This window comes from Epibacterium sp. ABZ3_068 (assembly GCF_056159265.1).
Window position 1 is genome coordinate 1 of record NZ_JBSWUV010000004.1, and the last position, 57,336, is coordinate 57,336.

A 57,336-nucleotide genomic window follows, 5' to 3' on the forward strand; every position below is an offset into this window, starting at 1 on the left:
GGCTCATTCCTGACTTTTGCCACCTCTTTGGCAAACCGATTTGATCCTGCTGCGCCTCATAGAAAAAGCGGACCCAGATTGGGGTCCGCTTTCGTATATCGACCAGATCTCCCGCGTCCGGGAGACCCAACCTTAGTTGGTGGTGGAGGTGGTGGTGCTGGTTTCGTCGTCGTCGGAAACCACAACACCGATCACAACGGCTGCGGCCAGTGCGCCCGCTGCAATGGTGCCTGCGGCCAGGCCGGTGCCTGCAAAGCCGCCGCCAACACCTGCGCCTGCACCAGCACCTGCGCCACCTGCGCCGCCACCTGCGCCTGCGCCAGTTTCAACGGTTTGTGCGGATGCGGAACCTGCGGCCAGAACGGCAACAAAAGCTGCTGCAAAAATCTGTTTCATAGTCAAAAACTCCATGGAGTGAGGTGAGGATATCCTGCCCAGACCCTAGGCAAGATCGTGTACCATTTCAACGCAGCATATGGGCGCAAAACTTTTAAAAATCAGTTTGCCCCCTCATCCAGTGCACAGATGCAACGCATCTGCGGCAAAAAACAGCTCAGACGCAGCTCAAAGCGTCAGCTGACGGATGCGGATATACCCATTCAAAGGGCCGGCCCATTGCCGGGATTGCCAGACGCGGCCTGTACGGGAATCAACCCAGAAGTCACTGACGATCCGCCCGCTCTCACTTTCGCAGGTCTCTTGCAGATGGCGGGTGGCATAGACCACCTCGACAATCTCCAGAGGGACGGCCCCCAGATCCCGCACCACACAGGCCAGCTCCAGGGTTTTGGATTCATGGTCGCCGGTGCGCAGATCAAACCGGCGCGCGCCCTGTCCTTCGGGGCCCTGCAACCCGCCGGGATGCGCCAGGGTCGAAGCGGACAGAAGATCTCCGCGCAGCCCCCGTGTCGCCACCAGGATTCCGTCACGCAGGCTCACCGTCACCTGATCTTCGGTCACCCAGGTGACCACTTCGCCGGGGCTGTCATCGTGGCGTACCAGCTGCGGCTGCAAATAGGCAAAGACGCCATTGGCCTCCAGCGTCACCTCGATATAGGGGCTGTCCACCGTGTCCAGAAACGCCCGTGTCAGCGGGGGGCGGTCCACTTTGGGGGCGCGGCGCAGGGCGATCTGCTCGCGGATGGTCGAGAAAATCTCAACCTCCAACGGTGTCTTCTCCGGCCCTTTGGCACAGGCCCCGAGCAGGGCCAGCGCTGCCAAAGCCCCCAAAACAGGTTTCATCGCGATCATTCCCAGATCCTCGCCTTCTGATCCACCAGGCTCTTGCGGTGGCCTTCGCGGATCTGCCCATAAAGCCGTCCGGGCACCGACAGGCGCGCGCCGCCATCGCGTTGGGTCGGACGGATGGTCAGGCCAAAGGCGTTGCGCGAAGGTTTGCCCCAAAGCCAGTCCAAAGGAATGCGGAAGCGGATCCCCTTGTCAAAGGAGCCTTCGCCAAAATCCTCGGCCGAGACATCCGTCAGGGTAAAGAAGCCGCCCACAGACCAGCCGTTGTTAAAGGTCTTGTCGACGCTGAAGGTCGCGCCCACATCGCCTGCCAGATAGCGCCCCACATCCACCTGGGCCAGGAAGCCGCGGCCCGCCTCGTAATAGGCTGAGGCATGACCGGTGAAGACGCTGTAATCCTGGAAGGAGAAGCGCTGATCAAAATCGCGCTGTTTCACATAGTTGCCTTCAACCCCCAGCGCGAGGCGGGAGTTCACCGGTTTCCATAAGACCTCACCCGAGATGCCGCCAAAGTTGCTCTCCAAAAGGCCAAAGGTGGCGCGGGCATAAAGATCTGCACCCGGCTTCCAGTTGCGCGCCACATAGAGGTTCTCCAGCGTGGTATCGAACTGGGCATATTCCACCTGATTGGTGCGCACCCGCGGCAGAACCGAGTTTGAGGCGCGCCCGTCTTCCACATTGCCCCAGAGCCTCTGGCGAATGGTGCCCGAAACAATCCACCCCGGTGCCGGTGCATAAGAGGCCGAGAAATCAAGGCCAAGGTCCAGACGGAAGGGCTGGTCCGGGTCAAAATAGGCCGGCGCCGCATAGGGGGAGACTGACGTGGCAAAAGCCGGATAGAGCTCATTGGAGAAATCCGCCCCCTCCGGCAGCGGGCCTGCGTTCTGAAAACCTGTCACGGCAATCAGCGCATCTGAGGCATCAGGTGCATATTCCAGCGCTTCCAGATCGCTGCGCCGGATCACCGTGGTCGACAGCGCCAACCCGCGGCGCACCGGCACGATGCGGAAGGTCTCGACCGAGGGCGGCAGGGTGCGGGCCATAGCGCGCGCCACCCGGCCAATGGTCAGCGTATAAGAGCGATACCGGTTGTTGCGATAGCGCACCTCGGCCTGATTACCCTCCAGGATCACCGCTTCCAGCACCAGACCATCGGCCTTGAGCGCTTCGGCCACCAGATCGCGGATCTGGCCGCGTTTGTTTTCGCTGGCGGCCCAGTCGGGGCTCCAATGGGCCTCTTCGGTGGCCCATTGGCTGCGCGGCACCACCGGGATGGGGGAGGGAATGCGAATGGGCTGGGTCGGATGGCGCGGGTTCAGCTGGATCTGCGCATTGACGCCGATCTCGGATCCATAAAGGTAATAGGCCCCCAGCCGCAGACCCGGGCTTTTTTGATATTCCACCCCAAAGTTCAGCGAGGATTTACGCTCAAAGACATTGGATTGCTCTGTTTCCAGCTCATAGGCGTCGCTAGAATATTCCGCCTTGATCCCCCAGCGGTCATCCAGCTCCCATTCAAAGCCAAGAAACGGGGCCACATCGCCGCGGAACCATTGATCCACCGACAATTCACCGCCGGTGTCGCCGCCATTAAAGGCGCCGCGGGTGCCGATGGTGCCAATCGCCCCGTTGGATCCCAGTCGCCCCCAGCCCAGACCCGCGGTGACTTTCAGCTGCCCGTCACCGCCGCCCAGTCCCGGCGTGTCAAAGGTCTTGGTGGCGGCGATATATTCGCTGGCATAGATCCCGGTGCCTGCAAAATCCTGCAAACCCAGGGTCAGCGCGGGCAGGTATTTGCGTTCACGCAACAGCCGGAAGCGCACATCAAAGCCACGGTCATAATAGGTGTTGAACCCAAACAGGTTCAGGTTCTGGATGCCGTTATAGCGAAAGGAGGCCGACAGCCACGGCAGCGCCTGAAAGGTCAGATTATACCGGCTGGTGCCGCCAAACCAGGAATAGGTGGTGGTGAACTGACCTTCGGGAAGATGCTCTGCCGAGGGCAGGTCGATGATCCCGGGGGAGCCATAAAAGTTCAGACTGGGCTGGGCCGGGCGGTCAAATTTGGGTGCGTCCTCAACGGTCTGCGCCTGAACCACTGTCCCAGCCAAAGCGCCAGACAGAACACTGGATAGAACACTGGGCAAGCTCGGCAATAACGCCAGAAGCAAAGCCCCTGCCCCAAATGCGGACCCGCGGGTCCGTCCTGCGGTTTTTGTGGAACCGGTCACTTTCTGCCCCGCCTCTGTCGCCCCTCGACCGGACTCTTTTGTCCGCGCCGCTTTTTCTGCCTTAGACCACGAAAGACAGCCCCCGATCAACTGCGCTGATCGCCAAGGCCAAAGAACCGGGTCAGGATGTGGCGCGGCTGCTTTGCGTTTCGATCCCGTCCCCTTCGACCCAGCGGGCAATCAACACACGCGCGGCGTCCGCATCATTGGCAGCCACCACCTGGCGCAGGGCGCGCATAAAGGACGCCACTTCAATTTCCGAAATCACCCCTTCATGGGCGCAGAAGATCTTGGGGTGTTTGGTCAGCATCAGCTCATCGGTGATGGTCAGCTCTTCTTCCATCTTCTCCCCGGGTCTGAGGCCGATGATCTCAATCCCGATATCCCCCTCCGGGTGGGCATCGTCGCGCACCGTATAACCGGCGCTTTCGATGACCTGACGCGCCAGCTGGATGATCGGCACCGGTTTGCCCATATCCAGCACAAAGACCTCTCCGCCCTTGGCATCGGCACCGGCGGTCAGCACCAGCTGCACCGCCTCCTGGATGGTCATGAAGAACCGGCGCACCTCCGGATCGGTGACAGTCACCGGCCCGCCACGCGCCACCTGTTCCTGAAACAGCGGAATGACAGAGCCCGAAGAGCCCAGAACATTGCCAAAGCGCACCATGGTAAAGACCGTATGGGTGCTGCGGCTGGCGAGATCCTGAACCACCAGCTCGGCCATCCGTTTGGAAGCCCCCATCACATTGGTCGGCCGCACCGCCTTGTCCGAGGAGATCAGGATAAAGCGGTCCACCCCGAAATCGCCGGCCGCGCGCGCCAGCGTCCGGGTGCCAAAGACATTATTGGCCAGCCCCGCCAAAGGGTTGGCTTCGACCAGCGGCACATGTTTATAGGCTGCCGCATGCAAGACCACCTGAACCTGATGGCGGCTCAGCACTTCGCGCACCTGGCGCGGATCGGTGACCGAGCCCAGCACCGGCACCAATTCGATCCCCTGCGCCTGGGCCTGGGCACAGAGCTCCTGATGAATGGTATAAAGCGCCAGTTCCGACAGCTCATAAAGCACCAGTTTATCCGGGCGGCAGGCCATCACCTGGCGGCACAGCTCAGATCCGATGGAGCCGCCCGCGCCGGAGACCAGAACAACCTTACCGCGATAAGCCCCGGCCGCTTCGGCCAGCGGCACATCATGGGCGCGCCGTCCCAGGAATGTCTTGGGCGCCACGGGGGTGAGTTTTTCCACCAGCGCTTCGGTGCCCACCAGCTGTGCAAAAGACGGCAGCGCCTGCACATCCAGTTTCAGAGCCTGCAGCCGCTGAATGATTTGAGCCTGTTTGGGCTGGCTCTGTGAGGGCATCGCCAGCAGGACCCGGGCAATCTGGCGGGTTTTGACCAGCTCTTCGATGCGCGCGGGCGCATGAACCGGCAACCCCACCAGGGTCACGCCCTGCAGGGATTTATTGTCATCCACAAAGGCGATGGGATCAATCCAGTCATGGCTGCGCAGGGCCTGGGCCAGCTGCGTTCCGGTAGCGCCTGCGCCATAGATCAGCACCCGGCAGCGCGGCTGCGCGCGACGATAGATGGCCGTGACCACCTGAAACAAGATCGCCCGCACCGCCACCAGGGTGATAAAATAGACCAGCGCAAAAACCACATAGGTGCCCAAAGGCAGAGTGGGCCCAAACATCACCATCGCCAGCGCCATGGCGCTGCCCGCAAGCACCGCCACCAGCGCTGTCAGCCCCACCGCATGGCGTTCATAGGCGTTAAGCTGCACATAAGGCAGGCCCAGCCAGAGCGAGGTCAGCGCCGAAAACGCCATCACATAGGGCAGCACCGGCAGGCTCTCGGAAAATAATGTGCCCGCAGGTAATGACAGGCTTTGAACGGCAAAGGTAAAGAAAAGCGCCAGGGGCAGGAGACAGAGGTCGATGCCCAGGAAGACATAAGATTTTTGCGCCCGCGTCAGCGAGCTCAGTAGTCGAAACATTTGCGTCCCACCCGCCCAGAACCAGACGGTCTTTAAGTCACTCGCCTCAGGTCATAGACCTCAAAACGTCATTTTTATTCAACATCTGCCAGTGCCAGAGGCGCCATATAAACTTATATGCCCCCGCCTGTTGTCCGCTTCAGCCCGGCAAAGCTGCTGAGACAGGCGCACAACGGCTATGGCCCTGCCTTCCAGACAAATCACACTCTGGTGCTCATACGATAGGCTTTATTTGCAATGCAGCATAAAAAATCACGGTTTAGGCAAAATTGCGCTAATGGATCTGGATCAGCCGCGTCCCCGGGGGCGCTATGCAACCCTTGGCTGTGGATCAGTTTTTCCTGCCCGCAGGCCATATTGCCCCGCCCGCAGGCCTGTCGCGCAAAGCAGTGCCCAAAAAACAGGCAAAGACATCTCATCCCCGCCGCAACAGGTTGCCGATGGTCTGAAACACCAGGTCGAAATCATACCACATGCTTTGATGGCGCTGGTAAATCAGGTCCAGCCGCGCCTTCATTGGCACGCAGGAGCGGGAATAGACCGCATCGGTTTCCTCACGGCTGCCACAGCGCTCCAGCAGTTTGGTCTCATGCTTGTGATAGACAATCGAGGCCAGACCGGTGACGCCGGGGCGCGATTTCAGCACCTCATTGTAGATCTCGGGGTAGGCTTCCACATATTGGCGCAACGGCGGGCGTGGCCCCACAAAGGACAGATCCCCACGCAGGATGTTCCACAGCTGGGGAAATTCATCCAGCCGCTTGGAGCGCAGCCAGGCACCGGTTTTGGTGATGCGGGCCGATTTGTCACCGCCAGATACCCCGCTGTCCTCATCGACCACCGTCATGGTTCTGAGCTTCCACAGGTTAAACGGCTCGGTCGGGGTTTTCATCCGCTCGGCCACGTAAAACAGCGGGCGGCCTTCCTTGACCAGAAGCCACAGCAGCAGCGCCAACAGCACTGGCCCCAGGATCACGATCAGCAGCGTGACAAAAAACAGATCAAACAGCCGCTTGCTCCAGGTCATGTCCATCCCTCGTTGTTGTGTTGACGCCTTATTGGCAGAAGCCCAGCCATTGCGCCACCAGGCTGTTGCCACAGGCGGGGGCCAGCGGGCGGGGCAAGCAGGACTGCAACAGGGTGAGATCAAACGCGACCTCGGCAATCGCCGTCTCGGGGGCGGGGCGGGTGGCAAACGCCAGTTCGGCCGCCGTCAGCAGGTCTCCCATGGCCACCGGGTTCGGCTGGGCCAGGTTCAATGCCGGGGGCAGACCAGATATCGCAAGCAGATCACACAGGGCATGTGCCAGGGTCTGCACCCCGATATAGCTGCGTCGGGGCGTGGAGCCATCGGGGAATTGATCCAGGGTAAACCCGGGCTTCCAGCCGCCCAAAGCCGCATCAAACCCCGCCACATTGCCAATCCTGAGAGCGGTCACCGCGACCCCCAGATCCGCCCCGCGCGCCTGCGCCAGCTCTTCCATCCGGGCCTTGGCCACCCCATAGGGATTGGCCGGGGTCAGCGCCTGATCTTCGCGCAACAGCCCGGAGGCCATACCGTAAACGGCGGCGGATGACGCCAGAAGCACCCGCGCCACCCCCGCCTCTGCGGCCATGTCCACGGCGGCCAGAGCCAGACGAAGATTATCCTCCAGATCGCCACGTCCCGGAACACCCCCTGCCAGACAGAGGATCTGATCACAGCCCCGCGCCGCAGCGCGGAACGCATGTATATCCTCCAAAGGGGCAAAGACATGCCAATCGGCCCAATCGGCCCAATCGGCGCGTGCCGCCCTGGTCAGATCAACTGGGGGCTTTACAGCCGGGTTCACAGGGTGACGGCGTTGCAGGCGCAGATCCGCCAGACACTCAGCAGGCGCAAAGCGGTACAGCGCCTGCCCGATCCGCCCGGTTGCGCCCAAAATGAGACTTTTGGTGTGTCTCAGCTGCGTGGCCATTGTGCTGTGTCTCTCTTTGTGATCCAGGGTATGTTGACGCATGTGCCACGCTAGGTATCTTGCGACCACCTGAATTTAAGATTGCTTCGACTGGATTCTCAATGTTCCGCATCCTGTCTGCTCCCCTGGTCTCTGTGATGATCTCGGGTCTGATCCTTGTTCCTGCCGCCTGCAGCCGACTTCCCGGTGGAGCCCCTGCCAGCCGGGAGATCCTGCGCGAAGCTCAGGATGTGGATGCGACCTTTGCCCTGTATCCGGTCACCCGCGCCTTTCTGCCCAGTGTGGCCCAGTGGCCCTCTACCGGTCGCCAGGAGCGCCTCAGCTGGATTGGGCGCACCCAGGGGGCCCAGACCCAGTTCATCCAGCCCGGCGATCTGTTGACCATGCAGGTCTGGGACAGTGGCGAAAATTCACTGCTGACCGCGCCGTTACAAAAAGTGGCGCAGCTGCAGGATATGAAGGTTGCCGGCGATGGTACGGTGTTTATGCCCTATGTCGGCAAGGTTTCGGTGCGCGGCCTCACCCCGGAGCTGGCCCGCGAAAAGCTGCAGGAGGCGCTGGAAGAGATTGTACCCAATGCGCAACTCCAGCTGAGCCTGTTGGAAGGGCGCAACAATTCTGTGGATCTGGTTTCAGGCGTGGCCAATCCCGGCACCTATCCGATGCCCGACCGCAACTACACGGTTCTGGGGCTGATTTCGGCAGGCGGCGGCATCGGGCTCAACCTCAATAATCCGCAGATCCGTCTGGTGCGTGGCAGCCAGATCTATGGCACATCCGTGGAAAACCTGCTGAACAACCCGCAGCTGGACACGCTGTTGCGCGGCGGTGACCGGGTTTTTGTCGAAGAAGACGAACGCTATTTCCTCTCCTTTGGCGCCACCGGCACCGAGGCGCAGCATATCTTCAATCAGGACAACATGTCGGCGATGGATGCGATCTCGGTGGCAGGCGGTCTGTCGGACCGCAATGCCGATCCCAAGGGCATCCTGATCCTGCGCGAATATCCCAATTCCGCCATTGCCCCGGGCCAGCGCGGCCCACGCAAGAACCGGGTGGTGTTCTCATTGGATCTGACCACCGCAGACGGTCTGTTCTCCGCGCGTCAGTTCGAAATCCAGCCCCAGGATCTGGTGATCGCCACCGAAGCTCCGGTGACGGATGTTCTGACCGTGGCCTCGATCTTTGGCAATTTTGTCGGCGTCTTTAATACCGCAAACAACATATAATTCACGTTAATAAGAAAAATGTATCAGACTAAAAATCTTTGCGTTCACCAAAGATGTAACTACGAAGGCGCGAACAAAAGTCTGGTGCGATAGCGTGAGTGCTTGAAAAATCATTTACGCACAAAAAAAGTGGGTTTTCGGCTTCTATGATACGCTCGACTTCTGCAATTTCTATTTGTGTTTCGTTGCCACCTAAGAAGACGCCAGGGCGGTCAAACGAAACGTTCGCCAAGCCCGAAGCCCGAAGCACGTTATGGTGAACCATATTTGGGGGAAATCCAAAAGCACCTTGGCCACGAATGCGGCACAAAATATTTTTTAAAACATATTCTTTTTCAGATTTAAATATTTTTTCAAAAGCTGAACGGGAAAAAACAGATGGGAAATGAGCAGGTAGGAACGCGGGCTCACCAGGAAACATACGGTTTATCATTTCCTGCGCGACCATAGTATCCGCGCGCCTTGGAAAGTCCTCAATTTTTCTTTTGTGAGGGCGTCGCCGCGAATGAAAATAAATCCGCGGGAGATCATTGCAAAAGAAATCATTGTAACTAACGTCACGCAACAACATCATGTCATCGTCGAAATGGATAAAAAACTCCGAAAGGCCTGGAATTCTCCACAATAGGCTGCAAATCGCGTTTGAGTTGAAAGATGGCAGCCCGTCTTCATAGCTTTCGAAAATTACCTTGTGATCCACAATCTGAATTTTGCTCTCATATTTCCTTAATTCTGGAAGTTTCAAAAAAGGGTTTTGGTCATCAGTGACAATAAACACCCTCTCAATAAATTTCGCAAATCTAAAAATACTAGCAACGCAAAAGCATATTTCATCTGACGCCATATAGCGTTCATTGAATTCAGGGGAATTCACATGCGGCATTCGATACCCGAGCACCTCAGACATTTTCTTTTGATGCTTGGGGTCTAATCCGTCGACGTATGTTATTACAGCGTCCATTTGAAATTGTCCCCTCGAACTATTTGACCTGCGCCCCAGATGACACCAGACCGTTCATCCGGCTCAGATGCTCCGGCAGGCAGCGAGTCAGGAAGTCATAGTGCTCCACCACATGAGCCCGCGCATTGGGGCCAAGATGGGCGTAATCTGCGGGGTGGGCCAGAACCTCCACCACCTGTTTGGCCAGGGCTGCGGGATCAAAGAAATCCACCAGGAGACCGGTTTCCCCATGGGTGATCGCCTCGCGCACCGGTGCCACATCGGTCGCCACCATCGTGGCCCCCATCGCCATCGCCTCAAGGCAGGACCAGCTGAGCACAAAGGGCATGGTCAGATAGAGGTGGCAACGGCTGATCTGGATCACCTGCTGATAGGCATCATAAGGCACCTGGCCGAGGAAATGCACCCGGCTCCAGTCCACCCGGTGGCCGAGTTCAGCTTCCATTTCTCCGCGCAAGCCACCCGCATGGCTGCTGGCCTTGCCATAAGAGGTGCCATTGCCGCCAATCACCAGAACCCGCGCATCGGGGCGCGCGTCCAGGATCTCGGGCAGCGCACGCATAAAGACATGAAAACCGCGCGTGCGTTCCAGATTGCGCGCCATAAAGGTCAAAACCTCATCATCGCGGGTAATCGGACGGTCCAGCCGCCCCAGTGACAGGCTGACATCGGGGTTGGGCTTCAGCAGATCGGTGCGAATGCCATCATGGCAGGTGTAAAAGTGCTCGTGGAAGCGTTTTGGGAAGCTGTCACGCTGCCAATGCGTCGGCACCGTGCCCAGATCCACCGCATCCAGATTGGCATTGGGCACCGCATTGCGGGCACGCAAAAGAAACGGGCTGTGTTCGCTGGGCGGGTCTTCGGGGTCAAACCCCACCGGGCCGCCTTCGTTCAGATAATAATATTCAAAGAAGCCCAGGACCGGCACATCCGGCAGGACATCCTTCATGAACAGCAATTCACCCCAGCCGGTATGGCCGAGGATAATGTCGGGTTTAAACCCTTCCTCACGCAACAGCTTCTGCGCCGCCATTGCCGCGCCAAAACCGGCCCCCGCGGCCTCCTCCCAGACCTTGGACAGCCCATAGGCATCTTCCGCCGGGCGGTGGTGCGCCCGGTATTGCACCGTCTTCACCCCTTTGAACTGCGGCGCGGGGTGGCGCTGGGTCAGGAACACCAGCTCATGGTCTCCTCCCTGTGCAGCCAGCCACTGGATCATTTCCCGGTATTGACCGGGCATGTTCTGATGCACAAAGAGGATCTTCATCAAAAAGGCCTTATTTCAACAGCGCTCCCAAATAGGCGCCATAGGCGTTTTTCTTGAGCATTTCAGCACGTTCCGCAAGGGCTTCGGCCGAAACCCACCCCTGATCATAAGCGATCTCTTCCAAACAGCCGGTTTGCAGACCCTGACGTTCCTGAAGCGTGCGCACAAAATTCCCCGCATCCAGCAGCGAGGCATGGGTGCCGGTATCAAGCCAGGCATAGCCGCGCCCCATGGTTTCCACGCTCAAGGACCCTTCATCAAGGTATGTCTGCAGCAGATCGGTAATCTCCAATTCGCCGCGGGGGGAAGGTTTCACCGCCCGTGCCCGCGCAGGTGCGGTTTCATCCAGGAAATAAAGCCCGGTCACCGCATAATTCGACGGCGGCACCGGCGGCTTTTCAATGATTTCCCGCGCCTGGCCGGTTTCGTCAAAATCCACCACGCCATAGCGTTCCGGATCCGCCACGTGATAGCCAAAGACGGTGCCTCCGGCCGCTTTGCCATCGGCCGCCGCCAGAAGTTTCGGCAAGCCATGACCAAAGAAGATATTGTCCCCCAGAACCAGCGCCGAAGGGCTGCCCGCCAGAAACTCTTCGGCCAGAATAAAGGCCTGCGCCAGACCATCGGGACTGGGCTGTTCCACATAGGTAAAGTCAACACCCCACTGGCTGCCATCGCCAAGCGTGCGTTTAAACTGGGCCTGATCCTGCGGCGTGGTGATCACGCAGATCTCGCGGATGCCTGCCAGCATCAGCACCGAGATCGGGTAATAGATCATCGGCTTGTCATAGATCGGCAGAAGCTGTTTGGAGACCCCCATGGTAATGGGGTAAAGCCGGGTGCCGGAGCCGCCCGCCAAAATGATACCTTTACGCTGTGCCGTCATGACGCTGCTCCCAAATCTTTTAAAATGTCACGCAAACCCTGCCGCCAATCGGGCGGGATTATTCCAAAAACAGTCTCTAATGAGGTGCAGTCCAGCCGCGAGTTCAGCGGCCGCACCGCAGGTGTTGGAAAATCGGTGGTGGGGATATCCTCCACCGCGCAAGTGGTACCGCTCTGCGCAAAAATCGCCCGGGCGAAATCGGCCCAGCTGGCAAAGGGCGCGCCCTGGAAGTGATAGGTTCCGGCTTTTGCGGGGTCTTCCAGCAGCTGGCTGGCCATGCTCACACAGGCCGCCGCAATATCGCGCGCAGGTGTCGGCGCGCCGATCTGATCGGCCACAATGGTCAGCTTGTCGCGGTCCGCGGCAAGGCGCAGCATGGTTTTGACAAAGTTATTCCCATGACACGATACCACCCAGGAGGTGCGCAGGATCGCAAAGGCTCCCCCCGCAGCGCGCACCGCATCTTCACCGGCCAGTTTTGAGCGCCCATAGGCATTGGGCGGTGCCACCGGATCTGTGGGGCCCCAGGCGGTCTCCCCTTCCCCGGCAAACACATAATCGGTGGAGATATGGACAAAGGGAATGCCAAGCTGGGCGCAGGCCTCAGCCATGGCCCCCGGCGCGGCGCCATTGATGACCGTGGCCAGATCCTCTTCGTCTTCGGCCTTGTCAACGGCGGTATAGGCGGCGGCATTGATCACAGCTTGGGGCTTTTGCTCCCGGATCAGAGCCGCACAGGCACCGGGATCCGACAGATCCGCCTGATCCCGCCCCACGCAGCTGACCCCGTCAAACGCCGCCAGTTCCTGCGCCACTTGCCCTGTTTTGCCAAAGACCAGAATGTGCATCGTTATCAATCCTAATCGTGAATAAATGTCTTGCGGGATCTGTGCGTCATCACCGGCAGTGGACGCCGCGCGGCACCGCGTCGGGGCGGCATGGGCACCAGAGGTGCATGCGGCGAAAGAGAAACCACCCAGATATACTCCCTGTCATAACAGATCCCTTGGTTGTCGATGCCATACCCCATGCTAAGAGGAAATTGAAAACATACTTTGGAGCGATCCGCCAAAAAGCGCCGCCTGTCGTAATCCGGTCGACATTTGGGCAGATACTCAGCAAACATGCGTGGGTTTGAAAGAACGGTGGCAAATACCAGCAGGTCTGGTGAATGGATGTTGAAACAAGGTATGCGGCCATGCTTTACGGAAAGCATCTGCGGATTTATGTGACTACTTTTCAGGGTGTTTATTTTGGCGGTATTGTTTTGGGACCTCTCCGTGCAAGATGCAGATGCGCCTGCATTGATCACCACAACAGGAGAGAGGGTCAGCTATGGCGTGCTGGCACAGCGCGCCGACATCTGGAGCGCCCGGTTAAAAGAGGCCGCATCCGGGCAGCCGGTTATGGCTGCCTTGGAATTTGCCACAACCCCCGACTGCATCGCCGCCTATCTCGGAGCCCTGCGCGCAGGGGTGCCGGTGCTGCTGGCCGAACCGGGCCAGATCACCGCTGACAGCCGCCTGGCGCAGATCTGGCAGCCCGAGTTGCGCATGCGCATAACCCCGGACGGGCTTCGCCTGGAGGAACACCCCCTCCCCCAAACAGAGGCCCCGCCGCCTGCTCCCCATCCGGATCTGACGCTGTTGTTGTCCACCTCAGGCAGCACCGGGGATCCCAAACTGGTGCGCCTGTCTGCTAAAAATATCAATTCAAACGCACATTCCATTGCCCAATATCTGAACCTGACCGCACAGGATTGTGCCGCCACAACCCTGCCGCTTTATTACTCATACGGCCTGTCGGTTCTGAACTCCTATCTGGCGGCTGGGGCAACGCTGTTCCTGACAGAGCGCTCCGTGACAGAGGCTGTGTTCTGGGATGAGGCCGCCACCGCGCGGGTCACCAGCCTGGCCCTGGTTCCACATCAGTTTGACCTGCTGGAACAGGCCCAGATTATGCAGCCGGACCACCAGACCAAACCGCTGCCGGATCTGCGCTATATCACGCAGGCCGGTGGCAAACTCTCGGGGCGCCAGGTGACCCACTTCCACGCAATCGCCCAGACCCAGGGGTGGGATCTGGTGGTGATGTACGGGCAGACCGAAGCCGCCCCGCGGATCTCCTATGTGCCGCCGGAGGCACTGGCTAAGGCGGCCGACACCATTGGTTGCCCCATTCCCGGCGGTAAGATCTGGCTTGCCGATGAAACCGGCGCCCCGATTCAGGGCAGCGGCCAGCCGGGAGAGCTGGTCTATGAAGGGCCCAATGTGATGATGGGCTATGGCGAAAGCCGCCCCGATCTGGCGCGCGGGTCAGAGCACACAACCCTGCGCACGGGGGATATTGCCGAACGCACCGAAGACGGTTTTTTTCGCATCACCGGGCGGCTCAAACGGTTTGTAAAACTCTATGGTCTGCGCCTGTCTCTGGACCAGATCGAGGCAGAGCTGCGCCATCACGATATTGCCGCCCATGCGGTTGCGGTTGAGGATCATCTGGTGCTGTTGCACCGCCACCCCGATCAGGGGGAGGCGGCGGCGCTGACAGTGGCCGAGGCCTATGATCTGCCCGCCGACGGGATTTGCTGTGCCCATCTTGCGGAGCTGCCGCTGTTGTCTTCGGGAAAACCGGACCAGCGGGCGCTGCGTGAACGCGCCGGTGCGGCCCTTGCCAGACATCTGGAAGATCAGGCCAGAAACCGCGCGAGAGAGCGGCCTTCAACCTTGATCCTGCGCCTGACCCGCACCTCTGCCGACGCCGATCTGTCCCGCAGTTTCCTGGATCTGGGGGGCAACTCGCTCAGCTATCTTGAGGTCCAGATGGCCCTGGAAGGACGTCTGGGAGCAGTGCCGGCGGGCTGGGAAAGCATGCCCCTGCATCAGCTGGACCAGCTGGAACCCAGTGCCGGGGGGCGCAAAGCCCAAAGCCGGGTTGGGATTGATGTGGTCCTGCGCTTGGTTGCAATCTCCTTGGTGGTCGCCCAGCACGCCAGCACATACCCGCTGTATGGCGGGGCCATTATCCTGGTGATGCTGATGGGGTATTCCGCGGCGCGGTTCCAGATGCGCCTGATTGCAGAGGGGCAGGTACTGACCCTGGCCCGGGTGATGCTGTACCCGATTTTACCGCTCTATTTCCTGATGCTTCTGACCTATGCAGGGCTGCGGGGTCCGGTGCCGCTGTCCTATGTGCTGCTGTACGGAAACTACCATGTGTTTGCGCAGAACTCGCTGCTGACGGTCTATTGGTTCATCAGCCTTTATACGCAGATTGTGCTGCTGCTGATGGCCGTCGCCGCCATCCCACGGCTGCGCATGCGCCTGTCCGGGGCCCCCTGGAAGGGGGGTGGCATGGTGCTTGCGGTCCTTCTGGCCGTACAAGCGGGCTGGGTGATCCTGGGCCATAATATCGAGGCTCAGGCACATCTTGTGCAGGTTCCCTGGCCGCATACGGTTGGGCGGGGGCTGCTGGAATGTTTGCCGCTGTTTGCCCTAGGCTGGATGTTACAGAGCATGCGCAGCCTGCTGGAGCGCGGCGTGACCCTGACCCTGGCCGCCATTTTGCTGCTGCAGGCCAGCGCGCTGCCGCTGCCGCCGGAAACACTTGCCTATCTTGCGGTGGCCATCGGGCTGCTGGCCTTCAAAGTTGAAGTGCCCGTCTCCAAACGTCTGGGAAACGGGCTGCACCGTCTGGCTGCGGCAACGCTTTATGTGTATTTGCTCCACCAGGTCCTGGTGACCATCTTCTACCATGGCCTCAGCTTCCCGATGGCAGTGGCCGTCCCGGTCTGTGTGGTGCTGTCCTTTGTGGTGGCCCTGGCGGCAAAGCATGTGGTCGAACAGCTGGAACCGCATCTCCTGAAGGCGATACGCGTTCTGGTCCCTCTGGGAGCCTTAGACGCGCCCTTTGGCCAGGACAGGACGCAGAACAGGGCGCAAAAGCCCAGCAAAAAAGACGCATAAGACCAGCACAACACCGGTTGCGCCCACCATAATCAGCTGCTGGATCAGAACCTGATCCGGCCGCGGCAGCACGTAATGTGCAAGCAGGCGGATAAAATACAGGTGCAGGCAGAAGATCACCAATGTATTTTGCCCGACGCGGTTCAAAAACCGTGACGCCGACAGCTGGCTTGCCAGCAAAATGATAACTGCCGCACCCAGCAGCGCATTGACACCCGCAAGGGTCCCCCAGTTGCCAAATTGCGCCCGGTTGAGATTGACGCTGCCGTTGAGAAACGCCAGCCCCATCAACAGCACAAAGCCCCCCGCACAGAGCGCCAGGGCCTGCGCCTTTTTCTGGCACAGCGCCGTCAGGCGATCCTGGTGCTGCCTCAGAACCTGGCCGGCCAAAAGCATCGCCGCCCCAAAGCCGCTGATATCCAGACACCAGGGCAGGCGCGGGCCGTGAAAGACGTTTGTGTACATCAAGGTGGCTCCCAGGCTGAGCCCGGTCAGCACAAATGTCAGCGGACGGGGACATTTGGACACCAGCCAAAAAAGCGCCAGAGAGGTGGTGAGAAAGGGGAAATACCACAGCGGGGCATTTGCATGTACAAACCAGAACTCTGCCCCCTGCACCCCGTAAAGCGCCCCTGTGATCGCCGGGAGGGGCGAAAACCCGATGTCTCCACCGGCATAGGTTTCCCCCCATAGCACCAGAATCGACAGGGCGGAAAAGAACGCATAGGCCTTGATAAAGACAACCAACCACTGCCCCCACAGCTGCCGCGCCGTGCGCTGCGCAAAATCGGAGGGCAGTAAAAATCCGCTCAGCACCAGAAACGCAGGCACGTGAAAGGCATAAATGCCACCAAGGCCCAGCACTGGCGCATAAAAGCTGTGGAAATGGCCCAGAACAACCAGTGCCATCAGAAGCGCCTTGGCCCTGTCCAGCCATTCAACTCTTTGCATTTTGAACCGTTCCCCTCTCAGGTTGCATGGCCTCGTGCTGTGAGCGGCGGGCGGACCACAGAGGGCACCGCCCCATCGCGTCACTGTGTTTTGTGGCTCATCTTCAAGGAGCGCGCGCCCACCACGCCCCGCAAGCGCATGCTGGGTTTTTCCACGATATGCCACGACAGTGCTGCCAGCATCGTGGTCACAACCAGGCTCCAGCAGGCATTGGCCATTGGAGTTGTGGCAAGCTCCAGCTGGACCAGAAGCTGTTGGATGGGGAAGGCATAGATATAGATACCATAGGAATAATCCCCCAGCCGGTTATAGCCATGCAGCCAGGTTGGCCCGGCATAGCCAAACCACAAAACCGTATAGGTCAGCGTTGCGCTGAACAGTACGGAAAAGAACGGGCTGCCATGGCCCAGGCTCCACAGAACGACCGCGGTTCCCGCCCACAAGAGCACAACCCACAGACCGCTGAGGGGCAGATGATCGCGATAGACATAGGCCGCCGCCCCCAATGCAAAGGGGAACCCGAGTTTCAGCATATTGTAGATGTAATACCACAGGCCCGTCTGGGGCACATGCACCACGTCAATGGCACTGCGCATCCCAACAAGCAGCAGCACACAGGCCGCCGTCCACAGGGGTTTTCGAAACACGCCGCACAGCCCCGCCACAACCACAGCACCATAGCACAGCAGCTCAAACCTCAGCGTCCACAGCGAGCCATTGATCGCACCGGGATAGGGGATGTCTTCAAACAGCCCCGGCATCAGATATTGCCTGGAAAACAGGGACACCGTGCGCAGAATTTGTTCGGGCACCCGCAGCCAATAGGCCTCCGGGGCGGTGCTGACAAAACTCAGCCCGATCAGGACCACACAGGCCATCATCACAAGGCCCGGAAAAATCCGCAGCACCCGGGCGACCAGAAAATCCAGAAACGAGGTTTTGCGCTCGAAACTGGCGGTGATGAAAAATCCTGATGTGGCGAAAAAGATCAGCACACAGACATGGCCCAGGGTCTCCCCCAGCAGACTGGCCAGCGGCTGCACCGCATGGGGGCCAAGTGTCAGCGGATAGGCATGGGAGAAAATCACCCCGCTGGCCGCCAGAACGCGCAGCAGGTTGAAATTATTATTCCGCCCCACCGCCAGCTGGCCCAATGTCGGTGCGCCGCGTAGGATCATGCCTTTGTGCCCAGGCGGTGGCCAACTCCCTGACGCCCCTGCAGGGGTTTCCACCAGGCTTCATTGTCCAGATACCATTGAACAGTTTTCTCCAGCCCCTCTTCCACGGTCACCGAAGGCCGCCAACCCAGTTCGGTACGGATGCGGGTGGGGTCAATGGCGTAACGTGCGTCATGGCCCGGGCGGTCGGTCACAAAGGTGATCTGATCCGCATAAGAGCCGCCGCCCTGTTTGGGGCATTTCTCATCCAGAATGGCACAAAGGGTTTTGACCAGCTCCAGATTGCTGCGCTCGTTTTCGCCGCCAATGTTATAGGCCCGGCCCAGCACACCCTTTTGCACCACCAGCAAAAGCGCGTCGGCGTGGTCTTCCACATAAAGCCAGTCGCGGATGTTGGACCCATCGCCATAGATCGGCAGGTCCTTGCCCGCCAGCGCATTCAGGACCACCACGGGGATCAGCTTTTCGGGGAAATGGAAGGGGCCATAGTTGTTGGAACAATTGGTCAGCACCACCGGCAGGCCATAGGTCTCTCCCCAGGCGCGCACCAGATGGTCGCTGGAGGCTTTGGAGGCCGAATAGGGCGAGCGCGGATCATAGGCGGTGTCTTCGGTGAACATCACGCTGGGGTCTTTGGGCAGGGAGCCATAGACCTCATCGGTGGAGATATGGTGAAAGCGGAAGCGCGCGGGCTTGCCGGCGTCCGTCCAGTATTTGCGCGCCGCTTCCAGCATATTATAGGTGCCGGTGATATTGGTCTCGATGAAATCGCCGGGGCCGTCGATTGACCGGTCCACATGGCTTTCGGCGGCCAGATGCATCACCGCATCGGGTTTGTGGGTGGCAAAGACCCGGTCCAGAGCGGCACGGTCGCGAATGTCGGCCTGTTCAAAGGCGTAATTGGGACTGTCTGCAACGCTGGCCACGTTTTCCAGACAGGCGGCATAGGTCAGCGCATCCACATTCACCACGCTGTGGCCCTGCCCGATCGCCTGGCGCACCACAGCTGACCCAATAAATCCGGCCCCGCCGGTTACCAGAAGTTTCATGTCTCACCCTTTCGTTCAATCACCCGTGCCGGGGTGCCCACGGCCACTGCTCCGGCAGGAATATCCTGTAAAACAACTGCATTGGCACCAATCACCGCGTGATCGCCAATCGTGACGGGACCCAGGATCTTGGCCCCCGCCCCCACATCTACATGCCCGCCCAGACGTGGCACGCCATCGCGCCCCGCGGTGGACCCCAGTGTCACCTGTTGAAACAGCAGGCAATTGGGGCCGATCTCCACCTCGGGGTGGATCACCACCCCATTGGGATGGGGCAGCAACAAACCACCTCCGATCCGGGTATTGAGCGGAATATCCGCCCCAGTCACCACGGACCAATAGCGATAGCGCAGCACCGCAAAATACCGGCGCAGACCTTGGTGGCGTTGATAATCCCGGATGCTGCGCAGCAGACGCCGGGACGGCTCCCAGCCGCCCCGCGTGGCCTCGCGGCTCCAATCCGGATCAACCGCCGAGATGGTCATCCCGCCGCTTCATCAAAGGTGAAGGGGCTGTCAAATTCCGCAAGGCTCTGGGCCGCCGCATCTTTTTCCGACAGGATCAGCGCGCCCTCATACTGCCAGTCGATGCCGCAGCTGTCCCAGCGCACCGCGCCATCACAGTCGGGCGCATAGTAATCGGTGCATTTATAAATGATCTCGGTCATCGGCGCGCGGGTGATAAACCCGTGCAGGAACCCTTTGGGCACCAGAAGCTGTTTGCCGTTCTCGGCTGTCAGCTCAACCCCGACCCAGTTTCCATAGGTGGGTGAGCCCTTGCGGATATCCACCGCCACATCAAAAAGCGCCCCTTGGCCGCAACGCACCAGCTTGTCCTGCGCATGAGGGGGGGATTGGAAGTGCAGACCGCGGATGGTGCCCACTTCGGCGGACATGGAATGATTGTCCTGCACAAATTCAAGATCGATCCCGGCATCCAGCATCCGCTGCTTGTTCCAGCTTTCACTAAAAAAGCCACGTGCATCGCCAAAACGCTGAGGGGTCAGGATCACAACATCGGGCAGCGAGGTTTTTTCAACCAACATCATTACTCATCCAAATAGCCTATGGAGCAAATTCAACTCATGCTTAGTGGCTTGCCCCGGATCTGGCCAGCCAATAATTGGCGCAGGGACCAGGCCACAAGACCGATGCACGGGTTTTGTCCAGACGCGCCGCAAAACGCATGACTTCTGTTGATTCTATGTTTTTTTGCATGTCTTCGAGCTGTCGTTTCATGGCCAAAAAGCCACCACGAAACCGCCGCAAAAATGATGCACAAACCCCAAAAAAACCCTTGATTGTTTCGTAGAAAGCCATCACTTCGCTGTGGTGCAGCACAATTCTTATGCTGCACCTGCAAAATTGATTATACGAAGCGGTTTTAGGTATGCAAGTTTCATACTTGTTGATTAAAACTTGTTGCATCTGATAGAGCAAAACTTTTCCGGGGTCGGGGTCGCTCGACCGCACGAACTGAGTTCGCATTAGGAGTATTTATAATGAGTACCAGCAATATTCAGGACGTCCACGTTGTCGACGCGACTCGTGCCGCACAATTTGGATCTCATCGCGTTTACAGCGCCTTTGGCAAGCGGCTGCTTGATATCACTCTTGTTCTTCTGGCCGCACCTGTGGTGCTGCCGATTGTGGCCATCCTGTCGCTGCTTGTGGCACTGGACGGCGGCAAGCCCTTTTATACCCAGGCCCGTGTCGGACGGGGGGGCAAGGTTTTCACCCTCTGGAAAATGCGCTCCATGGTGCATAACGCCGACCAGAAGCTGGAAGCCTATCTGGAGAAAAACCCAGCAGCCCGTGCCGAATGGGATGAAAAGCAAAAGCTGGACAACGACCCGCGCATCACCCGGTTTGGGCATCTGATCCGCAAGACATCGCTGGATGAGCTGCCTCAGTTCCTGAACGTCCTCACCGGCGACATGAGCCTGGTGGGTCCGCGCCCGATGATGCCTGATCAAAAACAATATTACCCCGGCCAGGACTACTATGCCCTGCGTCCCGGCATCACCGGCAGCTGGCAGGTCTCTGCCCGCAACGAAAGCTCCTTTGCCGATCGCGCGCGCTTTGACGCCAGCTATCGCCAGGATCTGTCGCTGAAAACCGACCTGAGCCTGATGGCGGCCACGGTTCGCGTGGTTCTGCGCGCCACCGGTCAGTAAATCCCTCAGTAAATCCCCAGGCGCAAGAAACGCGCAGGGGACATCACAGCAGCCACGGAAACACAAAAAGCGCCGCCGGATTATCCTGGTGGCGCTTTTGTATATTTCAGATCTCCCGGCCCGATCCTGCAGCCTTGCACCAAAAAGGCGTTTGGCGCGCAGTCAGAGGGTTCAGAGGGGGATAAGAGAGGCTGGAGAGAGGTTAGTGTTTGCTTGCAACCAGCGCATCACACAGCGGCTCGGCCGCGCGGGCCGTCTGCATGTCTTTGAAAATCTCGCGCAGGATCGCAACGCCCACCCCTGCAACAGCCACAGGCCAGATCAGACACAGCGTCAGCCCGGCTGCCGTTTTGATCACTTCGGTCAAGGAGGAGAAATCCCGGTTCCGGGCTTCGCGCCAGGTCATATAGAGAGAAATTGCGGCAATCATCCCATAAGAGGCCACTGCAATACTCTGCCCGATGCTCAAACCGTCCATTCTGCCCGGCCCCCGTCCGTTGTCTCAACTTCGATTAAAATCGCGGAAAAAGGCTAAAAAATGGTTAAACTGCGGAGCAATCATGATCTCCAACCGCTAGGGCCACCACAGGCAAGAAGGCGTGTTCCCAGCGGCCGAACACCCTGTGCGCGTCACACATCAACAGCCCAAGACCTAAGGATAACCTAGCACGCATAAAGCGTTCATCAAGAAAAAATACACCTATAGGTAGATAAACCATTGCCTCTTGCGGATTACAGGGGCAGAGTTGGGTCCAAGAGAGGCCTGACCGAGCGCACCAATGGCAGGCCGTTAGCGCGGCACCCCCCGTTGGCCAGCGCATTTGCGCAGGATGACTTTGCCAAGCTCCAGCGCATTGCGTGGGTGTTGTCGCAGCCAGATGCGCAACAGGTTCCATTCGCCCCGTCGCAGACAGGTCCACCCGTGGATCCGGTTCATACGCAGCATTTTTGCAAACCGTTCCTCAAACACAGCGCGTAAATCCGCATCCAACGGCGCATCGCGCTCCAGCTCCTGCCGCAGCCGCACCGTTTCATAGGCCACCGACAGGTAATCGACATTGGTGACAGAGCCGGGCGAGCGTGCGCCGCTGACCGCCCCCACCCGTGTGGAAAACAGGTAATGCGCTTCCCGCAGCAGGCCAAAGCGTTTTTGCGCACGGGTCAGGCTGACATAAAGCGCGCAATCCTCGCCGTGACGCAGATTTTCCGGGTAGCGCAGCAGCCCCGCCTGCACCAGGCTTCTGTGATACATCGGCTTGAGCAGCCCCAGATCCAGATCCGTCTGCGCATCATTGCGCAGGAAATCGGGGAGCTGAAGCACCGAGACTGCGCCGGATTGGGGCAATTGCATTGCATCCGGTGCCGGGCATTCTGCAGCCAGATCAAAAAGCACCGGCAAATCGGCCACCACGTCAAGCTGATGGTCTGTGGCTGCCTGCAGCAAACGCGCCAACCGGGTCTCTGCATAGGCGTCATCGGCATCCAGAACCGCAATCCACTCCCCGCGCGCCTGCGCGATTGCTCGGTTTCGCGCCGCCGCAGGCCCCTGATTGTGCGGCTGCTCCACCGCCACAACACAGGGGTGGCGCGCCGCAAGATCCTGCATCACTGCCGCTGTGTTATCGCTGGAGCAATCATTGACGATGACAATCTCTACCGGAGCGTGCAGGCCTGTTTGTGCCAATACAGAGTCCACACTGCGTTCCAGATACTTCGCCGCATTATACGCGGGGATGATGACCGAAATCTGGGGGGTCGTTTCTGGCATACCTGTGCGCCTTTACATCTACCAGCCTACGCCCCCTTGTCGCACAGCTCACCCGACAAAGAAAACCTTCTTTGCCGCTTCAACCGCCTCCAGATTTCAAAAAATCCTCTGTCCGCCGCAGCATAGGGCTGGCTTACGGCTGGGGGTGAAATACTACGTGAACACAGGAGCGGCCCTTCGTGCACGTACAAAGAAGGTCTGTAACGAGCCCACTCTTTGACCGACGCTGCACAGCGCACGAATGTCACCTTTCTTCATCAGTCATGCCTATAACAAACTATTAAGGAAAGGTGCCTCATCGGGGGGGGGATTTTGCGCTCTGCAATATGCTCAAAGTCAAAGCGGCACAGGAGAGATCCGTGCCACTTTGGTCGTTTTGCAGGCCTTGTGACTTAAGAAACCCGTCTTTTGCGCGACTTCAGTGCTGCGAAACCACCAAGTCCGGCAAGCAAAAGAAGACCTCCTGCTGGAAGTGGGACAGCAGCCAATTGAACTTCGCCTGAGAGGCCGCCAATCCTGACAGTTCCGTTGCCTGTGTTGGTGAACAGCAAGCTTGTGACACCCGTCCAGCTATTTACAGCTGATTGGCTCAGGTCGGCTTCAAGTCCGGTTATGCTGCCTTGCGGGGTTGTTGATGTGAACAACCCACCTGTGTTCGACGTCACGGTTACTTGCGCTGCGGTTCCTTGTAAGCTGTAGAAAAAGCCAAGAAAATCGAATGCCCCGCCAGAATACGTCACCGTTGCGGTCGCGTTCGGACCATTGTTGGCAAGTAAGATGCAAGGGGTTTCAAGTGTTGGACAGTTGCCAGATGTTGTTTGGCCGTCGATTGCGAGGTCGCCTGTTGCCAGAACTGTCGCAGCTGATGCGCTGATCGACGTAGCGCCCAAAAATACGCCAGCCAAAAGCAAATTTTTGATATTCATACTACCCCCTAAAAAACACAACATTGGCACTAGATTGGCACTAAATCCCCCCACCAGTAAACTTAAAGTTGTATATTAATCAACGTTTTATTGGTGTTTTGTCGGAGCAGCTTCCTGATTTTGCCAGTTCTTAGTGAATCAATAACAGTTCTTTCTCATTCCCTATGGCTTTGATGGTGTGACCGCCCCCAGCCGTAAGCGACCCCGCATTGGCAAAACCGGGGCTTCAGAGCTGATAATAGCCGCGATACCAGGCCACAAAACGGGCCACACCGGTGTGCAGGTCCGTATGTTGCTGCACGCCGGTCAGCGCTTCCAGCAATGTGGTGTCGGCCCAGGTGGCCGGCAGATCGCCCGCTTGCATCGGCAGAAGGTTCTGGATCGCCTGCCGCCCCGTCGCCGCCTCGATTGCGGCGATGAATTCGGTCAGCTGCACCGGTTTGGAATTGCCAAGGTTCACCACCCGCCATGGTGCAGCAGGTGACAGGCTGTCGCGCGCATGTACAGGTTTACCCGCCACCGGCACCGCCCCGAGCAGCGCCATGATCCCAGCCACAAGATCATCAATATAGGTGAAATCGCGTTTCATATCGCCGTGGTTATAGACGTCGATGGGGGTGGCGTCCAAAATCGCGCGGGTGAATTTAAACAGCGCCATATCCGGCCGCCCCCAGGGACCATAGACGGTAAAGAACCGGAACAGGGTGATCGGCAGATCATAAAGATGCGCATAAGAATGGGCCATCGCTTCACCGGCCTTTTTGGTGGCCGCATAAAAGGACAGCGGATGATCCGACGGCGCCGTCTCCCCATAGGGCATATCCGTATTGGCCCCATAGGCCGAAGAGCTGGAGGCCAAAAGCATATGAGCCGGCGGGTGGGCGCGGGCCGCCTCCAGCAGCTCAAAGGTTCCGTTGATATTGCTGTCCAGATAGGCGCGCGGATTGTCGATCGAATAGCGCACGCCGGCCTGGGCTGCGAGGTGGATCACCACATCAAAGCCTTCGCTGGCAAAAAGCTCTGCCAAAAGCCCCGGTGTTTCGACCGCGCCTTCGATAAAATGAAACGCCCCCGAGAGCGCGGCCAGCCGGTCCCGTTTCAGCCCCACATCGTAATAATCGCTCAGCACGTCCAGCCCGACCACCCGGTAGCCCGCCGCCAAGAGCGCCTGGCAGCAGTGATAGCCGATAAATCCCGCCGCCCCGGTCACCAGAGCGGTTTTTCTATCTGAGGGCGGCGCGGGATGGGGGGCGCGGGTCATGATCAGCTCTCCTTGGCAGGGCAGACCGCCACGGAACATGCGCCCTTCCCCGAATGTGCTGCTTGAACACTGCCCTTGCCACGAAGGCAAGCCCCCATAGGGCGGCTTACCAGCTTGTTATCTTTGCAACAGCGCGTGGCTTATGTGCGGGCGTAGACATCTTCATAACGGATAATGTCGTCCTCGCCCAAATAGCTGCCGGTCTGTACCTCGATCAGCACCATCGGCACTTTGCCCGGGTTTTCCATCCGATGTGTGGCCCCCAAAGGAATATAGACAGACTGGTTCTCGGTGACGAGCTTCACCTCACCGTCCACGGTGACCTTGGCGGTGCCTTCCACCACAATCCAATGTTCAGAGCGATGGTGGTGGCTTTGCAGGCTGAGCGCGGCGCCGGGATGGACCAGAATGCGTTTCACCTGGAAGCGCTCGCCCACCACCAGGCTTTCAAACCAGCCCCAGGGGCGGTGATCCTTGGGGAATTGCACCGCCTGTTTGGCCTGTTTCTCTTTGAGCGCGGCCACGGCTTTTTTTACATCCTGGGCGCGGTTGGCATCGGCAACCAGCACCGCATCCGGCATGGCAACGGCAATAATATCCCTGAGGCCAATGCCGACCACCTCAAGGCCTGAATCCTCGGACCGCAACAGGCTGTTTTCACAATCAATCGCGGTGGCATTGTCTGAGGTTACCACGCCACGCGCATCCGGCCCGCTTTCGCGCCAGACCGCGTCCCAGCCCCCCAGATCAGACCAACCGGCCGCAAAAGGCACCACAGTCAGGTTGTCGGCCCGTTCCATCACCGCATAGTCGATGGAAATGTCATCCGCGCCCGCCCAGGCCGCAGGCGCCAGACGCAGGAAGCCCAGATCGGTCTGGCCCTGCTCCACCGCGGCCTTGACCGGGTCGATCAGCGCAGGCGCATGTGTGCGGAAGGCCGCAAGTATGGCTTTGACGGAAAACAGGAAAATCCCTGCGTTCCACAGATATTGCCCCGAAGCCAGCATCTCTTCTGCGGTTTTGAGATCGGGTTTTTCGACAAACCGTTTCAGGGCGATGGGGGTGGGAGCAAAATCACCGGGATCGCCATCCAGCTCCAGATAACCATATCCCGTTTCCGCATGGGTGGGTTTGATGCCAAAGGTCACCAGCTGGCCTGCGCGCGCCTGCGCTTCGCCTGCCGCCACAGCCGCGCGGAAGGCGTCTGGATCTGGCACCACATGATCCGAGGGCGCCACCAGCATCAGCCCCTCCGGGTCTGTCTTCTCCAGCCACAGTGCCGCCGCCAGAACCGCAGGTGCGGTATTGCGCCCTTCGGGTTCAATCAGGATGGCGCCGGGATCAATCCCCGCCTCCTGCAGTTGCTCGGTAACAATGAACCGGAAATCAGAATTGGTCAGCACCAGCGGCGCAGCATAGCCCTGCCCCGACAGGCGTCGACTGGAGGCCTGAAACAGGGTCTCATCCCCGATGAGGGCAGCAAATTGTTTGGGATAGCTCTTGCGCGAAAGGGGCCAAAGCCTTGTGCCAGAGCCGCCACACAGAAGAACGGGGGTAATGGTCATTATGCTGTACCTGCAAACGAATTTTGGTCATTCCTAAAGACAGTACGCCCCATTCTCAAGGCTGCAATCCGGTAGAGGGCTTGCGCATAGGGACCGAACCTACGCCCTATGCCCGCAGGGGGGGCTGAATATCTCCTCTCCATACCTTTGGATATACCGCCAGATGCGCGGTCCTTTCCGCATCCCCGTGTCCTTGATCTCTGCGCTGCCCCGATCAGAGAGAGCGTTTTTACGATCCCCTTTTGTTCTTTCATCTTTGCAATAGGGCTTCCTTAAGACCCCTCTGACACAGTGAGAACAAAACATAAACAAACAGAGCAGTGTGATGCCCGATTTTGATGATTACCGATCCTTGATGGCAGACGGCAACCGGGCCTGGCATGCGGGTTCTGATGTGATCCGATACGATTACATCACATCCGCCCCTCCCAGCTATTATCGCGCGGACGGGGGCTGGAACGTGGCGGGATACCGCTTTGGCAGCTTTAACGATCTCTCTCCGGACGCCTATGAACGCCGCATGATGGAGCACGCGATTACCCGCTGGAATGAGGTGGCAAATGTCAACCTGGTGCAGGGTGGTGGCACCAATGCAGACATTGTCATCGGCAGCGGTGATTTCGAAGACGGGCTTTTTGGCTTTGCCTATTATCCCGATTCAGACGCCCTTGGCCGTGTTCCCAGCCACAGCGGCGACATATGGCTCAACTCCGGCTATGACATGCAATACGCCCCGGGTGTCGGCCCGGTCCTGGGGCACAGCAGCTGGTATACCTATCTACACGAGCTGGGGCATGCGCTTGGCCTCAGCCACCCCAACGACCGTCCCAATGATCCGGAAAGCAATGCGCAATATACCGTGATGTCCTATGTGGACCATCCTTCGCAATTCCTGGAAAACCCCCGAAACGCGGCCTTTCCCCTCACACCAATGGTCTGGGATATTCAGGCGGTTCAGGCGCTTTATGGCGCCAATACCGAAACCCGTAGCGACAATACGGTCTATCTGGGCGCGGGCACCGGGTTTGACGGCGGGGCCGAACGCGCTTTTCAATATGGTGATACGGACATGCAGATCCGTGGCGCCGATGGGCGCAACCGGGATGTGATCCTGACCATCTGGGATGGCGGCGGGAATGACCTTCTGGATGCCTCTGATTTTGACGAAGACGCATATATTGACCTGCGCCCCGGACGTTACTCTTCGCTGGCTGGGGGCACGGATAATATCGCGGTGGCCGCCGCCGTACGGGATGCAGCAGGGCGCGTGGTCAATTTTATCGAGGCCGCCTGGGGCGGTGACGGCGACGACCGGATCCGGGGCAACGGGGCTGCAAATGCCCTGCGCGGCGGCGACGGCAATGACCACCTCCAAGGGCTTGGTGGAGCGGACCAGCTCCGGGGCGGCACCGGCAACGACACCCTTTTGGGCCATCGCGGCGCGGATACGCTGCGGGGCCAGCAAGGCAATGACCGGCTGGTCGGTCATGGCGGGGATGACAACCTGTATGGCCAGCGCGGGCGCGACCGGTTGCTGGGGCACGCGGGCGATGACGTGCTGTTTGGCGGCGGGCGGCGGGATACGCTGAACGGCGGATCCGGACAGGACACGCTGGACGGAGGGGCGGGCAACGACCGGCTGCTGGGCAGCAGCGGCGCGGATGTCTTTGTCTTTAGCGCGGGCACGGATCGGGTGGTGGATTTCACCCCGGAAGACGGGGATCAAATCCAACTGAGCGGACGTGGCATCCGTAACTTTGACGATTTGCGGCAAAACAATCTGCGCCAGGATACGGACGGGGTCTGGATCGAGGTGGGCGCAGACCGGATGTTGATCCTGGGGCAAGACCTCAGCGATATGACCGCAGATTTTTTCCTGCTGTAAGGCTTAAAACAGTCTCTAAAAAATAAAATCCGCCGGGTCGAGCACCAGCTCCGCCAGCCCCTCCAGGGTGATCTGCCCGACGCCGGTGTGGATCAGCAAATCCTCCTCCTGCCTGGTGATCTGCAGGTCAGAAAAGTTTTGTGCGGCGGTGGCATCCAGAGCGCTGAGGTCAATCCGGTCGCGCTCGGCGGTGAAATCCATGATCCGATCCCGCCCATGGCGCCCGGAAAACACAAAGACATCCGCGCCCTCTCCCCCCCACAACACATCTGCCCCCCCGCCCCCATTAAGGCGGTCATTGCCCTGCTCACCGTGCAAAATATCACGCCCCCATTGCCCCTCGATCTGATCCGGCCCCCGGCCGCCGTACAGCGTATCTTGTCCGGCGCCGCCATAGATCGTGTCGCGCCCGCCCCCGCCCCAGGCGCGGTCCGGCCCCTGATGCCCGTGCAGATCATCCGGGCCACCCCCGCCATGCAGCCGGTCCGCCCCCTTGTTGCCATTCAGATCATCTGCACCCTGGTTCCCAAAAAGCCGGTCAGGCCCGTTGCCCCCCCAGATCCTGTCCTGGCCAAAGCCGCCGCGGAGTGTGTCCTGGCCATCATCACCCCAGACGCTATCCGCCCCGCCGTGCCCTTCGATGCTATCCGCCCCCTGCCCCCCAAAGAGAGCATCCGCATCGCGGTGCCCCAGTATAAGATCGGCCCCGTCGCCACCGTAAATCCTGTCGGCACCGGCGTTGCCCGCCAGATAATCCGCACCTGTCCCGCCCTCAAGACGATCAGCACCCGCGCCGCCCCACAGGCTGTCATTCTCTGCATCCCCGCGCAGGTGATCCGCCCCGTCATGCCCATACAAGCTATCCTGGCCCAGGCCGCCCTCCAGGTGATCATCCCCGTCGCCTCCCTCCAACAGATCCTGATCCGCACCGCCCTCCAGCCGGTCGTCGCCAGCACCGCCGATCAGGCTGTCATTGCCAAAGCCCCCCAGCAACACATCGCCACCATCGCCGCCCTCGATCAGGTCGTCTCCCGCCTGACCGTCAATCGTGTCATTGCCGCCGCCGCCCTGCACCGTTTCAGAACTATCGCTCCCCAGCAGGCTGTCACTGCCACTGCTGCCGGTTAGGGTCGACGCGGGCAAAGTCTCTCCGATGGGCAGGTGATGCGCCTGCGCCCAGCCAAGCGGCCAGAGATCCGACAGTGTCAAGCGGCTGCCATCCCGGCTTTCCACGCGGATATCCAGCCCCTGCCAGTGAAGGTCGATCCCATTGTGGCGCTGCTCCACCTCCAGCTGCGACAGGCTGCGCAGCCCGGTCAGCAGGCTCAGATCCAGCTGATCGCGCCCGGGCTCAAATCCGGTGATCACCACCCGATCCCGTTCCACCCCCACAAGGCCGGGCAGGATGACAAACCGGTCCGCACCCGCGCCCCCGTCCAGCCGGTCCCCGGCAGCGGTTGCCACCAGCATGTCGTCCCCCGCCCCTCCGGAGAGTGTGGTGGCCTGGCCGCGCCCCATCAGCAGATCATCCCCTGCGGTGCCGGTCAGCGTGCTCCCCGTGGCCTCAATCACCTGCCCCAGACTGCCCCGGTCCAGAACATATTGCGCAATCCCTTCCCCATCGGCATTCAGCCCCCCTTCAGAGGCCACAAAGATCGACACCTCACCCGCAGTGATATGGGTCTCAATCGCGGTGACATTCTGCAGCCCCTGGCCGCTGGCATGGACCATCTGCGCCGCCTGTACCAGCTGCCCCGTGGGCAAGAGCCGCATCAGTTCCATCCCGCCATCACCGCCGGCGGCCAGAACAAAGGCATGGCCGTCGAGCACAAAACACTCTATCGCGGTGACCGCGCCAAACCGGCTGCCAAGACTGTCGATGACATGATCCATCAGGCGCAGATCCCCGTTGGGGGCCACCTGCACAACACTCAGGCTGCTGGTGCCGGCCGCCGCCAGAACGGCCCAGCTTTGCCCATAGGCGCTGAGGCCCTGCACCGCGGTTGGCGCGGCAATGCCCAGCCCCTGCTGTGCGCCCAGTTGCGCCCCCTCCGTCAGGGCTCCCGTGCCCGCGCTGATCCGATAGCTGCGCAGCCCCCCCAAAGCCGCATCCGCCACCACAAGGATCTGGGAGGTGCCGGTTGTCACCACCTCCAAAGCGGTGATCTGCATCTGGTCATAGGCCGATCCCGCCCCACTGCGCGCCACCGCTGTGGCCGTGCCGCTGGCACTGACCTGCCAGCCCCGCAGCGCGCCCTCTGCCACCCCATAAACAAGGGCGCTGCCTGCGCTTGTCGCACTGGTCAGGCTTGTCACCTCAGCCCCCTGCGCCAACCCCGGCAGGGTCCAGCTGTCCTTGGCCCCGATCTGGCCCGCGATATCCACAAGGTGACTGTCCAGACGGCTGCTCTGACTGCCCGCAAGCAGAACGCGCCCGCTGCTGCCCCCCAGCTGTGCCGCAGCGCCTGTGCCCAGATGTGCCCCCTGATGCGGACGGTAATCCTGTTCGGCCAGGCTGTGCACATCATAGCTGCGCAGCCCCCCGCCGATCCGCTCCACCGCCACCAGAACCGGCCCCCCGGCCCCGGCCACCAGCAGCAGATCCGCCACGCCCTGGGCTTTGCCAAACCCACCAGAAAATTCCAGATCCATTACCGCCCTCACGTGCCACAAAATCGCCTCGTTTCAGCAACCTGAAGCTGCGATCGGGCGGGAATCGGCATGAGATTGCGGTAAAACCAAGGATATTGTTTTCAATCTAAGAACAATTTGCCCGATCGACGCCCTGCTTTGATCCCCTTTTGTCCAGGCCGACCGATCTGGCGCCCGCGATACAGGCCGGGTGTTGCACAGGCAGCGTACGCCCCCTTAGGAGGCTGTTGACCCGGCTCGGGCAGACTGGCGGGCGCTGATTGATGCCCCTGTCATCCCTGTCCTGTGATCCCCGCCCTGCAACCGGAGTGCCCCCGATGCCCGATCTCTCTCCCCGTCTGGATCTGCCCTATCTTATGCCCGCTCAGGCGCAGAAACATGTGACCCACAATGAAGCGCTCAGCCGTCTGGACGCGCTGGTGCAGCTGGTGGTGTCTCAGGTCGATGCCGAAGTCCCCCCGGTTGATCCCACCCCAGGTGCGGCCTATGCGCTGGGGGCCGCACCCTCCGCCGCCTGGAGTGGCCAGTCGCAGCAGATTGCCATTTTCCAAGGTGCCGAGACCGGTGGCGGCTGGCTGTTCCTGACACCGCAGCCCGGGTGGCAGCTTTGGGATCTGGACGGTCAGCAGATGCGGATCTGGGACGGGAGCAGCTGGGCCGCCCTGCCCTGCCACGCCACACCGCAGATCGGAGTGAATACGGCCGCAGATGTCACCAACCGCCTGGCGGTGGCCTCGACAGCCAGCCTGTTCACCCACGCGGGTGCAGGCCATCAGATGAAACTGAACAAGGCCAGCGTCGGCGACACTGCCAGCCTGCTGATGCAAACAGGTTTCAGCGGGCGGGCTGAAATCGGCCTTGCGGGCAATGACGATCTGAGCCTGAAACTCAGCCCCGACGGCAGCACTTTCACCGATGCAATGGTCCTCAGCTCGGGCACAGCCCCCCGCCTGCGGCTCAGCCGACCTGACAGCGACGATGACCTGATGCTGGCCGAGGTTGCAGGCACCCCCCGGTTCCGCCTGACGGCCGCGGGTGACGGGATGGCAGCCGGCAGCTGGCAATCGGGCGGGGCCGATTATGCAGAGTTCTTTGAATGGGCTGATGGCAACCCCACAGGCGAAGATCGGCGCGGAATTTCCGTTGTGCTGGACGGCGACAAGATCCGCGCGGCCAGCCCTGGCGACACCCCCATCGGCGTGATCTCATCCGCACCAACCCTCCTGGGCGATGCAGATCTGGGCGAATGGCACGGGACATATATCCGCGATGCCTTTGGCAGGCGCACAGAAGAGATTTCGCCGGATTTCGACCCTAAAAGGGCCTATACCCCGCGCGCGCAACGTCCAGAATGGGCCATGGTCGGCCTTCTGGGCAAGCTCACCTTGCGCACAGGCCAACCCACCGATCCGCGCTGGCACCGGTTGCAAAAGCTGGACGAAGACCTTGAACGCTGGCTGGTACGGTGAAGGAATGAACGCAATAACCGCCACACGTCATGGACGTGTCCCGTTTTTGCTCAGTTTGCGTTTTCTTCGAGAACGATCAAACTTCTCAAGTATCTTTGCCGCTTCCAAAACCTCACCTTGACCAGCAAGAAAGAGAGCTTCCCGATACTTAAAATATGGATCATTGAACTCCCTGTGTGCTCTGGCCATCAAATCTGCTCCAATAGAACACCGGTTCGTCTTCGCAAGAGCCATCGCTAGGGCTTTGTAATATTTCGGGACTTCTTTTCTAGGACGAATGGCTTTGGAATGCCATGAAACATCCAAAGACCCATCGATAGCTTTGCGCATCACGTCTTTTAAGATACCCAATTTTTGGTACGCATCGGGCAAACCATGTCCGAGCATAGGAGCACGCAGGTGGCAAATTCCTGGACCAAAATACCTTTTTGCATGCCGTGCATCTTCTGTATGAAAAGGATCGTAAAAAATGTAACAAACCTTTGCAAGTTTCGCTTCAACAGCCCCGTCCGAAAAATCCCCAGACCAATCTTGCTTAAGAGCATTTGGGTGTTTTTTGTCCCAGGGAACTAAATCGGAACGCAATGTGCTTTGAGGGTTAAAACTAATGACATGGCATCCTGGTACTAAACTAGAAAATGCTGTTGCCCCATAGCCGCCCATCGAACTACCGGTCATAACAACTTTGGAAAACCGCTGAAAGAAACCTCTGTCCCGCAGCTCTTTTAGAGCATCATGCAGCATAGTGTCACGGTACCAATCCGATGCTTTGGCGATGACACCCAGAACAGCATGCCCCTCCCCCGTGAAGAATTTATGTCCCCAAGCGGGCCTATCTGGAGCTTCACGGTGAGGGGCTCCAGCATTATCAAAGGATACAACTAGCGTTTCACCGCCAGGGGTAAAAAGTAATCGGTTAGATCTTAGATCAACAAATCCACCTTCACGAGAAAAAGAAACCGTCACTTCGACCTGACCCCATACGAAAATTAAACTCTAAATACTCCCGGATATTCCTAAAAATCACCTCGATGAGCGGATGAAATTGAAATCATAGGAATTGGAAAAATATTCACTGACTGACGATACAACCTTATCATTTCCACCCTCCCGGTTATAATTTAGATACAAACTGCTACTGTAGTCGCTTTCCTCGAGCGTATCTGTATAATCCGTATTGATCACAAAGACAGGGATTTTATTTTTTGCAAGATTCCACCTGAACCAAATATCATCGGCAGTAGCCGCAAGTCTCAATGCATCATTTAACTGTAGAACACTTTCAGGGAAGAATGCTGTATTATACAGAATGCCATCCTTTCCAGTTGGAAGGATAAAGGAACTCGGATTTTCGACAATTTGACTTCTCATCCAGCTTCGATAAGGTAAAAACTCCCCATCTTTTTGGATGATCCGGTGACCGCGAAAGGCGATACAACACCTATACTTTTTGTAAAAGTTAGCAAGTGTTTCAAGCCAGTCCGGGGGGTAAATCGTGTCATCATCGGCAGTGGCAACAAGCACCTCTTTCCCCCAATTATGCCAAACAAACGGCAATAGCTTGCGATAGGGACCGTAGTTATGCGTGTAGTGGATTTGCAATCTTCCATTGGAGGATTTTTCCAAGTCCTGTACCGCTTTCGGCAACACAGTTACCCCTTCATCCAGAAGATAAGGATCTTCGGACAAGTACAGATGTACAACACTATTTTTATAGCTCTGCGCTAAGAGAGATTCCAATGTTAGATGAACCGTCCCCATGCGAGAGCTAATGGAGGTAAGTGAAATATGAATTTTCTCAGGCTTCATTGAAACTGCTCCGACTTGGGCACCCGCAGTGCAATGGGCACATTCAGATTTGTATCTGCTGAAATCGACCTGCCAGCAAGCCGGTATGGTAGAAGAGAAGGTCGCTGAGAAAAATTGGTCCGGAAGAGCTGAAGGTGTTCCATTTTTTCCTGCTTTGTTCGTTGTGACAAGGTCTGCGAGTCTGCAAAACAAAGCATCATTGGCAGCGGCAGCTCAAAAATCGCGTAGCTTCCAAAGTAGCTGCGGATACGTTCTCTCATTTCGACGTCACCACGTGAACGAACAGCGCTAAACTTACCAACGCTGTCGAAAACCTCTCTTCTAAAGAGAGACGTCATAGGACCGTCACCAAAAAGCGAGAACGACGCTTCGAGCTGAACATGCCCCTGTCGGTCTATGCGTATATGTTCCGTCGTCACAAGCTGCGCTTCTGGATTCTCGTCGAAAGCCTTGAGTTGGGTTGCAAAACGCTCAGGATGTGCCCAGTCATCTGCATCCTGTATCGCAATAAAATCCCCACGTGCGCGTTCCAAAGCCAAATTGCGACCAACATACGGACCTGAATTTTCTTCCAGCCTTATCAGATCAACAAAAGGAAACTTTTCTACCAGTTTCCTAATCTCATCTGAGACATGCACCTCACTGGCATCATCGATTACAAACACTTCGATATTTGTGTGAGTCTGTGCCTCAATTGACCGCAACGCGCGTCTCATTAAACCGACATCTGGGTTGAAAGCTGACATTATGACCGAAACCAGAGCGCCATTTTCACCGGCAGATATTCCTGAGCAAGTTTCTTGCGCGCAATCAAAGACATCTTCGATGCACGCTCCTGCAACCTGAAAAGCCTGTGCATCCATTTTTGCGAGCCGATCACGGATCAACATATTCAACATGCTGTTTTGACCTAAAACGTTCAATGCTATTGCATTTAACTCCCCACGTTGTGTCAAATCTCCATGATCACATAAGCTTTCGAGTGTCTCCATATCACGCATCACAACTGCCGCTAATTTGCACGCAAGCGGATTCTCAAACTCCTTGGTCACAAGGTCCGTGACTGACAGATCAAGCTGAGCGAGCTCATTTGAAAAAGCCCGCGCACTATCCAGCCACTTGTAAACATCATTGTGCTGAAGCTCGGCTAAACCATCCAGGCTGCGTATGGCAGCCTGTTTATCCAGTTTCGTTACCGCATGAGAAAAGCCACTAATAACATCAACTTGATTTGATATTTTCGCAGCAGCCTTTGATCCAATAAAAACGTCCAAAATAGAAAGATCTTCAGAATTCGAAAGACGCTTGAATTTCTCTAAAAATTCAGATCTCTCCAAATGAACGCACCTTCTTTCGGCCAACATGAATAAGAAGATTTTCAAAGTAGTATCGCTGCCGTAGCGATGTATACATTCAGCTATCCGGAAAAGATACTTACTGGGCTTCTGATCGTATTCTCGAGCAGTTGATATCAAAATGCGATTAAGTTCTGAGGGGGAGAGACTGACAGCCAACAGCTCAAAAAAGGCCACGATAAATTGCGGTTCATGTGTGCAAATGCTTACGGCGTTGCTGGCAAGCTGTGACGCGACCTCATCGACAACAGAACTGCTCCTCGCTAAGTTCAAGAACTTAGGCATTGCAGTGACCGAAAGCGCCAAGATACTGCCAAGATGCCTCGACAATGCGACCAGGAAATCATTTACGTCTTGATCTGGCTGCAACCAATTTTCTGGGTGGCTATGGATAGCCTCCAAAACGATAGAAGCAGTTCCAGCTGATGGGTTCTTCAAAAACGTGCGTAATGCCGCCCGTGCGCGTTTGTACTCGAACGCCTCCTTTTCTATGATTTCAGCCAAACGCCAATTGCCAAGCCTGAGCTTTTGCAGCGTTTGCACATCCATCGGCCCTGCGTCAGAAAGATACGCACCGGAGAGGCCATCCATTGCGTGCATATCAGTCATGACCTGACGACACCATGTGCGTTTCTCTGCAGCCGGATTTGGCAGAGCGATGGCCACCCCGCTCAACGGGATAAAAGCGCCCGCCTTTATGTTTGCCAAGTGCTGGTCACCGCCATTGAGCACTTCAGATGCAGGTAAAGAGTAAAGAGTGCCTTGGAATACGAGATGCTGGAGCCTCTCCTCAGGCACCGCCTTCACCACGAAGTCTCCCTTTGCAGCAACATATTCACAGGCTGCTCGTGTAAGAACATAAGACCCGGAGAAGCTCCAATGCGCCTCAACAGCATTAATAATAAAGTCAGGGGTACTAGCCTCCCGATCAGACACGAAAATGACAGGCTTATTCTCCAGATCACATTCGCAATGGCTAAGCCTTGCCAACAAACCATCCCAATCGTCGAATACCATACAGTTATCGACATTCGTGAAGTTTGAAATATCAACATCCGGCGTCTTACGTACGACAAACGCATAAGCTGTTTCTGGTACGACATCATCTGTGCACCCCACCTGCGTAGCGTCGCTTTGCACAGCCAGTTCCCAGCTTTTATCCTGTTTGGCTTCTTGGTGATCCTCACAAGATAGCGTACCAACCGTTTGCGTCTCGTTCAGAGTATACAAGTTTGCGAAACGATGGCGCCAAGACGACTTATTCGCCCCATATGCCGCGATACCACCGATTTTCCCCCCGTCAACCATACCTGTAGCTGTACGGCACAACGCCAACGCGAGAGGTGATAGTGTCACTTTATCATCAAGTTTCAAAATCTGCGCGTTACGGGGAAGTTTCCTGGGTAGGTCTAAACCGTCAACGATATCTTGATCCTGCATATGCTGCCAGAATGGCGTGTCGTCAGGTTTCTTAGTCTTGAGTGAAACAAACAACGGCCGAGGTTCACTCAGATGCAAAACGCCATCGCCATCCAAGAGGCGCGGTATGGCAGAAAGAGCTAATTTATCCGCCGTATTTGAATTTAGCGCATCAGCCGAAAAATGATGTCGAATAATTAATTCAACAAAAGCCTTCTCTGAACGTAAATCAGAATTATAGAATGGTACAGAATGGGGATAATTAGCGTGTTTCAATTGTGCACCGGAACCCAGTGTACGCAATAGAACTTCCAACAAGCGAACATCTACACCATCTCTGGGCGCAAGCATCAGTCGCGCCAACGTCATAGACAGGCTTTCTGATCCAGCTGGTTTTAATCGCTCTAAAATAGACGATACTTCACCTAAAGGGAGATCGCGCCGCAGGTTTCCAACGCCGTTCACCGGTTCGGCTTCAAAAGGTAGCAGGACAGATGTTTTGCCAAGGCTTTCGTCAACCCGGAACCATGAGATTTCTACATCAGAAATCTCAACACGGCTCACCTTAGGCAAGTTCAAAATGAAATCATAAGTTCCATTTGGTGCGACTGCGTCAAAATGCACAACGCCCAGAATTTTATACCAATGCTTTTGCTCAAGATGTATACGGCAGCGTGTTCCAGGAACCTCACTGCGCCGACCAGAAGGCCGCTCCAGCGTATTCATCCACATAGGCTGCAAGAGCGCTCGCTCCTTACTATCAGCCATGGAACAACGCACTTTAAACCTCACGAATGCAAGCGCAGGTCCGGCTGGCTGTTCAGCGCGAGCAAAGACACGCATCCACCCTAAAGATCCTGGGTTCTCAATACGCAGCACTTTGACGTTGTCGCTATCTGCCCACTCAACATTTAAGCCGCTACTATTATGCGCTGATGCAGTCTCTCGCCACTCAACACCAAAGCCCGAATCTATTTTCGCACTTCGCGACCCTAAATCTATTCTCTTATTAAGAGACGAAAGCGCAAAATCGAAATTCGGTCTCTTTTGCGAGACATCTTTTTCCAACACGAAAATATCCTTTGAGCCGATATGAGGATTAACACTTGCGAAAATCTAAAAAGCACTTCTTTGCTTTTTCAAACCGCTTTTTCCAGCAGGTGTACGAGAAACTCAGGAGACAACCGATCTCCAAACACGCATGAGCTGCGATCTCGGGGTGATAGAACCGGAACGGTCTTTTGAGTTTCATGAGAAAAAAAATCGCGTAAAGCTTCATTATCCACATCAAAGCTGGACTGAAACTCAAGTGCATCTTCGTTACTGTCAAAAAATGATCTTTTCTTCTCAAAAGCAAGCAAGTTTTCTGACAAAGAATCCGCGAGTTTTTGGACCTTTTTACGAATATTGCTTTGGTCTTCCCCTAAAGTATTGAGAAACCGCTTCAGTACGGCAACATCAACTGGAAGACCTTTATTAAACGCTTCACCCTGAGGCAAATCCTGGGCAGGTAATCCCAAAACTCGCACAAACTCGCTCACGACATCTCCGCCTTGTTTGAGGTAATCGAAACTAAGGACAGTGGTCGTGGGAAAGCATTCCTTCCACGCTCTTGCTTGTTCAAGATATTGAAAGTGATACCAAAACACACTCAGAAATTTCCGAAACCCCCAACGAAACTGAGTTGCTTTAACATGTTCTTGATACATCGATTCAGCAAAGTCGGATTGCGGGCGAAAAACAAGAACGATTTCACTATCAGATCCGAATATTTCGGCCAAGCCTTCGATATAGGCTTTTCTAGCCTCCCAATATTCTGCATTGCTCAAACTGTTTATACCACCGTTGCTGGGCGCAATGTGGCGGTAAAACGGTTCAGCGCTCAACAGAGTAACATCGTAATCCGGCACCCGTTCCCTCACAGCCGCAAAGAAATTCTTGGCATCCGTGCGAGAGAAGACAGCGTGGCGTCCTGAATAGGCATTTACAATACCAAGATGGGCATAATGCGATTTTCTACCGATCAAATCGTAGTCGGGATAAAACATGCCTCTATCTGAAAGAGCGTCTCTGTTATGGGCAAAATATCTTTGAATAGAAGTCGTCGCTGTTTTGTGGGTACCAACGTGCAGGAGAAGCTTAGACATTTTTTTTCCACTCGGATCACTTGAGCAAGTGGTAGCCGAGCTGAAGACCCGACTCAAGCCTCGACTGCCCGTTGCTCATTTCGCGCTGGTTTCAGCACAGGCGAGGGCGCCACGATTGAAGCCCGCGCACAGACGGTTTGAGTGACGACGGATACCTGACCAGGGTGTTGTCACGTTAACTGGCCTGATCCGAAATGGCCGGAGTTGTTAGGGCATTACATGGCGATGGTTTTCTGCCAAGCGTCGAAAGCTTCCAACCTGCGATAGCGTGTTGCGTTTACGACGACAGGCGGGGACTGAGAAGCGATTTCATACGGCGGAATGACAAGACACATAACGTTGCAATCCGCCGGGCGACCGGAAGCCTTGCATGCATCTCTCGCGCTTTGGGAACGGCAGACGACTGTTTTCTGCTCGGTTGTTCAAACCATTGTGGGATCTATGTCCGAGGCAGGGAGCTACCTCGTGTTTGGCCGCACCGTAGGACCGCAGCTTGTAGCTGATGGGTATCGTTCTCATGGTCGACCGCTACGCGAACACTCGCAAAACGCCAATGGACAAGTTAACGTAGCAACACCCCGTCGAGGTTAATCGAAAATGCTATCACCATTCGGCCATTTCCTTTTCAGTTAAGGCTTGGCCTCTGTGTTCGGCGTCAGTGGCAAACAAAGTTTCCGCCACATTGGGCCAGTCCTGCGCCTGCGCCAAGCGGTAGGCAGCGTCTCGCATCGCGGGGCCTTTCCCTTGGCTCAGCGCCTGCAACATTGCCTGAAGGGCATCTAAAAGCCCCTCGGAATCATCGCGTTCATAAAGAATGCCAGCCCCGGATCCCTTCAGGACCTCCCGTGTCATACCGACCTCGGGGATTACAACGGGCAGCCCAAAAGAGAGGGCCAACAGCAAAGACCCCGACGTCAGAATATTGCGATAGGGGAATACTGCCAAGTCTGCAGCCCGCAAATAGACCTGCAATTCGGTTTCATCCAGAAACCGTTCCGACGCCAAGATCCGGCTGCGTTCTAATGCTGTAAGCTCCGGGTCAACAGTCGCCCAGAACTCATCATGGATTGCCCCACCGATCAACAAACGCGCTCGTGGATTGGTTTTTAGAATTTCACGGAAACTCTTCACCAGCTGCCCCACACCTTTATAGGGGCGCACCTGCCCCAAGAAGAGGATCACCTCATCCTCGGCATCGAGCCCCAAACACAGGCGTGCAGTTTCCCGGCTGACATAATCACCATAAACTCCAAGATAGTGCCCGTGGCGAGAAATGCGGATTTTATGGCTGGGAATATCAAAAACCGCCCGGACTTCAGGAACAGATTCAGCACTGTGGAAGTGAATGACATCCGCCAGTTTCACGATCCGTTCTGACAGGCTGCGCTCCAGATCCGCATAGGGGTTGTCATGGGACAACGTATTGTGAATTGTCCAAATAATTTTCCCGCCAAGAGCTTTGAAACGGGTCAAAGACGTTAGAAAGGCGCGTACAGCGAGGCGCGCGGAACCGCGATCATCCACACCAACAAACAAGAAATTGGTCCAATGCAGATGGAAGATCGTCGGCGCCTCCTCAGGGGCAAGCTCCAACGCACGCACGGCTTCTTCGATGGGTGCGGCAACAATCTCATGACTGTCCATGGCACTGCGATAAAGCAGAGACTGATACGGGTTGGATCGGGAGTAATTGGGCCAGAACATCACCCGCGGTGTTCGAACAATACGTCGATACCCAACCCGGCGCGGCTCGGCCGGATCTGCCACATGGACATCCCAATAGCGGCTCAAGCCCTGCCGACGCAACGCTTCCCGCTGTACGCGGTAAGTATTGGCTGTCTGAAACCCTTCGTTCACGTTTGAGGTGTTCTCACCGTGCCAACGGCGTTGATACAATGTTTCATCAATGTGGTGGAATTGCCCGGTTTCCGCCAGCTTGAGGAAGATATCATAGTCAACCGCATTGCGAATATCATGGCGAAACAGGCTGGTGCGCGCCCAATTCGCCCGACGGAACATGCGGAAATGATGCGCAATTGAGGTGATCATCATTTTTTGGCGGCTAAAGTGGCGCCAGCTGTATTCTGGCTGAAGATAGTTGCCTTTCGCATCCACCCGTTCACATGAACCATAGCAGCAGGCCACTTCCGGATGCGCATCCAGATATTCCATCAAACGCCGCACCGCGCCTGGTTTCAGACGATCATCAGAATCCAACTGGCCAATGTAGATGCCCCGCGCCATAGCAATTGCCTGATTGGACGCATACCCAATCCCGCCATTGCGGTGGCTATGAATACGTACACGCGGTTCATTTCCAAAACTACGCTCCAGAAGCTCAAGCGTGTGATCGGTAGACCCGTCATTGGCGAGGCAGACCTCCAAATCAGCCACGTCCTGGGCCAGAACACTGTCCACGGCTTCTTCGATGTATTTACTCGCGTTATAGGTCGGTATGTAGACGCTCACTTTCGGAACAAGGTAGGTTCCATCACCCGGCCTATCCCATATGTTGGGGCACAGTTCCCTTAACAAATTCGTGTCTTGCGCGCTTATAACAGGCGCATCCATCGCCACTTTTGGCACCCAAAGCGGCATGAAATACGCGCCTTCGTTGAAACACTGAAAGGCAAGATGGCACGCCGCCGACACAGGGGTGTCGAAACGCGGATCAAGCCCACCATGAGTGTGCCAGCGCTTTTTTGTCACAATAAAATTGCAAGATTTAACATCCCGAAACGGATATCGGCGCCCAAACACGTTGGGTAAGCTTTTTGATGCATAAGGAAGCGCAGTGGGCAAATCACCCGCTTCCCCCAGAGCCGCCAGGGGTTGAAAAACCTGATCTCCCAAAGGAGCCAGATGCGCAGATCTTGAGAGAGCCCCGCAATCAATCCGAACAGTGCCGCTGAACACAGCAATAAGATCAGCATCCTCTGCGGCACGCAAAATACAGCGCTGCGCCTCAACACTCAACAATGGTGCCGCGAGGATCTCTCCAGATAGACCGCTTTGGTCCAATACGTTATGTGCTAAGATACTTTTCTCAGCTGCACAAATTAACAACCGGACAGACCCAACATAGTCCTGGCATTGCAGGTCTTGCAAAAAATTCACAAAGTCATCGATCTGGTCTAGGTCATAAACCACCAAGAAACGATAAGAGGCAGCCAAATGCGTTCCTGCCGTCGCAGCCGCAATCTGGTAAAGTGGCACGATATCATTCTGCGCGGCCTGTAGTTTTGGCAAAGCAAGAGTAACAGGAAAAGGTTTGGGAGCCGTCTGGCTGGTATTCAATTCTCGGAAAGGCACCCGCCAGCGCCCTTCCTGGTTCTCCAGAAAATCGCTCGGCCCGCGGATAGGCAATGGCGTGCTCTGTTGCGCCATCAGGAGCCGATCAATACGTGCATAATCCTCATGGCTCAGATCAGAGTGATAGCGCAGCCCCTCCAAGAGGTGACGCCCTTCACCAGCACGCCCCTGACGCCCCAACGCCAAGATATGTTCAACATGATGCCAGACATTGCGTGGATTAAACTGATTTTCAGATGTATTCATCATTCAGTCTCAACGACTTACAAGGCGTCTGGCCCGGTGTAACAAACCGGTATCTTCAGCGGCCTTTCGCTTCGCTTCCAGCGCCAATAGACTGGTAATACGCGCTTCAAGCGTAGCTATGATCTCATCCTTGCGGGCCAGATCGGCTTCCAGCATTCGAATGTTTTCTTTTTGCGACAACTCATGTGCCTGTCGCTCTTCTTCTTTGGCTGCGAAACTCGCCGCCAAAGCTTCCAAATCAGCGGCCTGCTGTTCGATCAGCTGTGCAATTTGGGCCTCAGCTTCTTCCATGTCTTTGGGAGGCGCCATACGCAACGTGGACGGATCAGACACAAGCGGGGACTGCTGCCGCGCCCAGGCCTCCAAAAACAGCACGCGACCCTGCCGGGCCAACAGCGCATGCAGGCCATCTCGGATCCGAGTTCCCTCAGCAGTTTCTGTAACAGAAACATCTTCGGCCAAGGCCACCAAAATATCCGGAGCATCTTGCCCCAAGACCAACAGCAATGGCGTCTCAATGCTACCGAGGTTAAGAAATCCTCCCTGCGTCCCATAGCGAGCGGCTCGCGGAATATCCTCTGCGGCGGCGCCGTAAGCTAAGATCACCCCGCCAGACGACAATTTGTCCGTAAGAGCTGTCCAATCAATCTCAGCAGCACGTGCAGCAGTGCCCACTTCCACAGAAATCAAATCAACGGAGTCTGGCTTCACCTCCGCCAATGCTGCTAACGGTCGTGAATGTTCCCCCCATTCTTTTCTGCACAAATCCATAAAGCGACCCGCAGGAGGCTGCGGTTGGTGAATATAGCAATCCGTATCAAGCTTTTGCGAAATAACAGCCTCACAGAACGCCCCATGCACCAACCCGTTCGGACCATCCAGACTGATGATGGCATTTGGCTTGATAAGCTCAACCAGCCAAAACGCCAAAGGCACCGCCGCAAGCGCGTCTTCGTCCCCCAGGGTCAGGTGCTGAGGAATACGGAGTAGACTGTGGTTATTCAGTGCGGTGGCAGCGCGAAGGATAGGAAATGCGGAAAAGTCGAAAGTCATAGTAGTTCCCATATCGTCTAACAACCGTGTGTGGTGTTCCTATCAACGGTCACTGCGAATGTCTGCAGACTTCTGCGACACGTTTCATGAGTGTTTATTTATCATCAGAAACTCCGCTTGATTGCGCGCCGCCAGTGCGTGATCGCGCGCGCCTTGCACTGCGTTGCCCATCTCGGCGTTGTGCCTGTGCAGATCAGCCAGCTGCTGTTCGATCTGCATGAGCCGCTCAGCCTGCACCTCGCTTTGGCGCAGGTTTTGCCAAGACACCCAAGCCTGGACCAAACCAAACGCACCGCCCTGCAACAAGTTTGCAATCAAATAGCCAACCGCCTGATCACCCAGGCGACCTTCACAGAGCGTCTGCCAGCGCGGCGCGCGTGCGGCACATATCGCCCGTGCTGCCTGTTGCGCATAGCCGGGAATTGCCACCACCGAAATCCGCTCTAGCTGCCAGGCCATATTGGTGGCCAGCCAAAGATCTGCTGCCGGCTCTGCATCGGGTAAAAGTGTCTCTATATCAGCCAGAATGGTCTCATAATGTGTAAACATCGCAGCAAAGCCCTGGCCTGTGTCCCCCATGGTCTGCCCTGGCCTGTTCATCCGGTGGTGGGCCAAGTTAACATTTAGGAAGCTGATCGTTTCAGCACGCAGGCACACCGCCCAGTGGAACGGATTGTCTTCATAGAAGAAATCCCCCTCAGGAAAACGCAGATCATGGGCATCCAAAAAAGCACGGCGATAGAATTTGCGCCAGGGCACCCCATTCAGTGCCAAGGCCAGATCGCGTGCGGCCACGCTCTTGGTCGACATCTGGTCAACATCTTCCTGCCACAGATGCGCGTCCGAAGGAGGCAGGCTCAGGCCTGTGATTTCATCATAAACCTTGTAATTAGCAATAAGTACATCACAATCTGAGGCCTCAAACTGCGCACGCGCGGCCAGCACAGCTGCGGGCTCCAGCCAATCATCGCCATCCACAAAGAACACAGCGTCGCGATCCGCATGGGTCAGGCCAATATTGGCGGCGATACCAACACCACCCGGGGTATTGCGCCCCAGGAACACTGGAACCTGCGCCACATCTTCCGGCCACGGTAGATCCGCCAAGGCTGCACGAATACGGGCCACGCTGTCATCGCTGGAGCCATCATCAACCACAATCACCTGATCGCCAGACTTAACGCAAGCGCATAGGCTATCAAGGCACTGACCGATGTAAGCTTCGATATTATAACTGGTGACAATAAAGGAGACCTGCATCGTTCACGCTTTCATGGTCATGAGATCAAGGCTGCGTCGAGCCAGATCCGGGTTGTGGTGATTGAGGGCCGCAAACAGTTCTGGGTCCAGATCACAACGCAGAAATGTCTGGGCGCGGTTGATATATTCGCCCAAAAACTCGGGCAGGATCCGAGTGCGCGCCCAATCTATCAGATCAATGTAAAAACAGGCAAAAGCCAGTCGCCAGCCCAGATCTGCCATGCAAACGCCTTGATTTAGAGACTGCTTCACATCTTCCAGCGCCTCAAACAGCTGCAAACGCTCCACGCCTTTTTTCAAGGTGATATGATCACGCCCCTGCCCCAACACATGTTCACAGCCCCATACCCGCGCGCACAGTACATGTTGTGCCGCAAGAAAACTCCGCCAATGCAATGCAATATCATTGTGCACCACCGTCTCGCTGCAGCGGATCTGATGGCTGCGCAGGAAATCGGTTCGGTAGATCTTATTCCAGGGATAGGCCGCAACCTGCGCCAATGTGGCCAATGACACAGTATCTTTCAGCAAGGTCAGCGGATGAATGGCTCCGGCTTGGTGCCAGAGATATTCGTCTTTTGGAAACATACCGAGGTGGCTGTCATGACGCCGCCGCTCCTCCACATGTTGAAACATACAGAAATCAAAAGGGGCAGCCAAATGCTCCCTACGGACCAGCATGTGCCAAAGCTCACCCAATTCCGGACGCAGATGATCATCGGCATCAAAAAACAGCACGTGACTGGTCACAACCGCCTCTAATGCACGATTGCGTGCCCCTCCTGCCCCAAGGCGGCGATTGCTGCGCAGAACTGTGATTTCGGGCTTGTTAGTGTCTAAACCAGGTGCAACTGATGCGGTGATCGCCGCCGTGTCGAATGCTGCCTCTGATGCGTCATCCGCTATCAGAATCTGCTCGAATATCCCCAGCCTGCTGGCTTCAGACACCACGGTCCGCACACCGTCCAGATCATTGCAGACCGGAATGACAAGGCTCAGCTTCATACCACAAACAAGCGGAGATCCTGAATCGTCGCATCAAAGCTTTCAGGGTGGAAGAACAGCACCAGCTCCCGCCAAGTTGCGCGGCGCGGCAACGCGCTCTGCCTGTCAATCTCCAGAGTATCTACATGCGTGGCCGGCGCATTGTAGGCAACCACGTGTTTCTCAAAGAAATGGTCGACAAACCCGTCTGGCGTCCCGCTACGCAAACACATACGCCATGTGCAAGAGCGCGGAGCCCGCTGCTGACTATAGATCCCCAAAAGCGCCAAAGCGCTGAGTTCCACATCACCAAGACCAAAATGTAGCCCCATCCAACGGCCTGGCGTGTGGACGCTGGCCTGAACATGGAGCCCCCCACCGCGTGCCGCATCGCACGTGATATCCTGGCGACCCTGCTCTTCATCCAGCCAAAAAGTAACACCAGGCACAATACCTTCACCCGATTTGACCTGCAGCTGATCCTGGATCGCACATAGGCCCAGCCATCGTTCCTGGAAACGATCCTGAACAGTCAATTCGCGCGGCGGCTCATTGCGAACCCGTCGTGCCAAATCGGTTGCCCGTTTCAAGGGGTTTCGTGAAGGAACACGTACCATAATTTATATAATGCCCTTTTGAGAATTTTCAGCACAACTCATCACATTCACTTACACCGGTGCAACAAAAAACGCAGGCGCTTGTTCGCCCTTGGTCATGGCCGCCTCAAAGCCGCGGGCGGTGTCCAGGGCTTCGCGGATGGTGACATCCATATCCAGATACCGATAGGTGCCAAGGCGGCCTACAAATGTCACGCCCTTGGTCTGTTCCGCAAGGGCCACATAATCGGCCAGCTGGGCTTTCTCCTTCACCTGGCGGATCGGGTAATAGGGGATGTCGTCTGGCTCGGCGCTGCGCGAAAACTCGCGGTAGCAGACGGACCCTTCGTGTTCTTCCCAGGGCGAGAAATGCTTGTGTTCGGTGATGCGGGTATAAGGCACCGCCTCTTCGCCGTAATTCATCACCGCACAGCCCTGATAGTCACCGTCAAACTCAAACCGTTCAAAATCCAGCGTGCGGTATCCCAGACGACCAAGCTCATAGTTGAAGTAGCCATCCAAAGGCCCGGAATAGAAGACATGGTCAAAACCTTCGCCCATGGCGCGGTCAAAAACAGTCTCTAATTTGACGGTAATCCCCGGGTGGTCGAGGATTTTCTCGATCATCGCAGTATAGCCGTTTTCCGGCATGCCCTGGTATTTGTGGAAGAAGTAATTGTCGTCGTAATTAAACCGCACCGGCAGGCGCTTCAGGATGGACGCGGGCAGCTCTGACGGGTGCATGCCCCATTGTTTGATGGTGTAGCCCTTGAAAAACGCCTCATACAGATCCTTGCCCACAAAGCGCATCGCCTGCTCTTCAAAGGTCTGGGGATCACTGATCGAGGTGTCCGCCTGTTCATTGACGATGAAATCACGCGCCTCATCCGGGCGCATCGTTTTGCCAAAGAACTGGTTGATGGTGTGCAGGTTGATCGGCAGGGAGAACACGCCACGCTTGCCCTCGGGATCCAGGCTCGTGGTTTTGACCCGGTTCTTATAGGGCATAAAGGTCTCGAACCTGTTCACATAGTCCCAGACTTCGCCATCATCGGTGTGAAAGATATGCGGCCCGTAGATATGCACATTGACGCCTGTTTTTTCATCACGTTCGGTGTGACAATTTCCACCGATATGACTGCGCGCGTCCAGCACCGTAACCTCATGACCTGCCTCGGCCAGATGCCGCCCAATCACAGCACCAGACAAGCCGGCCCCCACCATCAAAAGCTTACCCATCGTGCCTTAAATCCCTTGCTGCCCTGTTTTTTGGCTGCATGTTTTCTAAAGGGAAATCTCATCACGCAGCAAGGAGATTGCCCGCCTGCGCGCGGGATTTCTTCCGCAAGCGGCAGAAGTCGGCGGTGCACATCGCGCCCAGACACGGACAAGCACCGAGGATCATATTGTTCCGTACCTCAAAATCCCCTAAACCCAGATCCAGACCACGGCCCCGCCGCTACAGGAACCAACTGACACGATGCTCTTTTTTGGAAAGCCCCGGCGTAAAAAGCTGATTGTTCATATCGGCGATTACAAAACCGGATCAACGGCCATTCAGATGGCCTTTGCGCAGGGGCAGGTCACATTCCCAAAGCACAGCCTGTGCTATCCCGCCGCGTTCAACCACAATGGCATGCGCGCCAAAACGCAGAGACTGCAGGCCGATCCCAATGACCCTGATGCCATTGCCTATTTCACCGATCTGGCCTGCAAAATTCAATGCGCCGATGCCGATTTTACGCTGATTTCGGGAGAAAGCCTGGAACGCACCGCACCACAGACCCTGCAGGACATCATCGCGCGGTTCTTTGCCCCGCATGTGGATGATGTCCATGTGGTGTCCTATGTCAGGCCCCATGCGGAACGTATCCTATCCAGCTATGTGGAGCGGATCAAAACAGGCGTGGCAGACAGTCTCGAGCTGTCGTTGGAAGAATATGCCCACTACCGCATGGCCAAGGGCAGCTTTGATTATATGCGGCGGTTTTCGGCTCTGCGTGACACCTTTGGCCCCAATTTCACCCTGCGCCCGATGACCCGACAGACGCTTCATAAAGGCTCTGTTGTGGATGATTTTATATATCACGCCTTTGACAAGTCCCCCTACACGCTGACCTCACAGCCCGTCGCCAATGAAGCCCTCGCCCTGGAGGATCTGATGCGTCTCAAGGTGCTGCAACGCACCCTGCTGCAGACGCCGAACATTCGCGCCGCCAATTCCCTGCGTCTCAAACTGGGGTGGGACTACAGCCAACGCCACGCCGCCTGCCCTCCCCGTGCCGATCAGACCAAGCTCAAACTGCACCGCAGCCTGGCCGAGGCCATATCTGCCCATTACGCAGATGACGCCGCCGCCGTGGATCAGGCGTTTTTCCAGGGCACCCCGCATCTGCAGCAGGCCCTGACCAAGGCCGTGGAGACCGCGATCGACGCCCCCCTGTCCACCGACCCCCAGGACCACCTGTCTGCGGCAGAACTTCAGGGGCTGCAGATCATGTCGGACATGATGGCCGAACTCTATCAAAACACAAAACGCAACTGGCCTTTGTTCCTGCATCAAAAACGGCTTGCCGCCCTGCAGAACAGATCGTCACGTTAGTCAGACTACACAGGCATTCGCTATGAAAGTTCTTCTTTATTTTGGTCATCACAAAGTGGGCTCAACAGCTCTGCAGGCCTATTTGGCGCGCAATATGCTCACCCTGCTGCAAAAGGGAATCCTATACCCTGCCGTCGAGAGCCAGGGCCTCAGTCATCTTTTGAAACATGCTCTGGCGCCCAAACAGGCACCGGATCTGTCCTGTATGAACCTGCGGGAGCCCCATAATGCCCTGGCCTTTCGCATGCTGGCCAGCCGCACCAATGGCAAAACCCCAAGCTGGCATGGCACCCTGCCCCAGATGCCGGCCATGCTGCGCGCACTCAGCCATCAGGTTGAGGTGTTCCAGCCCCATACGGTGGTCTTATGCTCGGAAGTCTTTTCGAACTTTGGCCCCCAGCATCCCGACCTGATCGAGGTTCTGCAGAAGCAATTCCCGAATGCCGAATTTGAGCTGTACTGCGCCTTGCGCCGCCCGGATGATTATATGACATCCTGGTTTGGCCAGCGGCTGCGGTTTGGTCAAAAACTCAAACCCTTAAGCGAAGGCACCGCGCTGAACGACACCAAAACGATCCATTTTGACTATCAGAAAATGGTGGCCCCCTGGCACCGCGCCTTTGAGGGCGCCACACTGCATCTGCGCAATTATGCGGATATTCTGGCCGCAGGCGGATCGGTTGAGGATTTTACAGCCCAGGTCGGCTGTGACTTTCCAAAGGGGCTGTCTCGCAAGGGGCCCAGCAACCCCGGCCTGCCGCGCGCCTCGTTTGAGATCCTGCGCCGCGCCAACCACACGCTGGAACCGGCTCAGGCCAAGCCGCTGCTCAGACTGTGTCTGGAGACCTCCAAGTCCCTTGGCAGCATTCCAAACAAGGATATCGAGGTGTTCGGGGCCGATCTGCGTCAGACGCTGGCCGATAAATTTGCCCCCATAAACGCTTATTTGGGCACGCTGGTTGGTAAGGAGATGTTTTTCCCGGACCTGGAGGACATGCGCACCCCCCGCCCCATTTCCCTGGACCAGGCAACCCAGGACGCGCTGGCGCATATCCCCGGCGACGCTCTTCCGGACCCTCAGATCCAGGCCTTCCTTCAGTCTCTGAAACAGTAAGAAACGTCACCTTCTCACCCCAAAGGGGGACCTTGCATCATGATCACCTTGCAGAACTTCATCGCTCCTGAGCGCGAGATTTGCACCGAAACCGACCTCTATGTTCATGAGATAGGGTCTGTGGGGTATGATTTTGGCACCGGTCATTATGTTCTGCCCCGCAGCAGCGGTCTGAACTTCGACAGCTACTTCAACCTGTTTGACCTCACCCAGTGGGGCGCCTGCTCCCTGGACGGGCTGTTTCTGGAGCTCACCGGCACAGGCGAGGTCGAGATCCAGATCACCCTGGCCCAGGCCGGGCGCTCCCACGAGATTGTGCACCGGGAAATCACCACCATGCGCGACGCGCACCCGCATCTGTGTGACCTCAGCGCCTTTCTGAAGGGTCGCGGCGGGGTTCTGTTTGTCCGCCTGACCGCGTTGAGCGATCGCGCCACCCTCAAGTCCGCGCGCTTTGCCACTCAAAGCCTGCCTGAACGCGCCCTGCCCCAGCTCACAGTGTCCATCACCACCTTTCAGCGAGAGGCCGAGGTCCAGGCCACCGTCGCCCGGCTGGAACATTTTCTGGCAACCTTCCCCTTTGGCGCGCAAATTCGGGTCCAGGTGGTGGACAACGGGCAAAGCGCAGACATCCCGCAAACGGAGCATGTCACCACCTATCCCAACCGCAACCTCGGGGGGGCCGGTGGTTTTGCGCGCGGCCTTCTGGAGGCCGAGGCCGCCGGGGCCAGCCATTGTCTGTTTATGGATGATGATGCGTCATTCCATATGGAAAACATCGCCCGCACCTATATGTTCCTGGCGCTTGCCCGGGATCCCAAAACCGCAATTGCCGGGGCCATGATCAACAACACCCACAAATGGACGATGTGGGAAAACGGTGCCTGGTTCAATGGCTCCTGTCGACCAATTGCCAATGGAACCGACCTGCGCGATCCGAAAGCCGTCCTGCAAATGCAGTTTGACGCCGCTGGCCCGCAGCCGGAGACGTTTTACGGAGGATGGTGGTTCTTTGCATATCCGCTGGCACAGGTCAGCCATCACCCGTTTCCGTTTTTTGTCAGGGGCGATGATATTTCCTTTTCTCTGGCCAATGACTTTCAGATTCAGACACTAAACGGGGTTGTTTCCTTCCAGGATGACTTTACCGAAAAGGAAAGCGCACAGACCCTTTATCTGGATATCCGCAACCATATCGTCCAGCACCTGACCCATGACAGCCTGGCCCGAAGCACCTTTGGCACCGCCAAGGTGCCGCTGCGTTTTATCATTCGCTCGCTCCTGCGGATGCATTATGCATCCGCCGAGGCGCAGCTGCTGGCCTGGCATGATGTCATGTCCGGGCCCGAATTCTTTGATACCAATATCGACATGAGCGCACGACGCGCCGTGATCAAGGCGCTTGCTGCCGACGAGGCCTGGCAGCCGATTGCAGAGCAGCCACATCAGGAACGTCACAGCCGTCTGACACGGTTGGCCCGCTCGCTGCGAACAAAGATCGGATTAATGACCCTAAATGGGCATATTGTCCCATTCTGGAGCCGGTTTGCCAGCCATCTGAGGCTGCAGATCGGGCAGCGTGGGCTGGTCTATTTTGCCCTCGGCGCGGCCAGGGTCACCTATGTGAACACGGATCAGGACAAGGCCTATACCGTGCACCATGACAAAAAACGCTTCTATGCCATCCTGTGGCAGATGATCCAGACGACCTGGACGTTCTGGCGCAACTTTGACAGGATCAAAGCCGCCTATCATACAGGATATCAGGAGATGACCCAAAAAACCTATTGGGAGCGGACCCTGACACCGGACAACATAGAGAACACCAGCGACACGCCCCAGCCCGGACAGGCCTCCACCGGCTGACAGCTCATCTGTGTTTCGCGGCGCAACATATACGTCTTTTAATTCTCCCTGTTAGGCCTCAGGGTAATCCCCCCAGAGGCCTAACAGGGACATCACAGGACCTAGGACAGGATCGCCTCATGCAGCGCGATGGCCTCGTCCAGGTCTTCAAAATACGTCGCCTTACCGCCCTCAAGGACCACACCCGCATTACAGAATTGCCGGATCTGCCCCATGGAGTGGTTGACCATAATGGCGCTGGCGGTCTCCATCCGCTCCTGAAACAACTGGCGGCTTTTGCGTTTGAAGGACCGGTCGCCCACGGCTGTCACCTCGTCCACCAGATAGGTGTCAAATTTGATCCCCATCGACGCGCCAAAAGTCAGGCGGGATCTCATGCCGCTGGAATAGCTGCGCAGCGGTGCATAGAAAGATTTCCCCAGCTCCGCGAACTCCTCCACAAAGGCCACCAGCTGATCCGTATCCACCCCATAGATCCGCGCCACAAAGCGCACGTTTTCAACCCCCGTCAGATCGCGGTGAAACGATGACGCCAACCCAACCGGCCACGAGATGGTTCCGTCGCTCAGCACCCGGCCACTGTCTGCGTGCAACGTACCCGAAATGATCTGTAACAGGGTCGATTTTCCGGCCCCGTTCCGGCCCAGAAGCGCCAGGGATTTCCCTGTTGGCAAGGTCAGTGACAGATCGTCAATCACCACCTTGCGGTGCCCCCGGAACCAGAAGCTTTTGGTGAGGTTTTCAATACGGATCATGACAGCCCCGATTACCGGCGATCCCGGATGGAATAATAGATCAATACCAAAATCGCCCAGCCCAGGACCAGAAAGGCTGCCGACAGCCCCACCAGGATCAGGCGACGCGGGTATTCAGAGGCCTCCGCCCGCGTGGGTTTGATATAGGTGGCCAAATAGCGGCTTTGGCGGGAGGCCTCATCCCGCGCCACTTCCATCGCAGTCAGCGCCGCCCGATATGCCTCTTCGGCAAACTGCCGGTCCACGCTCAGCCGTTCATATTCTGAAATCAGTGATGGGTAATCCTCTCCGATCCCGCCATTTTCTGTCACTTCAGCCGTGGCAAATGAGTTGCGCTCCAGGTCGATCCGTTGCCGGATGACATCTATGCGCTTTTGCGCCGAGGTAATCCGCGGGTCATTGTCCCCCAAAGAGCCGCGCAACAGATCCAGCTCGATCAGCGCTTCGGCCAGCTGTTGTTGCAGATTGTTCATCACCCCCATGCGACCCTGAATATCGGTTTCGGGGTCCACAATCCGGGTACGGGTGCGGAATTGGATCAACGCCTCACGGGCGTTTTTCAACCGCTCCAGAGCCTCTTCCAGATCCGCCTGCGCATAGCGGATGGAATCCGCCCGCGCCTGTTCGTTCAGCGCGTTGATCCGGTTCTGGCTCAGCTCCACAATTGTGCGGGTAATGGCCTGAGCCATATCGGCGTCATAGGCCGTCGCCTGCACCTCCATCAGACCGGATCCGCTGTCATAGGAAATGCCAACAATCCGGTGCCAATACCAGGTCAGGTCTTCCAAGGTTGGATCAGGCCACAACGCAAAGGCCCAGTCCACGGGCCAATGCGCGGCAAAATGCCCTTGGAGATCCAGCGCGGCATCCACCTCGCCTACCAGCTCCTGGCTTTGGATATATTCATACAGGATATCCCCGTCGGATGCGGTGCTGCCCCCGGTCAGCTGGGCCAGGCCGCCCAAGATATCATTGGCCCCCGAGCTTTCCTGGCTGCGCACCGAAAACCCCGCCGTCGAGGCATAGCGGTCCTGGGCAATGGTGGTGAGGTAGAACACAACAGCCGCCAGCGGCAGCAGGACCAGCATCACAAAGCTGGCCAGAACGCCCCAATGGCGTTTTTTCATCTTGGCCGGACCCGCCATCGGCGCGCGTGTGGCAGCAAGCTGTTGATGCAATGTCGCCGCCGCCCGTTCGGCGGCTTCGGCCCGTTTTTCGGCGGCGGCCAGTCTCCTTTTCAACGGTCCGGGTTTGGGGGTCGGGAGCGGCGTAACGGCTTGCAAATCCGGCGCGGCCCCGGCTTCAGGGGCCGTCTCTGAAACATCCTCTGCGATGCTCTCTTCTGCCTCTGTGGTGCTCTCTTCTGAGGAGACGTCACCATCAACCGTCGCGCGATTTTCTGTCATCTTACCTGTTCCTTTGCGGGCGCTCTGTCCACCCCTGCCCAAGAGCTGTTTCCAACAGCCGCTCAATGGCGCATAGTATCGCCGCTAAGCCGACCGTTCACAATGGGGTTTCATGACCGACCAGCCGCACCCGCATCACTCTGCTGCACAGACAGACAGTTTACGACAGCCCCTCATGCCGGTTCAAAGCACCCGTCGTCGCTTTGCGTCGCTGCGCACCATTGCAGCCCTCATCCTGCGGGAAATGTCGACCCGATACAGCCGCACCCCCGGGGGCTACCTCTGGAATGTCATGGAACCGCTGGCAGCCATCCTGTTCCTGAGCCTGGGCTTTTCCCTTGTGTTGCGGACCCCGTCTCTGGGCACCAGTTTCCTGTTGTTTTACGCAACGGGGTACCTTCCGTTTGACATCTACGGCACCATTTCCCGCACCTGTGCCAATGCGATTACCTTCTCCCGCCCCCTGTTGCGTTTTCCTGCGGTCACCTGGGTGGATGCGGTTCTTGCGCGGTTTATCCTGAACGGGCTTACCGGGATGCTCACGGCCTTTATCCTGTTGACCGGGGTGCTGTTGGCGGTTGACAGCCATACCATCCTGAAACTGCCCGCCATTATGGAAGCCCTGGCGCTGGCCTTGCTGCTGGGTCTTGGAGTGGGAACCGTCAACTGTACGCTGATCGGGTTGTTCCCACTTTGGCAGGTCATCTGGAATATCCTCAACAGACCGCTGTTTTTGGCCTCGGGCATCCTGTTTCTGTATGATGATCTGTCAGCCAAAGGCCAGGCCCTGCTGTGGTATAATCCGCTTGTTCACATTGTCGGCCTGATGCGTACAGGATTTTATCCGACCTATACCGGTGCCTATGTCAGCAGGATCTATGTCCTGCTGGTTGCAATGACCCTGCTTGCCCTGGGTGTCCTTTTGTTGGGCCGCTATCACCGCGACATCATCAACGACTGATGCCGCGCGCCGGGGCTTACTTGCTCCGGCGCAGCACCTCAGCATGAGGCAAGCCAGGCCGCCGCAACATCCCATCCCAAACTGCGCGCCGCAGGAGGCGCAGGAAGATCCAGCGCTCGTCGCCATAGTGGCGCGCCTTCAGAAGCCATTTGGGCAACACTGCCAGAAGGGCCGGCCAGAACCAGATCCCCGCAGCCATGCGATAGAGCAGCAAAAGATTGCGGTGGTAATAATAGACCTTCCACAAAGGCGTCAGCCGACCGCGTTGGACGGCGGTTTTCTCGACACCGTCTTTGCCCTGGAAACTGGTCAGATCATGTTCAAAGCGCACACCGGGCTCAAAACCGATGCGCCCTCCCGCCTTGGTCAGACCAAGCGTATAAATCCCGTCATCGCCATAAATGAAAAGGTTAGGGTCTGGATAGCCGATCTTGCGCACCGCATCGGCCGAGATAAAAAACCCGACAAAGGAGGTCACATCGATCTGCAGCCCATCCCCGTCATAGTCCGAGGGCTGGATATGAAACCCTGACCGCCCCCCACCAAACAGCGTGCGAAAGAACTCAGGTGCGTGCCAGAACGGGTTGCGCGAGGGGCGGTTCATCTCGCAGATCTCACCCGAGGGGAAATAGACCGCGGCCGCCACTGCATCCCATTTCCCACCGTCTTCATGGTGAGCGGGCAGGGCGTGGAACGCCGCCAGGCCGCCGGGCTCCGGGCGACCGTCATCATCCATCACCACCAGCCAGTCGGGGCTATGGGCCTCCATCGCGCGGCGCATCCCCATTTCAAACCCGCCGGCCCCACCGGTGTTTTCCACGCTGTTGAGCACATCCAGACGCGGATCGTTTTGCGTTGCCAGCCAATCAGCGGTGCCATCGGTTGAGGCATTATTGGCCACAACCACCGCCGCCAGCTCATGGTCCGGACTGTCCAGAAGACGCGCCAGCGTGACCTTGAGCTTGTCCAGCCGATTATAGGTCACCACCACGGCCACAAGGCGCCCGGACGACGAGGGGGCGGGGCGGGGTGAGGTCATAAAGCTGCTCCTTGGGCCATGTGGCACGCGTCTTTTTATCGGGCTATTTTTCTCGACTGAGAAACCCCGAGCCGTAGGGAATTGTCAATCGCTTTGCCGCATCAGGGGTCGCTTACGGCTGGGGGCGAAGTAGTACGTTAAGCCCGACCAGCCCTGTCCTTAAGAGGATAGTCCACCGTTACAGCGACCAAACCACGGATTTTGACCTCAGCGGCGTTTCATTAAGCCGGTACGGTGAATGTCTCAGGGATGGGGCCATTGCGTATACCTGCCGTTCGCTTCGACTGGCATGGACTAGCGAGATGCGGACAAAGCTGCCGTCGCCGTTCCAGTGCCAGGGGCTTAACTTGCTGCATTCATGGATGAGCCTGGAAACGAGAGAACATGGAATTAGTAGCATTCGCTTTGCCGTTAATGTGTGGCGCGATGGCAGCTTTGCTGGTGAGCCATAGGCGAACCAAGTTCTGGATCATTCTGGCAACAGTGTGGTTGAGCGTTCCGTTTGGAATAGCGACCTCGCTAGGCGTGGGCATCTGGCTGCAAGAGCTAGGAGATTGCCATGATCCACGTGGGCGCGATGTTATCGAATGCATAGTTTTCGGTCTCGACGTAACTGATTGGGTGAATGGCTTAAGGATGGGCGGATATGCGTTCGCTCTTGTTGCCTTTCCTTGGTTTATCGCAGGCGGGGTCATGCTTGCGATTGCCCGAATTATTGCGGTTTTTCGAGCTGACAATACGTGAAGTATATGGCGAGAAGATAGACATGCGACCGGTGGGTTTGGGCT

The 57,336-nt window shown here is 57.2% G+C and carries 45 protein-coding genes and 1 pseudogene; 10 read left to right on the forward strand and 36 right to left on the reverse strand.

Going from position 1 to position 57,336, the window contains the following annotated elements; genetic code table 11:
• Window positions 1–132: 132 nt before the first annotated feature.
• The 6 genes from ACXAEW_RS21805 to ACXAEW_RS21830 all read right to left on the reverse strand — a co-directional run bounded on the left by ACXAEW_RS21805 (window position 133) and on the right by ACXAEW_RS21830 (window position 7,478).
• On the reverse strand, window positions 133–396 hold the full coding sequence (locus ACXAEW_RS21805; RefSeq protein ID WP_474943452.1) for a hypothetical protein: 264 nt from the start codon (window positions 394–396) through the stop codon (window positions 133–135).
• A 168-nt stretch (window positions 397–564) separates the two neighbouring features.
• A complete protein-coding gene (locus ACXAEW_RS21810; RefSeq protein WP_474943453.1) occupies window positions 565–1,251 on the reverse strand; it encodes a YjbF family lipoprotein in 687 nt (228 codons plus the stop codon).
• Window positions 1,248–3,347 (reverse strand): YjbH domain-containing protein, encoded by a 2,100-nt coding sequence (locus tag ACXAEW_RS21815; RefSeq protein WP_474943495.1) that lies wholly within the window; start codon window positions 3,345–3,347, stop codon window positions 1,248–1,250. Before ACXAEW_RS21815 ends, ACXAEW_RS21810 begins: the two co-directional genes overlap by 4 nt.
• A 253-nt stretch (window positions 3,348–3,600) precedes the next feature.
• Window positions 3,601–5,478 carry a polysaccharide biosynthesis protein gene (locus tag ACXAEW_RS21820; RefSeq protein ID WP_474943454.1) on the reverse strand — a complete coding sequence of 626 codons (1,878 nt, stop codon included), beginning with the start codon at window positions 5,476–5,478 and terminating at the stop codon, window positions 3,601–3,603.
• Window positions 5,479–5,893: 415 nt separating this feature from the next.
• Window positions 5,894–6,505 carry a sugar transferase gene (locus ACXAEW_RS21825; protein ID WP_474943455.1) on the reverse strand — a complete coding sequence of 204 codons (612 nt, stop codon included), beginning with the start codon at window positions 6,503–6,505 and terminating at the stop codon, window positions 5,894–5,896.
• 28 nt (window positions 6,506–6,533) lie between these two features.
• Complete coding sequence (locus ACXAEW_RS21830) at window positions 6,534–7,478, reverse strand: NAD-dependent epimerase/dehydratase family protein (RefSeq protein ID WP_474943456.1); 945 nt, start codon at window positions 7,476–7,478, stop codon at window positions 6,534–6,536.
• 59 nt (window positions 7,479–7,537) lie between these two features.
• Here ACXAEW_RS21830 and ACXAEW_RS21835 point away from each other — a divergent pair, with 59 nt between their 5' ends.
• A complete protein-coding gene (locus ACXAEW_RS21835) occupies window positions 7,538–8,665 on the forward strand; it encodes a polysaccharide biosynthesis/export family protein (RefSeq protein ID WP_474943457.1) in 1,128 nt (375 codons plus the stop codon).
• A gap of 28 nt (window positions 8,666–8,693) precedes the next feature.
• On the opposite strand, the gene ACXAEW_RS21840 is transcribed toward ACXAEW_RS21835, so the two are convergent.
• From ACXAEW_RS21840 to rfbD, 4 genes are read right to left on the reverse strand one after another with little or no spacing between them, the layout of a single operon-like run.
• The gene (locus ACXAEW_RS21840) at window positions 8,694–9,626 is read right to left on the reverse strand and encodes a hypothetical protein (RefSeq protein ID WP_474943458.1); all 933 of its coding nucleotides are present in this window, start codon (window positions 9,624–9,626) and stop codon (window positions 8,694–8,696) included.
• Between the two features lie 19 nt (window positions 9,627–9,645).
• A complete protein-coding gene (locus ACXAEW_RS21845; protein WP_474943459.1) occupies window positions 9,646–10,893 on the reverse strand; it encodes a glycosyltransferase family 4 protein in 1,248 nt (415 codons plus the stop codon).
• A 10-nt stretch (window positions 10,894–10,903) separates the two neighbouring features.
• The gene (rfbA, locus tag ACXAEW_RS21850; RefSeq protein WP_474943460.1) at window positions 10,904–11,779 is read right to left on the reverse strand and encodes a glucose-1-phosphate thymidylyltransferase RfbA; all 876 of its coding nucleotides are present in this window, start codon (window positions 11,777–11,779) and stop codon (window positions 10,904–10,906) included.
• Window positions 11,776–12,627, reverse strand: coding sequence for a dTDP-4-dehydrorhamnose reductase (gene rfbD, locus ACXAEW_RS21855; protein WP_474943461.1), 852 nt, complete (start codon window positions 12,625–12,627; stop codon window positions 11,776–11,778). Before rfbD ends, rfbA begins: the two co-directional genes overlap by 4 nt.
• Window positions 12,628–13,059: 432 nt before the next feature.
• Between rfbD and ACXAEW_RS21860 the strand changes: the two genes are divergently transcribed.
• Window positions 13,060–15,744: an AMP-binding protein gene (locus ACXAEW_RS21860; protein WP_474943462.1), complete on the forward strand. Its 2,685-nt coding sequence runs from the start codon at window positions 13,060–13,062 to the stop codon at window positions 15,742–15,744.
• Here the strand turns inward: ACXAEW_RS21860 and ACXAEW_RS21865 are convergent.
• From ACXAEW_RS21865 to ACXAEW_RS21890, 6 genes are all read right to left on the reverse strand, one after another.
• Entirely contained in the window at window positions 15,676–16,695 is a 1,020-nt protein-coding gene (locus ACXAEW_RS21865) for an acyltransferase family protein (protein WP_474943463.1), read from the reverse strand. The two genes, ACXAEW_RS21860 and ACXAEW_RS21865, sit on opposite strands and share 69 nt — an antisense overlap.
• Before the next feature lie 80 nt (window positions 16,696–16,775).
• Window positions 16,776–17,873, reverse strand: a complete 1,098-nt coding sequence (locus ACXAEW_RS21870) for an acyltransferase family protein (RefSeq protein WP_474943464.1) — start codon at window positions 17,871–17,873, stop codon at window positions 16,776–16,778.
• Window positions 17,870–18,922, reverse strand: coding sequence for a dTDP-glucose 4,6-dehydratase (rfbB, locus tag ACXAEW_RS21875; RefSeq protein ID WP_474943465.1), 1,053 nt, complete (start codon window positions 18,920–18,922; stop codon window positions 17,870–17,872). Before rfbB ends, ACXAEW_RS21870 begins: the two co-directional genes overlap by 4 nt.
• Window positions 18,919–19,407 carry a serine O-acetyltransferase gene (locus ACXAEW_RS21880; RefSeq protein ID WP_474943466.1) on the reverse strand — a complete coding sequence of 163 codons (489 nt, stop codon included), beginning with the start codon at window positions 19,405–19,407 and terminating at the stop codon, window positions 18,919–18,921. The genes rfbB and ACXAEW_RS21880 overlap by 4 nt, the downstream gene beginning before the upstream one ends.
• A complete protein-coding gene (gene rfbC, locus ACXAEW_RS21885) occupies window positions 19,404–19,967 on the reverse strand; it encodes a dTDP-4-dehydrorhamnose 3,5-epimerase (protein WP_474943496.1) in 564 nt (187 codons plus the stop codon). The genes ACXAEW_RS21880 and rfbC overlap by 4 nt, the downstream gene beginning before the upstream one ends.
• Window positions 19,968–20,010: 43 nt before the next feature.
• Window positions 20,011–20,361: a hypothetical protein gene (locus ACXAEW_RS21890; RefSeq protein WP_474943467.1), complete on the reverse strand. Its 351-nt coding sequence runs from the start codon at window positions 20,359–20,361 to the stop codon at window positions 20,011–20,013.
• Between the two features lie 62 nt (window positions 20,362–20,423).
• Here ACXAEW_RS21890 and ACXAEW_RS21895 point away from each other — a divergent pair, with 62 nt between their 5' ends.
• Window positions 20,424–21,098 (forward strand): sugar transferase, encoded by a 675-nt coding sequence (locus ACXAEW_RS21895; RefSeq protein WP_474943468.1) that lies wholly within the window; start codon window positions 20,424–20,426, stop codon window positions 21,096–21,098.
• Window positions 21,099–21,300: 202 nt separating this feature from the next.
• Here ACXAEW_RS21895 and ACXAEW_RS21900 read toward each other — a convergent pair whose 3' ends face one another.
• From ACXAEW_RS21900 to ACXAEW_RS21920, 5 genes are all read right to left on the reverse strand, one after another.
• Entirely contained in the window at window positions 21,301–21,576 is a 276-nt protein-coding gene (locus ACXAEW_RS21900; protein ID WP_474943469.1) for a hypothetical protein, read from the reverse strand.
• A 312-nt stretch (window positions 21,577–21,888) separates the two neighbouring features.
• Complete coding sequence (locus ACXAEW_RS21905; RefSeq protein WP_474943470.1) at window positions 21,889–22,866, reverse strand: glycosyltransferase family 2 protein; 978 nt, start codon at window positions 22,864–22,866, stop codon at window positions 21,889–21,891.
• 392 nt (window positions 22,867–23,258) lie between these two features.
• Window positions 23,259–23,792: a VPLPA-CTERM sorting domain-containing protein gene (locus ACXAEW_RS21910; RefSeq protein WP_474943471.1), complete on the reverse strand. Its 534-nt coding sequence runs from the start codon at window positions 23,790–23,792 to the stop codon at window positions 23,259–23,261.
• 226 nt (window positions 23,793–24,018) lie between these two features.
• Window positions 24,019–25,053, reverse strand: a complete 1,035-nt coding sequence (locus tag ACXAEW_RS21915) for an NAD-dependent epimerase/dehydratase family protein (RefSeq protein ID WP_474943472.1) — start codon at window positions 25,051–25,053, stop codon at window positions 24,019–24,021.
• A gap of 140 nt (window positions 25,054–25,193) precedes the next feature.
• Window positions 25,194–26,618, reverse strand: a complete 1,425-nt coding sequence (locus ACXAEW_RS21920; RefSeq protein WP_474943473.1) for a mannose-1-phosphate guanylyltransferase/mannose-6-phosphate isomerase — start codon at window positions 26,616–26,618, stop codon at window positions 25,194–25,196.
• A gap of 325 nt (window positions 26,619–26,943) precedes the next feature.
• On the opposite strand from ACXAEW_RS21920, the gene ACXAEW_RS21925 reads away from it, so the two are divergent.
• Window positions 26,944–28,503, forward strand: coding sequence for a M10 family metallopeptidase C-terminal domain-containing protein (locus ACXAEW_RS21925; RefSeq protein WP_474943474.1), 1,560 nt, complete (start codon window positions 26,944–26,946; stop codon window positions 28,501–28,503).
• A 15-nt stretch (window positions 28,504–28,518) separates the two neighbouring features.
• On the opposite strand, the gene ACXAEW_RS21930 is transcribed toward ACXAEW_RS21925, so the two are convergent.
• Window positions 28,519–31,155: a calcium-binding protein gene (locus ACXAEW_RS21930; RefSeq protein ID WP_474943475.1), complete on the reverse strand. Its 2,637-nt coding sequence runs from the start codon at window positions 31,153–31,155 to the stop codon at window positions 28,519–28,521.
• Window positions 31,156–31,418: 263 nt separating this feature from the next.
• Between ACXAEW_RS21930 and ACXAEW_RS21935 the strand changes: the two genes are divergently transcribed.
• Window positions 31,419–32,624: a peptidase G2 autoproteolytic cleavage domain-containing protein gene (locus ACXAEW_RS21935; RefSeq protein ID WP_474943476.1), complete on the forward strand. Its 1,206-nt coding sequence runs from the start codon at window positions 31,419–31,421 to the stop codon at window positions 32,622–32,624.
• Window positions 32,625–32,651: 27 nt separating this feature from the next.
• Here the strand turns inward: ACXAEW_RS21935 and ACXAEW_RS21940 are convergent, their stop codons facing one another.
• The 11 genes and pseudogenes from ACXAEW_RS21940 to glf all read right to left on the reverse strand — a co-directional run bounded on the left by ACXAEW_RS21940 (window position 32,652) and on the right by glf (window position 48,044).
• A complete protein-coding gene (locus tag ACXAEW_RS21940; protein WP_474943477.1) occupies window positions 32,652–33,590 on the reverse strand; it encodes a hypothetical protein in 939 nt (312 codons plus the stop codon).
• 57 nt (window positions 33,591–33,647) lie between these two features.
• Window positions 33,648–34,433, reverse strand: a complete 786-nt coding sequence (locus ACXAEW_RS21945) for a glycosyltransferase family A protein (RefSeq protein ID WP_474943478.1) — start codon at window positions 34,431–34,433, stop codon at window positions 33,648–33,650.
• A complete protein-coding gene (locus tag ACXAEW_RS21950) occupies window positions 34,430–38,278 on the reverse strand; it encodes a glycosyltransferase family A protein (RefSeq protein ID WP_474943479.1) in 3,849 nt (1,282 codons plus the stop codon). The genes ACXAEW_RS21945 and ACXAEW_RS21950 overlap by 4 nt, the downstream gene beginning before the upstream one ends.
• A gap of 68 nt (window positions 38,279–38,346) precedes the next feature.
• Complete coding sequence (locus tag ACXAEW_RS21955) at window positions 38,347–39,354, reverse strand: hypothetical protein (protein WP_474943480.1); 1,008 nt, start codon at window positions 39,352–39,354, stop codon at window positions 38,347–38,349.
• A gap of 215 nt (window positions 39,355–39,569) precedes the next feature.
• Window positions 39,570–39,858 (reverse strand): annotated as a pseudogene (locus tag ACXAEW_RS21960) (IS6 family transposase); the annotation flags it as partial.
• Window positions 39,859–39,957: 99 nt separating this feature from the next.
• Window positions 39,958–42,915 carry a glycosyltransferase gene (locus ACXAEW_RS21965; RefSeq protein WP_474943481.1) on the reverse strand — a complete coding sequence of 986 codons (2,958 nt, stop codon included), beginning with the start codon at window positions 42,913–42,915 and terminating at the stop codon, window positions 39,958–39,960.
• A 6-nt stretch (window positions 42,916–42,921) separates the two neighbouring features.
• The gene (locus ACXAEW_RS21970) at window positions 42,922–43,965 is read right to left on the reverse strand and encodes a hypothetical protein (protein WP_474943482.1); all 1,044 of its coding nucleotides are present in this window, start codon (window positions 43,963–43,965) and stop codon (window positions 42,922–42,924) included.
• Between the two features lie 84 nt (window positions 43,966–44,049).
• On the reverse strand, window positions 44,050–45,225 hold the full coding sequence (locus ACXAEW_RS21975; protein WP_474943483.1) for a glycosyltransferase family 2 protein: 1,176 nt from the start codon (window positions 45,223–45,225) through the stop codon (window positions 44,050–44,052).
• Window positions 45,226–45,228: 3 nt separating this feature from the next.
• Window positions 45,229–46,230, reverse strand: coding sequence for a glycosyltransferase (locus ACXAEW_RS21980; RefSeq protein ID WP_474943484.1), 1,002 nt, complete (start codon window positions 46,228–46,230; stop codon window positions 45,229–45,231).
• Window positions 46,227–46,799 carry a hypothetical protein gene (locus ACXAEW_RS21985; protein WP_474943485.1) on the reverse strand — a complete coding sequence of 191 codons (573 nt, stop codon included), beginning with the start codon at window positions 46,797–46,799 and terminating at the stop codon, window positions 46,227–46,229. Before ACXAEW_RS21985 ends, ACXAEW_RS21980 begins: the two co-directional genes overlap by 4 nt.
• A 78-nt stretch (window positions 46,800–46,877) precedes the next feature.
• Window positions 46,878–48,044 (reverse strand): UDP-galactopyranose mutase, encoded by a 1,167-nt coding sequence (glf, locus tag ACXAEW_RS21990; RefSeq protein WP_474943486.1) that lies wholly within the window; start codon window positions 48,042–48,044, stop codon window positions 46,878–46,880.
• A gap of 241 nt (window positions 48,045–48,285) precedes the next feature.
• On the opposite strand from glf, the gene ACXAEW_RS21995 reads away from it, so the two are divergent.
• From ACXAEW_RS21995 to ACXAEW_RS22005, 3 genes are read left to right on the forward strand one after another with little or no spacing between them, the layout of a single operon-like run.
• Entirely contained in the window at window positions 48,286–49,407 is a 1,122-nt protein-coding gene (locus tag ACXAEW_RS21995) for a hypothetical protein (protein WP_474943487.1), read from the forward strand.
• 22 nt (window positions 49,408–49,429) lie between these two features.
• The gene (locus ACXAEW_RS22000; protein ID WP_474943488.1) at window positions 49,430–50,521 is read left to right on the forward strand and encodes a hypothetical protein; all 1,092 of its coding nucleotides are present in this window, start codon (window positions 49,430–49,432) and stop codon (window positions 50,519–50,521) included.
• Window positions 50,522–50,560: 39 nt separating this feature from the next.
• Window positions 50,561–52,387, forward strand: a complete 1,827-nt coding sequence (locus tag ACXAEW_RS22005) for a glycosyltransferase family 2 protein (RefSeq protein ID WP_474943489.1) — start codon at window positions 50,561–50,563, stop codon at window positions 52,385–52,387.
• Between the two features lie 101 nt (window positions 52,388–52,488).
• Here ACXAEW_RS22005 and ACXAEW_RS22010 read toward each other — a convergent pair whose 3' ends face one another.
• Window positions 52,489–53,142 carry an ABC transporter ATP-binding protein gene (locus tag ACXAEW_RS22010; RefSeq protein WP_474943490.1) on the reverse strand — a complete coding sequence of 218 codons (654 nt, stop codon included), beginning with the start codon at window positions 53,140–53,142 and terminating at the stop codon, window positions 52,489–52,491.
• 11 nt (window positions 53,143–53,153) lie between these two features.
• Complete coding sequence (locus tag ACXAEW_RS22015) at window positions 53,154–54,548, reverse strand: KpsE/RkpR family capsule polysaccharide export protein (RefSeq protein ID WP_474943491.1); 1,395 nt, start codon at window positions 54,546–54,548, stop codon at window positions 53,154–53,156.
• A gap of 112 nt (window positions 54,549–54,660) precedes the next feature.
• Here ACXAEW_RS22015 and ACXAEW_RS22020 point away from each other — a divergent pair, with 112 nt between their 5' ends.
• Window positions 54,661–55,509 carry an ABC transporter permease gene (locus tag ACXAEW_RS22020; protein WP_474943492.1) on the forward strand — a complete coding sequence of 283 codons (849 nt, stop codon included), beginning with the start codon at window positions 54,661–54,663 and terminating at the stop codon, window positions 55,507–55,509.
• 16 nt (window positions 55,510–55,525) lie between these two features.
• On the opposite strand, the gene ACXAEW_RS22025 is transcribed toward ACXAEW_RS22020, so the two are convergent.
• A complete protein-coding gene (locus ACXAEW_RS22025) occupies window positions 55,526–56,548 on the reverse strand; it encodes a glycosyltransferase family 2 protein (protein ID WP_474943493.1) in 1,023 nt (340 codons plus the stop codon).
• Window positions 56,549–56,932: 384 nt separating this feature from the next.
• Here ACXAEW_RS22025 and ACXAEW_RS22030 point away from each other — a divergent pair, with 384 nt between their 5' ends.
• A complete protein-coding gene (locus ACXAEW_RS22030; RefSeq protein WP_474943494.1) occupies window positions 56,933–57,292 on the forward strand; it encodes a hypothetical protein in 360 nt (119 codons plus the stop codon).
• The last annotated feature ends 44 nt before the right edge of the window (window positions 57,293–57,336 follow it).

Coding starts and splice junctions, on each gene's coding strand:
- ACXAEW_RS21880 (WP_474943466.1), bottom strand. CDS start 19,407: ATGACCATCTCGGCGGTTGATCCGGATTGGAGCCGCGAGGCCACGCGG.
- ACXAEW_RS21945 (WP_474943478.1), bottom strand. CDS start 34,433: ATGAAGCCTGAGAAAATTCATATTTCACTTACCTCCATTAGCTCTCGC.
- ACXAEW_RS21845 (WP_474943459.1), bottom strand. CDS start 10,893: ATGAAGATCCTCTTTGTGCATCAGAACATGCCCGGTCAATACCGGGAA.
- rfbA (WP_474943460.1), bottom strand. CDS start 11,779: ATGACGGCACAGCGTAAAGGTATCATTTTGGCGGGCGGCTCCGGCACC.
- rfbC (WP_474943496.1), bottom strand. CDS start 19,967: ATGTTGGTTGAAAAAACCTCGCTGCCCGATGTTGTGATCCTGACCCCT.
- ACXAEW_RS22020 (WP_474943492.1), top strand. CDS start 54,661: ATGACCGACCAGCCGCACCCGCATCACTCTGCTGCACAGACAGACAGT.
- ACXAEW_RS21970 (WP_474943482.1), bottom strand. CDS start 43,965: ATGACTTTCGACTTTTCCGCATTTCCTATCCTTCGCGCTGCCACCGCA.
- ACXAEW_RS21915 (WP_474943472.1), bottom strand. CDS start 25,053: ATGACCCGCGCCCCCCATCCCGCGCCGCCCTCAGATAGAAAAACCGCT.
- ACXAEW_RS21920 (WP_474943473.1), bottom strand. CDS start 26,618: ATGACCATTACCCCCGTTCTTCTGTGTGGCGGCTCTGGCACAAGGCTT.
- ACXAEW_RS21840 (WP_474943458.1), bottom strand. CDS start 9,626: ATGGACGCTGTAATAACATACGTCGACGGATTAGACCCCAAGCATCAA.
- ACXAEW_RS21825 (WP_474943455.1), bottom strand. CDS start 6,505: ATGACCTGGAGCAAGCGGCTGTTTGATCTGTTTTTTGTCACGCTGCTG.
- ACXAEW_RS21910 (WP_474943471.1), bottom strand. CDS start 23,792: ATGAATATCAAAAATTTGCTTTTGGCTGGCGTATTTTTGGGCGCTACG.
- ACXAEW_RS22000 (WP_474943488.1), top strand. CDS start 49,430: ATGAAAGTTCTTCTTTATTTTGGTCATCACAAAGTGGGCTCAACAGCT.
- glf (WP_474943486.1), bottom strand. CDS start 48,044: ATGGGTAAGCTTTTGATGGTGGGGGCCGGCTTGTCTGGTGCTGTGATT.
- ACXAEW_RS21995 (WP_474943487.1), top strand. CDS start 48,286: ATGCTCTTTTTTGGAAAGCCCCGGCGTAAAAAGCTGATTGTTCATATC.
- ACXAEW_RS21925 (WP_474943474.1), top strand. CDS start 26,944: ATGCCCGATTTTGATGATTACCGATCCTTGATGGCAGACGGCAACCGG.
- ACXAEW_RS21820 (WP_474943454.1), bottom strand. CDS start 5,478: ATGTTTCGACTACTGAGCTCGCTGACGCGGGCGCAAAAATCTTATGTC.
- ACXAEW_RS21870 (WP_474943464.1), bottom strand. CDS start 17,873: ATGATCCTACGCGGCGCACCGACATTGGGCCAGCTGGCGGTGGGGCGG.
- ACXAEW_RS21980 (WP_474943484.1), bottom strand. CDS start 46,230: ATGAAGCTGAGCCTTGTCATTCCGGTCTGCAATGATCTGGACGGTGTG.
- ACXAEW_RS22015 (WP_474943491.1), bottom strand. CDS start 54,548: ATGACAGAAAATCGCGCGACGGTTGATGGTGACGTCTCCTCAGAAGAG.
- ACXAEW_RS21835 (WP_474943457.1), top strand. CDS start 7,538: ATGTTCCGCATCCTGTCTGCTCCCCTGGTCTCTGTGATGATCTCGGGT.
- ACXAEW_RS21900 (WP_474943469.1), bottom strand. CDS start 21,576: ATGGACGGTTTGAGCATCGGGCAGAGTATTGCAGTGGCCTCTTATGGG.
- ACXAEW_RS21865 (WP_474943463.1), bottom strand. CDS start 16,695: ATGCAAAGAGTTGAATGGCTGGACAGGGCCAAGGCGCTTCTGATGGCA.
- ACXAEW_RS22010 (WP_474943490.1), bottom strand. CDS start 53,142: ATGATCCGTATTGAAAACCTCACCAAAAGCTTCTGGTTCCGGGGGCAC.
- ACXAEW_RS21935 (WP_474943476.1), top strand. CDS start 31,419: ATGCCCCTGTCATCCCTGTCCTGTGATCCCCGCCCTGCAACCGGAGTG.
- ACXAEW_RS21895 (WP_474943468.1), top strand. CDS start 20,424: ATGAGTACCAGCAATATTCAGGACGTCCACGTTGTCGACGCGACTCGT.
- rfbD (WP_474943461.1), bottom strand. CDS start 12,627: ATGCACATTCTGGTCTTTGGCAAAACAGGGCAAGTGGCGCAGGAACTG.
- ACXAEW_RS22025 (WP_474943493.1), bottom strand. CDS start 56,548: ATGACCTCACCCCGCCCCGCCCCCTCGTCGTCCGGGCGCCTTGTGGCC.
- ACXAEW_RS21805 (WP_474943452.1), bottom strand. CDS start 396: ATGAAACAGATTTTTGCAGCAGCTTTTGTTGCCGTTCTGGCCGCAGGT.
- ACXAEW_RS21975 (WP_474943483.1), bottom strand. CDS start 45,225: ATGCAGGTCTCCTTTATTGTCACCAGTTATAATATCGAAGCTTACATC.
- rfbB (WP_474943465.1), bottom strand. CDS start 18,922: ATGAAACTTCTGGTAACCGGCGGGGCCGGATTTATTGGGTCAGCTGTG.
- ACXAEW_RS21810 (WP_474943453.1), bottom strand. CDS start 1,251: ATGATCGCGATGAAACCTGTTTTGGGGGCTTTGGCAGCGCTGGCCCTG.
- ACXAEW_RS21905 (WP_474943470.1), bottom strand. CDS start 22,866: ATGCCAGAAACGACCCCCCAGATTTCGGTCATCATCCCCGCGTATAAT.
- ACXAEW_RS22005 (WP_474943489.1), top strand. CDS start 50,561: ATGATCACCTTGCAGAACTTCATCGCTCCTGAGCGCGAGATTTGCACC.
- ACXAEW_RS21930 (WP_474943475.1), bottom strand. CDS start 31,155: ATGGATCTGGAATTTTCTGGTGGGTTTGGCAAAGCCCAGGGCGTGGCG.
- ACXAEW_RS22030 (WP_474943494.1), top strand. CDS start 56,933: ATGGAATTAGTAGCATTCGCTTTGCCGTTAATGTGTGGCGCGATGGCA.
- ACXAEW_RS21830 (WP_474943456.1), bottom strand. CDS start 7,478: ATGCGTCAACATACCCTGGATCACAAAGAGAGACACAGCACAATGGCC.
- ACXAEW_RS21955 (WP_474943480.1), bottom strand. CDS start 39,354: ATGTCTAAGCTTCTCCTGCACGTTGGTACCCACAAAACAGCGACGACT.
- ACXAEW_RS21965 (WP_474943481.1), bottom strand. CDS start 42,915: ATGATGAATACATCTGAAAATCAGTTTAATCCACGCAATGTCTGGCAT.